Annotated in this window: 56 protein-coding genes and 1 riboswitch (2 of these 57 cut by a window edge); of the genes, 34 read left to right on the forward strand and 22 right to left on the reverse strand. The window is 66.3% G+C overall.

The features are described 5' to 3' along the window. The 3 genes in view from AXYL_RS02120 to AXYL_RS02130 are tightly spaced (at most 13 nt apart) and all read left to right on the forward strand, a layout consistent with a single transcriptional unit that may run on beyond the window. Positions 1–847, forward strand: partial view of an ABC transporter permease gene (locus AXYL_RS02120; RefSeq protein WP_013391180.1) — the 3' portion only. The gene continues 185 nt to the left of window position 1, outside the view; only the last 847 of its 1,032 coding nucleotides appear in the window; its start codon lies off the left edge, out of view; the stop codon is at positions 845–847. Further along, positions 844–1,824, forward strand: coding sequence for an aldo/keto reductase (locus tag AXYL_RS02125; RefSeq protein WP_013391181.1), 981 nt, complete (start codon positions 844–846; stop codon positions 1,822–1,824). The genes AXYL_RS02120 and AXYL_RS02125 overlap by 4 nt, the downstream gene beginning before the upstream one ends. 13 nt (positions 1,825–1,837) lie before the next feature. Further along, the gene (locus tag AXYL_RS02130; RefSeq protein WP_013391182.1) at positions 1,838–2,686 is read left to right on the forward strand and encodes a class I fructose-bisphosphate aldolase; all 849 of its coding nucleotides are present in this window, start codon (positions 1,838–1,840) and stop codon (positions 2,684–2,686) included. Between the two features lie 45 nt (positions 2,687–2,731). Here AXYL_RS02130 and fdx read toward each other — a convergent pair whose 3' ends face one another. Continuing rightward, positions 2,732–3,070 (reverse strand): ISC system 2Fe-2S type ferredoxin, encoded by a 339-nt coding sequence (gene fdx, locus AXYL_RS02135; protein ID WP_013391183.1) that lies wholly within the window; start codon positions 3,068–3,070, stop codon positions 2,732–2,734. A 208-nt stretch (positions 3,071–3,278) separates the two neighbouring features. Here fdx and AXYL_RS02140 point away from each other — a divergent pair, with 208 nt between their 5' ends. Both AXYL_RS02140 and AXYL_RS02145 read left to right on the forward strand, forming a co-directional pair. Continuing rightward, positions 3,279–5,108 (forward strand): hybrid sensor histidine kinase/response regulator, encoded by a 1,830-nt coding sequence (locus tag AXYL_RS02140; protein WP_013391184.1) that lies wholly within the window; start codon positions 3,279–3,281, stop codon positions 5,106–5,108. After that, complete coding sequence (locus tag AXYL_RS02145) at positions 5,105–5,743, forward strand: response regulator transcription factor (RefSeq protein ID WP_013391185.1); 639 nt, start codon at positions 5,105–5,107, stop codon at positions 5,741–5,743. Before AXYL_RS02140 ends, AXYL_RS02145 begins: the two co-directional genes overlap by 4 nt. Here AXYL_RS02145 and AXYL_RS02150 read toward each other — a convergent pair. The 3 genes from AXYL_RS02150 to AXYL_RS35060 form a co-directional block, all read right to left on the reverse strand. Then, entirely contained in the window at positions 5,682–7,859 is a 2,178-nt protein-coding gene (locus AXYL_RS02150) for a peptidase domain-containing ABC transporter (RefSeq protein WP_162470882.1), read from the reverse strand. The two genes, AXYL_RS02145 and AXYL_RS02150, sit on opposite strands and share 62 nt — an antisense overlap. Further along, positions 7,856–9,139 (reverse strand): HlyD family secretion protein, encoded by a 1,284-nt coding sequence (locus AXYL_RS02155; RefSeq protein ID WP_013391187.1) that lies wholly within the window; start codon positions 9,137–9,139, stop codon positions 7,856–7,858. The genes AXYL_RS02150 and AXYL_RS02155 overlap by 4 nt, the downstream gene beginning before the upstream one ends. 106 nt (positions 9,140–9,245) lie before the next feature. After that, positions 9,246–9,422 carry a hypothetical protein gene (locus tag AXYL_RS35060; RefSeq protein ID WP_013391188.1) on the reverse strand — a complete coding sequence of 59 codons (177 nt, stop codon included), beginning with the start codon at positions 9,420–9,422 and terminating at the stop codon, positions 9,246–9,248. Between the two features lie 423 nt (positions 9,423–9,845). On the opposite strand from AXYL_RS35060, the gene AXYL_RS02160 reads away from it, so the two are divergent. Further along, positions 9,846–10,025, forward strand: coding sequence for a hypothetical protein (locus AXYL_RS02160; RefSeq protein WP_013391189.1), 180 nt, complete (start codon positions 9,846–9,848; stop codon positions 10,023–10,025). A gap of 56 nt (positions 10,026–10,081) precedes the next feature. Here the strand turns inward: AXYL_RS02160 and AXYL_RS02165 are convergent, their stop codons facing one another. Both AXYL_RS02165 and AXYL_RS02170 read right to left on the reverse strand, forming a co-directional pair. Beyond that, positions 10,082–10,840, reverse strand: a complete 759-nt coding sequence (locus tag AXYL_RS02165; RefSeq protein ID WP_041652119.1) for an alpha/beta hydrolase family protein — start codon at positions 10,838–10,840, stop codon at positions 10,082–10,084. After that, a complete protein-coding gene (locus AXYL_RS02170; protein WP_013391191.1) occupies positions 10,827–11,960 on the reverse strand; it encodes a DUF3182 family protein in 1,134 nt (377 codons plus the stop codon). The genes AXYL_RS02165 and AXYL_RS02170 overlap by 14 nt, the downstream gene beginning before the upstream one ends. A gap of 193 nt (positions 11,961–12,153) precedes the next feature. Here AXYL_RS02170 and AXYL_RS02175 point away from each other — a divergent pair, with 193 nt between their 5' ends. From AXYL_RS02175 to AXYL_RS02195, 5 genes are all read left to right on the forward strand, one after another. Then, positions 12,154–13,077, forward strand: coding sequence for a Ku protein (locus AXYL_RS02175; RefSeq protein ID WP_013391192.1), 924 nt, complete (start codon positions 12,154–12,156; stop codon positions 13,075–13,077). A gap of 2 nt (positions 13,078–13,079) precedes the next feature. Further along, positions 13,080–15,608 (forward strand): DNA ligase D, encoded by a 2,529-nt coding sequence (gene ligD / locus AXYL_RS02180; protein WP_013391193.1) that lies wholly within the window; start codon positions 13,080–13,082, stop codon positions 15,606–15,608. A 176-nt stretch (positions 15,609–15,784) separates the two neighbouring features. Then, the gene (locus AXYL_RS02185; RefSeq protein ID WP_013391194.1) at positions 15,785–16,264 is read left to right on the forward strand and encodes a carboxymuconolactone decarboxylase family protein; all 480 of its coding nucleotides are present in this window, start codon (positions 15,785–15,787) and stop codon (positions 16,262–16,264) included. 9 nt (positions 16,265–16,273) lie between these two features. Continuing rightward, positions 16,274–17,029, forward strand: a complete 756-nt coding sequence (locus tag AXYL_RS02190; RefSeq protein WP_013391195.1) for an SDR family oxidoreductase — start codon at positions 16,274–16,276, stop codon at positions 17,027–17,029. Between the two features lie 20 nt (positions 17,030–17,049). Beyond that, complete coding sequence (locus AXYL_RS02195; protein WP_013391196.1) at positions 17,050–17,544, forward strand: Ohr family peroxiredoxin; 495 nt, start codon at positions 17,050–17,052, stop codon at positions 17,542–17,544. 3 nt (positions 17,545–17,547) lie between these two features. On the opposite strand, the gene AXYL_RS02200 is transcribed toward AXYL_RS02195, so the two are convergent. From AXYL_RS02200 to AXYL_RS02215, 4 genes are all read right to left on the reverse strand, one after another. Further along, the gene (locus AXYL_RS02200) at positions 17,548–18,552 is read right to left on the reverse strand and encodes a LysR family transcriptional regulator (RefSeq protein ID WP_013391197.1); all 1,005 of its coding nucleotides are present in this window, start codon (positions 18,550–18,552) and stop codon (positions 17,548–17,550) included. A gap of 141 nt (positions 18,553–18,693) precedes the next feature. Next, complete coding sequence (locus AXYL_RS02205) at positions 18,694–19,128, reverse strand: cupin domain-containing protein (RefSeq protein ID WP_013391198.1); 435 nt, start codon at positions 19,126–19,128, stop codon at positions 18,694–18,696. A gap of 118 nt (positions 19,129–19,246) precedes the next feature. Next, complete coding sequence (locus AXYL_RS02210; protein ID WP_013391199.1) at positions 19,247–20,125, reverse strand: RNA polymerase sigma-70 factor; 879 nt, start codon at positions 20,123–20,125, stop codon at positions 19,247–19,249. 145 nt (positions 20,126–20,270) lie between these two features. After that, the gene (locus AXYL_RS02215) at positions 20,271–21,272 is read right to left on the reverse strand and encodes a bestrophin family protein (protein ID WP_013391200.1); all 1,002 of its coding nucleotides are present in this window, start codon (positions 21,270–21,272) and stop codon (positions 20,271–20,273) included. Between the two features lie 383 nt (positions 21,273–21,655). On the opposite strand from AXYL_RS02215, the gene AXYL_RS02220 reads away from it, so the two are divergent. The 4 genes from AXYL_RS02220 (at position 21,656) to AXYL_RS02235 (ending at position 25,838) form a co-directional block, all read left to right on the forward strand. After that, entirely contained in the window at positions 21,656–22,489 is an 834-nt protein-coding gene (locus AXYL_RS02220; protein WP_013391201.1) for an alpha/beta fold hydrolase, read from the forward strand. A 27-nt stretch (positions 22,490–22,516) separates the two neighbouring features. Then, positions 22,517–23,416, forward strand: coding sequence for an MBL fold metallo-hydrolase (locus tag AXYL_RS02225; protein ID WP_013391202.1), 900 nt, complete (start codon positions 22,517–22,519; stop codon positions 23,414–23,416). 75 nt (positions 23,417–23,491) lie between these two features. Further along, a complete protein-coding gene (locus AXYL_RS02230) occupies positions 23,492–24,241 on the forward strand; it encodes an SDR family NAD(P)-dependent oxidoreductase (RefSeq protein WP_013391203.1) in 750 nt (249 codons plus the stop codon). Positions 24,242–24,917: 676 nt separating this feature from the next. Beyond that, the gene (locus AXYL_RS02235; RefSeq protein WP_041652123.1) at positions 24,918–25,838 is read left to right on the forward strand and encodes a LysR family transcriptional regulator; all 921 of its coding nucleotides are present in this window, start codon (positions 24,918–24,920) and stop codon (positions 25,836–25,838) included. A gap of 33 nt (positions 25,839–25,871) precedes the next feature. On the opposite strand, the gene AXYL_RS02240 is transcribed toward AXYL_RS02235, so the two are convergent. Both AXYL_RS02240 and AXYL_RS02245 read right to left on the reverse strand, forming a co-directional pair. Further along, complete coding sequence (locus tag AXYL_RS02240; RefSeq protein WP_013391205.1) at positions 25,872–26,831, reverse strand: Bug family tripartite tricarboxylate transporter substrate binding protein; 960 nt, start codon at positions 26,829–26,831, stop codon at positions 25,872–25,874. 216 nt (positions 26,832–27,047) lie between these two features. Beyond that, a complete protein-coding gene (locus tag AXYL_RS02245) occupies positions 27,048–27,293 on the reverse strand; it encodes a hypothetical protein (protein ID WP_013391206.1) in 246 nt (81 codons plus the stop codon). A gap of 197 nt (positions 27,294–27,490) precedes the next feature. Here AXYL_RS02245 and AXYL_RS02250 point away from each other — a divergent pair, with 197 nt between their 5' ends. The 12 genes from AXYL_RS02250 to AXYL_RS02305 all read left to right on the forward strand — a co-directional run bounded on the left by AXYL_RS02250 (position 27,491) and on the right by AXYL_RS02305 (position 39,046). After that, complete coding sequence (locus AXYL_RS02250) at positions 27,491–28,615, forward strand: cupin domain-containing protein (RefSeq protein ID WP_013391207.1); 1,125 nt, start codon at positions 27,491–27,493, stop codon at positions 28,613–28,615. Positions 28,616–28,703: 88 nt separating this feature from the next. Continuing rightward, complete coding sequence (locus AXYL_RS02255) at positions 28,704–29,615, forward strand: fumarylacetoacetate hydrolase family protein (RefSeq protein ID WP_013391208.1); 912 nt, start codon at positions 28,704–28,706, stop codon at positions 29,613–29,615. A 49-nt stretch (positions 29,616–29,664) separates the two neighbouring features. Beyond that, positions 29,665–30,849, forward strand: coding sequence for an ABC transporter substrate-binding protein (locus AXYL_RS02260; RefSeq protein WP_013391209.1), 1,185 nt, complete (start codon positions 29,665–29,667; stop codon positions 30,847–30,849). Beyond that, positions 30,846–31,760 (forward strand): branched-chain amino acid ABC transporter permease, encoded by a 915-nt coding sequence (locus tag AXYL_RS02265; protein WP_013391210.1) that lies wholly within the window; start codon positions 30,846–30,848, stop codon positions 31,758–31,760. The genes AXYL_RS02260 and AXYL_RS02265 overlap by 4 nt, the downstream gene beginning before the upstream one ends. Further along, positions 31,757–32,743, forward strand: a complete 987-nt coding sequence (locus tag AXYL_RS02270; RefSeq protein ID WP_041652124.1) for a branched-chain amino acid ABC transporter permease — start codon at positions 31,757–31,759, stop codon at positions 32,741–32,743. The genes AXYL_RS02265 and AXYL_RS02270 overlap by 4 nt, the downstream gene beginning before the upstream one ends. Continuing rightward, positions 32,733–33,503, forward strand: coding sequence for an ABC transporter ATP-binding protein (locus AXYL_RS02275; RefSeq protein ID WP_013391212.1), 771 nt, complete (start codon positions 32,733–32,735; stop codon positions 33,501–33,503). The genes AXYL_RS02270 and AXYL_RS02275 overlap by 11 nt, the downstream gene beginning before the upstream one ends. Continuing rightward, on the forward strand, positions 33,490–34,182 hold the full coding sequence (locus AXYL_RS02280; protein ID WP_013391213.1) for an ABC transporter ATP-binding protein: 693 nt from the start codon (positions 33,490–33,492) through the stop codon (positions 34,180–34,182). The genes AXYL_RS02275 and AXYL_RS02280 overlap by 14 nt, the downstream gene beginning before the upstream one ends. Positions 34,183–34,315: 133 nt before the next feature. Continuing rightward, the gene (locus tag AXYL_RS02285; RefSeq protein ID WP_041652125.1) at positions 34,316–35,089 is read left to right on the forward strand and encodes a GntR family transcriptional regulator; all 774 of its coding nucleotides are present in this window, start codon (positions 34,316–34,318) and stop codon (positions 35,087–35,089) included. Further along, positions 35,082–35,966, forward strand: a complete 885-nt coding sequence (locus AXYL_RS02290; protein ID WP_013391215.1) for an alpha/beta hydrolase — start codon at positions 35,082–35,084, stop codon at positions 35,964–35,966. The genes AXYL_RS02285 and AXYL_RS02290 overlap by 8 nt, the downstream gene beginning before the upstream one ends. Positions 35,967–35,997: 31 nt before the next feature. Continuing rightward, complete coding sequence (locus AXYL_RS02295) at positions 35,998–36,912, forward strand: LysR family transcriptional regulator (protein ID WP_013391216.1); 915 nt, start codon at positions 35,998–36,000, stop codon at positions 36,910–36,912. A gap of 150 nt (positions 36,913–37,062) precedes the next feature. Further along, complete coding sequence (locus AXYL_RS02300; RefSeq protein WP_013391217.1) at positions 37,063–38,052, forward strand: Bug family tripartite tricarboxylate transporter substrate binding protein; 990 nt, start codon at positions 37,063–37,065, stop codon at positions 38,050–38,052. 49 nt (positions 38,053–38,101) lie between these two features. Further along, positions 38,102–39,046: a succinylglutamate desuccinylase/aspartoacylase family protein gene (locus AXYL_RS02305; RefSeq protein ID WP_013391218.1), complete on the forward strand. Its 945-nt coding sequence runs from the start codon at positions 38,102–38,104 to the stop codon at positions 39,044–39,046. Between the two features lie 15 nt (positions 39,047–39,061). Here the strand turns inward: AXYL_RS02305 and AXYL_RS02310 are convergent, their stop codons facing one another. The 3 genes from AXYL_RS02310 to AXYL_RS02320 all read right to left on the reverse strand — a co-directional run bounded on the left by AXYL_RS02310 (position 39,062) and on the right by AXYL_RS02320 (position 42,161). Then, positions 39,062–39,583 carry a lipocalin family protein gene (locus AXYL_RS02310; protein WP_013391219.1) on the reverse strand — a complete coding sequence of 174 codons (522 nt, stop codon included), beginning with the start codon at positions 39,581–39,583 and terminating at the stop codon, positions 39,062–39,064. 80 nt (positions 39,584–39,663) lie between these two features. Further along, a complete protein-coding gene (gene gshA, locus AXYL_RS02315) occupies positions 39,664–41,235 on the reverse strand; it encodes a glutamate--cysteine ligase (protein ID WP_013391220.1) in 1,572 nt (523 codons plus the stop codon). A gap of 32 nt (positions 41,236–41,267) precedes the next feature. After that, entirely contained in the window at positions 41,268–42,161 is an 894-nt protein-coding gene (locus tag AXYL_RS02320; protein WP_013391221.1) for an alpha/beta hydrolase, read from the reverse strand. A 60-nt stretch (positions 42,162–42,221) separates the two neighbouring features. Here AXYL_RS02320 and AXYL_RS02325 point away from each other — a divergent pair, with 60 nt between their 5' ends. After that, positions 42,222–42,761, forward strand: a complete 540-nt coding sequence (locus AXYL_RS02325) for a hypothetical protein (protein ID WP_013391222.1) — start codon at positions 42,222–42,224, stop codon at positions 42,759–42,761. Here the strand turns inward: AXYL_RS02325 and AXYL_RS02330 are convergent. After that, complete coding sequence (locus AXYL_RS02330; RefSeq protein WP_013391223.1) at positions 42,751–43,002, reverse strand: helix-turn-helix domain-containing protein; 252 nt, start codon at positions 43,000–43,002, stop codon at positions 42,751–42,753. The two genes, AXYL_RS02325 and AXYL_RS02330, sit on opposite strands and share 11 nt — an antisense overlap. 181 nt (positions 43,003–43,183) lie before the next feature. Here AXYL_RS02330 and AXYL_RS02335 point away from each other — a divergent pair, with 181 nt between their 5' ends. Beyond that, positions 43,184–44,080: an AEC family transporter gene (locus tag AXYL_RS02335; protein WP_013391224.1), complete on the forward strand. Its 897-nt coding sequence runs from the start codon at positions 43,184–43,186 to the stop codon at positions 44,078–44,080. A gap of 91 nt (positions 44,081–44,171) precedes the next feature. Here the strand turns inward: AXYL_RS02335 and AXYL_RS02340 are convergent, their stop codons facing one another. The 5 genes from AXYL_RS02340 to AXYL_RS02360 all read right to left on the reverse strand — a co-directional run bounded on the left by AXYL_RS02340 (position 44,172) and on the right by AXYL_RS02360 (position 48,848). Next, positions 44,172–45,179, reverse strand: a complete 1,008-nt coding sequence (locus AXYL_RS02340) for an Ldh family oxidoreductase (RefSeq protein WP_041652129.1) — start codon at positions 45,177–45,179, stop codon at positions 44,172–44,174. Positions 45,180–45,217: 38 nt separating this feature from the next. Continuing rightward, positions 45,218–46,153 carry a hydroxyacid dehydrogenase gene (locus AXYL_RS02345; RefSeq protein WP_013391226.1) on the reverse strand — a complete coding sequence of 312 codons (936 nt, stop codon included), beginning with the start codon at positions 46,151–46,153 and terminating at the stop codon, positions 45,218–45,220. A 20-nt stretch (positions 46,154–46,173) separates the two neighbouring features. Then, on the reverse strand, positions 46,174–47,184 hold the full coding sequence (locus tag AXYL_RS02350; protein ID WP_013391227.1) for a Bug family tripartite tricarboxylate transporter substrate binding protein: 1,011 nt from the start codon (positions 47,182–47,184) through the stop codon (positions 46,174–46,176). A gap of 179 nt (positions 47,185–47,363) precedes the next feature. Next, positions 47,364–48,539, reverse strand: coding sequence for a UxaA family hydrolase (locus AXYL_RS02355; protein WP_013391228.1), 1,176 nt, complete (start codon positions 48,537–48,539; stop codon positions 47,364–47,366). A gap of 27 nt (positions 48,540–48,566) precedes the next feature. Beyond that, positions 48,567–48,848, reverse strand: coding sequence for a UxaA family hydrolase (locus AXYL_RS02360; RefSeq protein ID WP_013391229.1), 282 nt, complete (start codon positions 48,846–48,848; stop codon positions 48,567–48,569). 168 nt (positions 48,849–49,016) lie between these two features. Between AXYL_RS02360 and AXYL_RS02365 the strand changes: the two genes are divergently transcribed. The 4 genes from AXYL_RS02365 to AXYL_RS02380 all read left to right on the forward strand — a co-directional run bounded on the left by AXYL_RS02365 (position 49,017) and on the right by AXYL_RS02380 (position 53,153). After that, positions 49,017–49,772 (forward strand): GntR family transcriptional regulator, encoded by a 756-nt coding sequence (locus tag AXYL_RS02365; protein WP_013391230.1) that lies wholly within the window; start codon positions 49,017–49,019, stop codon positions 49,770–49,772. Positions 49,773–49,859: 87 nt separating this feature from the next. Next, a riboswitch (SAM riboswitch) is annotated at positions 49,860–49,941 on the forward strand. After that, on the forward strand, positions 49,931–51,190 hold the full coding sequence (gene metX, locus AXYL_RS02370; RefSeq protein ID WP_013391231.1) for a homoserine O-succinyltransferase MetX: 1,260 nt from the start codon (positions 49,931–49,933) through the stop codon (positions 51,188–51,190). (Overlaps the previous riboswitch by 11 nt.) Then, complete coding sequence (metW, locus tag AXYL_RS02375; RefSeq protein WP_013391232.1) at positions 51,187–51,801, forward strand: methionine biosynthesis protein MetW; 615 nt, start codon at positions 51,187–51,189, stop codon at positions 51,799–51,801. The genes metX and metW overlap by 4 nt, the downstream gene beginning before the upstream one ends. A gap of 95 nt (positions 51,802–51,896) precedes the next feature. Next, a complete protein-coding gene (locus tag AXYL_RS02380; protein ID WP_041652131.1) occupies positions 51,897–53,153 on the forward strand; it encodes a muropeptide transporter in 1,257 nt (418 codons plus the stop codon). A gap of 71 nt (positions 53,154–53,224) precedes the next feature. On the opposite strand, the gene AXYL_RS02385 is transcribed toward AXYL_RS02380, so the two are convergent. Beyond that, positions 53,225–54,094 (reverse strand): universal stress protein, encoded by an 870-nt coding sequence (locus tag AXYL_RS02385; protein ID WP_013391234.1) that lies wholly within the window; start codon positions 54,092–54,094, stop codon positions 53,225–53,227. Between the two features lie 222 nt (positions 54,095–54,316). Here AXYL_RS02385 and AXYL_RS02390 point away from each other — a divergent pair, with 222 nt between their 5' ends. After that, positions 54,317–54,581, forward strand: partial view of a trimeric intracellular cation channel family protein gene (locus AXYL_RS02390; RefSeq protein WP_041652134.1) — the start only. Its footprint extends 374 nt past the window's final position; the window shows 265 of its 639 coding nt (coding positions 1–265); its start codon is at positions 54,317–54,319; its stop codon lies off the right edge, out of view.

The following is a 54,581-nucleotide window of genomic DNA, read 5'->3' on the forward strand; positions in this document are numbered from 1 at the left end:
AAACGTGCGCGCCATGCTGCTGTCGTTTTCCATCGAAGGCATCGTGGTGGTCGGCATGACCATCCTGGTCATTGTCGGCGGCATCGATCTGTCGGTGGGTTCAGTGGTCTGCCTGGCCATGGTCATTACCGGCAAGCTCTTCCTGATGGGACTGGACCCATGGACCGCCAGCCTGGCTGCGATCGCCGTGTGCACGATGGTGGGCGCGCTCATCGGCGGCTGCGTCACCCGCATCGGCCTCAGCCATTTCATCGCGTCGCTGGCGTTCATGGTGATCGTGCGCGGTCTGTGCCTGGCAATCACCCAAGGCACACCGCAATCGTTGTTCTCGCTGCCGCCGCAATTCAAGTTCATCGGCCAGGGATCCATCGGCGGCATTCCCGCCGTCATCCTGATCTTCGCCGTCATCGTCATCGTCAGCGACTTCGCATTGCGCCGCGCGGCCCTGTTGCGCAAGGTGTTCTACACCGGCAGCAATGAAAAGGCCGCGCTCTATGCCGGCATCCGCACCGGACGCGTGAAGTTCTGGGTCACGGTGCTGTGCTCGACCCTGGCCGGGGTCGCCGGCGTGGTCTACACGGCTCGCTTCGGCGCCGCCACGCCCAACTTCGGCGTGGGTATGGAGCTCAATGTGATCGCGGCGGTGGTAATCGGCGGCGCCAGCCTCAAAGGCGGCTCGGGCACCGTGCTGGGTGCGGTGCTGGGCCTGGCCTTGTTGTCGGTCGTCACCAGCTCGCTCATCCTGCTGGACGTGTCGCCCTACTGGCAAGACGTCGTCAAGGGGCTGATCCTGCTGGCCGCCGTCACCGTTGACCATCTCATGAACGTCAGAAAGGGTTCCCGATGAAGACTACAACACTGGGCGCGTCCGGCATCGCCTGCGAATCCGTCGGCCTGGGCACTTGGGCCATGGGCGGCTGGATGTGGGGCGGCGCGGACGACGCGGCCGCCATTGCCGCCATCCAGGCATCCGTCGACGCGGGCGTGCGGCTTATCGACACCGCACCCGCTTATGGCCTGGGGCACGCCGAAAGCCTGGTCGGCCAGGCGCTCAAGGGGCGCCGCCAGCAAGCGGTCATCGCCACCAAATGCGGACTGGTCTGGCACACGCGCCAAGGCGAACATTTCTTCGACGAGGACGGCCAGGCCGTGCATCGCCACCTGGGCCGCGCCTCCATCTTCCATGAGGTGGAACAAAGCCTGGCGCGCCTGCAGACGGATTACATCGACCTCTACATCACCCACTGGCAAGACGCCGGCACGCCCGTCGCCGAGACCATGGACGCCTTGCTGGATCTGAAGCGGCAAGGAAAGATCCGCGCCATCGGCGTCAGCAACGTGGATTCCGACACTCTGGCCGAGTACCTGCGCCACGGCCCGATCGACGCCATCCAGGAACGCTACAGCCTGATCGACCGCGAAATCGAATCGACGCTGATGCCGCTGTGCCGCAACCACAACGTCGGCATCCTCGGGTATTCCTCGCTGGCGCTCGGTCTGTTGGCCGGCCCCATCGACCCCGGCCGCCGCTTTACCGGCGACGATCAGCGCGCTGGCAACCCCCGCTTCAGCGTCGCCAACCGTGGCCGGCTGCAAGGCTTCTTCGCGGAACTGGAGCCCCTGCGCCAGCGGCTGGACTGCTCGGCTTCGCAGCTGATGATCGCCTGGACCACCCGGCCAGGCGGCGTGACCGTGGCGCTCTGTGGCGCACGCACGCCACAGCAGGCCACGCAGAACGCCGCCGCCGCCGCGCTGGCGCTCTCGCCTGAAGACCTTGCCGTCATCGACCAGGCGGCCGAGCGCCACCTGCAAACACTGGATTGAACAAGGAGTTCCCATGCTGTACAGAAAAGAAGCGCGCCTGAACCGGCTGCTGAGCAACGGCCGCTGCCTGGATATCGCCGTCGATCACGGCGTTTGCAATGAGCCCGGCTTTCTGTCGGGGTTGGAGGACATGCCGGCCGTGATGGAACAGCTGGCGGCGGCGCGCCCCGACGCCATCCAGCTGAACTACGGCCAGGCCGACCTGCTCCAGCAACGCCCCGGCCGAGACAAGCCCGCGCTGGTCATGCGCCTGGACATGGGCAATCCCTACAACGCCACCACCCATCGCGTGATGTGGGCCGTGCTGCAGAACGAACAAGACCCGGTGCTGCCCGCCGTCCAGATGGACGCGGCCTGCGTGGTGGTCAACTTGTTCATGCTGCCGGACGAACCCGACCTGTTCCGCCAGTGCGTCGCCAACATCGCCCGCGTGCGCGCGGACTGCGACCGCTACGGTATGCCGTTAATGATCGAGCCCCTGGTCATGGCGCCACACTCCGCGCGCGGCGGCTATATGGTCGATGGCGACGCCGAGAAGATCGTCACCCTGGTGAGGCTGGCGCGCGAAATGGGCGCCGATATCGTCAAGGCCGACCCCACGACTGCCACGCGCGATTTCCATCGCGTGGTGCAGGCGGCGCGCTGCCCCGTGCTGGTGCGCGGCGGCGGCCGGGAGGACTTGCGGCAGGTCTTTGAGCGGTCGCGCGAGTTGCTCGACGAGGGCGCAGTGGGGCTGGTGTACGGCCGAAACGTCTATCAGCACGCCGATCCGTCGTCAGTGGTGCGGGCACTGATGGCCATGATCCATGACAACGCCAGCGCCGGGCAGGCGTGGGACATGTATGAGGCAGGAGGCCGATAGGACGCGAGGCTCATTGGCCGAAATCCCTGACAGCCCAGCCAGATCCTAATGCTCTTCCTTGGCATGGTTGATCGTGTACTTGGGAATGGCGACGGTAAGGTCCATTTCGGCCACGATGGCCTGACAGCTCAGGCGGGACTGCGCTTCCAGCCCCCAGGCCCGGTCGAGCAGATCGTCCTCGGACTCATTCGCTTCGTTCAAGGAGTCGAAACCCTTGCGCACGATGCAGTGGCAGGTGGTACAGGCGGCACTCATGTCGCATGCATGTTCTATTTCAATGCCGTTGGCCAGCAAGGCTTCGCAGATCGTGGTGCCGGCCCGCACCTCGAGCTCGGCGCCTTCGGGCGCCAGCTCGGCATGCGGGAGTACGGTGATTTTGGGCATGTCTGATTCCTGTTCGTGGACGTCTCCCTGTTCAAGGGAAAACGTAGTGGCGTGAGAGAAGCCTGGGGCTTACCAACGTTGGAATGTCAAGGCCGCCAGAAAAGCGCGAGAACCCTGCGGAAATCCACACGATGGGTCTAAAATCCGCACACGTTCCGATCCGCGCCTGCGCAAGCAGCAGGTCCCTCGCACGTAGCATCCCACCCAATTGCAGCCCGCCATCGGCCCGACTTCCGCCTCTACGCCGCCAAGTTCGTCCTATGCCGCCCGCATCCGTCAGGTGCAGGTCGACGCATTGCGCCGAAGCTTTCCGTTCGCCCTGGCCGGGTCGTTGATCAGCGCCTGTTTTTCTGCGTTTGCCTTGGTCGGCGTGCTGCCCCTGCACGAGATCATGCTGTGGCTGGGCGCCACGCTGATGGTGGGCGTGCTGCGCTGGGCCGCGGTGGTGGCGTACGACCGCCGTCGCGCGGATCCGGCGGCGGCGCAGCGCTGGGTGCGGCGCATGCTGGCCGGCAATCTGTGTTCCGGCATTCTGTGGGGATTGCCGCTGGCCTACTGGACGTTTTTCGTCCCGCTGGAATACCAGCTGTTCTTCATCGTCATCCTGTTCGGGCTGGGCACGGGCGCCATCTATTCGAACTACATGCTGCTGCCGGTGATGTACGCGTTCGAGGTGCCGGCTTTCGCGCCGATGTTCATCGCGCTGGCGGCGCAGCCTTCCGCCATTCATCTGGCGCTGGTGACGGGCGGCCTGGCGTACCTGATCGCTACCCTGGCCTTCATCCATCGCATGAACCGCACCCACCTCGATGCGCTGCGGCTGGGGTATGAGAACCTCGCGCTGCTGGAACAGGTGCGCCAGGAGAAGATAGCCGCCGAACGCAGCGATCTGGAGAAGTCCCGTTTTTTGGCGGCGGCCAGCCACGACCTGCGCCAGCCCGTGCACGCGGTGAACCTGTTCCTGGGCCTGCTGGCCAATGAACCCTTGTCCCGGCACGGCCGCTATCTGGTCGACAACATCACCAGTGCGCTGTCCGCGATGGGCCATCTGTTCGACGCCTTGCTGAATCTTTCGCGGCTGGACGCCGGCGTCATCGAGCCTCGCTTCGAGACGTTCAGGATGCAGCCGCTGCTGGACCAGCTGAAGGCCGAGTATGCGCCGCAGGCCGGTGAGAAAGGCATGCGGTTGCGGGTACGTCCGTGCGCGGCCAGCGTGCGTTCGGATCCCGTGCTGCTGGAACGCATGCTGCGCAACCTGATCAGCAATGCCATCGTGCACTCAGACGGCGGGTGCGTTCTGGTGGGGTGCCGCCGGGTCGGGAATCGCTTGCGCGTCGAGGTCTGGGACAACGGCTCCGGGATCCCGAAGGCCGAGCAGGAGCGGGTCTTCTGGGAGTTCCATCAGCTGGCCAATCCCGAGCGCGACCGCAGCAAGGGCCTGGGTCTCGGCCTGGCCATCGTGCGCCGCACCGCCAGGCTGCTGGGCCACGAACTGGCGCTGCGCTCGGAAGCAGGCCGCAGCACGGTTTTCACGGTCACGGTGCCGGCTTCGGATCCCGCCGCGGCTGGTCTGTCCATCGGCGATGCCGGTGTGAGACTGCCTCGGGGGCCCGCAACCGAAGACAGCCTGCACGGCAAGCTGGCGCTGCTGGTGGACGACGATGCGCAGAACCTGGCGGGCCTGTCCATGTTGTTCGAAAGTTGGGGCTGCCGCGTCATCGCCGCGACCAGTGGCAATGCGCTGTTCGAGCGCGTGCTGCCGCTGGCCGAAACGCCTGCCCTGATCGTCACCGATTACCGGCTGCGCGAACACGAAACCGGCATCCATGTGATCGAACGGTTGCGCGAGGAATACAACGATCCCGATCTGCCTGCCTTGCTGGTCAGCGGGGACACGGACCCGGCGCGGCTGACCGAAGCCGCCGCTCGCGGCGTGCCGCTGCTGCACAAGCCCGTGCAAGTCCAGGCGCTGCGTGAGCACGTGACGAGCCTGCTGTACGCCAGGAAAGCAGTGCCCCTTACCGGAGACGCCGAATGACGGCAGTGTTATTGGTTGACGACCACGCCATGTTCCGCGAAGCGCTGGTCATGGCGCTGGGCCAGGCCATGCCCGGCATGACGATCCATCCCGCGGCCAGCGGCCAGGAAGCATTGGACGCGCTGGACCGGCAGACGGCGATCCAGCACGTCATCATGGATTTCTACCTGCCCGACATGGCCGGGGCCGAGCTGCTCAAGCGCTTGCGCCAGCGCCGCGCGCAACTGCGCATCCTGGTGCTGTCGGCTTCGCAGGATCCGGAGGACATGCGCCGGGCGTTGGAGGCCGGCGCGCAGGGCTTTCTGAACAAGTCCGCCAGTTGCCAGGAACTGGCAGCCGCGCTGGAAGCCGTCAGCGAGGCCCAGCCGGCGCATCGCAGCGTCTCCTCGTCTGCGCTGCTCGCGGGCGGTCAGGATGAGGCGGCCTTGCTGCGTGCGCTGACGCCGCGCCAGAACGAGGTGTTGTGCCTGATGTGCGACGGCCTGCGCAACAAGGAAATATCGGAACGCCTGAACATGACCGAGAAGACCGTCAAGACGCATGTGTCGGCCATCCTGGGCACCTTGGGCGTGCTCAATCGTACGCAGGCGACGCTAGTGGCGCGGCGCGGCGGCGTGTTCGGGAAGCCGGTTTAGGCCGCTGCCCGCTGTCGCTGGCCACCTTGCCGGCCGCCAGCGAGATCTCGCGTCCGGCCGCCGCAATCGTGTCGGGGCGGTGCGCCACGATCACCCGCGTCATGTTGAGCCTGGCGATCGCCGTGTTGACGATCCGTTCGCGTTCGATATCCAGATGGCTGGTGGCCTCGTCCAGGAACAGGATGGCGGGCTGCTTGTACAAGGCCCGCGCCAGCAGCACGCGCTGCTTCTGGCCGCCGGACAGCACCGTGCCCATGTCTCCCACCAGCGTGTTGTAGCCCATGGGCATGGCGCTGATGTCGTCGTGGATCGCGGCGATCCGGGCGCAGCGGCTGGCGCGCTCGGAGTCGTACTGAGGATCGAAGAAGCTGATGTTCTCGCCGATGGACCCGGCGAACAGGACGTCGTCCTGCAATACCGTGCCGGCGATGCGCCGCAGGGATGCCGCGCCGGCACCCCGCGCCGGCACGCCATCGATCAACACCTCGCCGTCGGTCGGCGCCAGAATTCCCAGCAGGATGTTGATCAGAGTCGTCTTGCCGCCGCCGGAAGGCCCCGTGATCGCGACCGATTCGCCGGGTTCGATCCTGAAACTGACGCCATCCAGCACATACGGCTCTTGCGGCCCATAGCGGAAGCGCAGGTTGCGAACTTCGATCGCGGGCGAGCGCTCCTGCGCGTCCTGGGTGCGCGGCATTTCGTCGACGGGCTCGGGCGTCTCGCGCACGATATCAGCCAGGCGCTCGCCTTGCAGCCGCAACATCTTTACTTCGACCAGCTTGTCCAGCAGGGCGGCCACGCGCTGGTCGAACAAGGTCTTGTAGACGATGAAAGCCAGCAGCGCGCCCACGGTGAACTGGCCGTCCAGCACCAGCCTTGCGCCCAGCCAGAGTATCGCGATGGAGGACAGGCCGAACAGCAAGCCATTGAAGGTGCGGAAGAACAGCGTCCACTTCTGCACGCGCAGGTCGGCGTTGATTTCGTTCACCAGCAGCGACAGCCAGCGGGAGCGCCGGTCGTCTTGGTGTTGGAACAGCTTGATCGCCTTGACGCCACGTACGGTTTCCAGGAAGTGCGATTGCTCCTTGGCCGCGTGCACGATGTGCTCTTCGGTTGCGTAGTGCAGCGGCGCATAGCCGGACCAGCGGGCCAGTCCATACAGCGCCATCGCACCCACCGCGATCCATGCGAGCGGCGGGCTGTACAGGAACATCAGCACCAGCGTGATCAGCATGACCAGGCCGTCCAGCACCGCCTCCAGGAAGGACGTCGTCACGGTGCGCTGTATGGCGTCGATGGCGCCGAAGCGCGACACCACGTCGCCCAGGTGACGCTTCTCGAAGTAGCCGACGGGCAGGCGCAGCAGATGGGTGAATACGTTGGTGCGCCATTGCAGGTTCAGTGTGGTGCCCAGGACCATCAGCATCCAGCTGCGCGCCACCGAGGTCAGCTGTTTCATGATCATCAGCAAGCCGAAGGCCAGCGCCAGCGTGGTCAGCAGATCGCGATCGCCGGTATTCAGGACATGGTCCACCACCCATTGCAGGAAAAAAGGCTGGACCACGGTGAGGATTTCCAGCGCCAGCGCCAGCAGCAGCACCTGCGAGAATGCGCCGCCCAAGCCCGATACCCGTCCGGTCAGTTCGCGCAGCCGCACGCGCTTGTAGTCGCGCGCTTCGGTGAAGTCTGGCGTGGGCCATAGTTCCAGCGCAACGCCGGTGAACGACGCGGACAGTTCGCCGATGGAGCACCTGCGCGTGCCGGACGCAGGGTCGATCAGCGTGGCTGAACGACCGTTGATGGCGGTCAGCACCACGAAGTGATTGAACTCCCAATGCAGGATGCAAGGCAGCTTCAGCTTGCTCAAGGCTCCCAGACTGACCTTGACCGGCCGCGACGCCAGCCCCAGTTGGCTGGCCACATGGATCAGCGTGGCCAGCGTCGCGCCCTTGAGCGATACGGGAAAGCGGCCGCGCAGGGTCGCAAGGCTTTGCTGATGGCCGTGGTAGCCCGCGATCATGCCCACGCAGGCCAGGCCGCATTCGGCGGCCTCGGTCTGCAGGAGCCTGGGTACCCGCCGTTTGACTCCCAGCGTCAGGCGTTCGAGCATGTTCACAGTTTCCCCGACAGCCGCTGGGCGGGATCGAACGCCCATTGGTACAGGCGGCGCGTCTGCTGCAGGATGTCCGCCTCCAGCCGCATGCCGGGCCGCAGCGCAAGCGTCTGCCCTTGCGGTCCGCGCGCCGGAGCGTCCAGCGACACCGTGATGCGGAACATATCCTCCTGGACGCCATTGTTTGCGGCGGCTTCATTCAATTGCCATTCCGGCGATGCGCTGCGCGTTACGGTCTGGACGATGCCGGCCTGCTGCCCGAACGTTTGATATGGGTAGGCCGCGAATCGCATCAGCACCCGATCGCCCGGCGCGACGAATCCCACTGCGCGGCTGGGCGCCAGCAGTTCGGCCTGCAGCCTGGCGCCGTCGGGAACGATGGTGGCCAGAGGCCGTTTGTTGTCCACGGCCTGTCCCGCGGCGGCGGCCACGGCGGTGACGAAGCCGGCCTGAGGCGCGCTGACCAGGATGCGGCGCCTGGCTTCGCTGCGCGTCAAGTCCACGGCGATGTCGGCCATGTCCCGGTCCAGCTGCGCCAGCTGGTTCTGCTGCCGCAGCGCCAGATCCGCCAGCGCGGCCTGCCGGTTGGACAGGTCGGTTGCCAGCCCGATGCGGTCGCGCAGCAGCGCTTGCAGCTGATTGCGCTGTTCCAGCAGCTCGGCGCGCTTCTGGTCGGCTTCCTCGGCGGAGAGATAGCCTTTTTCCATCAGGCCGCGATAGCGGTTCGCGCTGTCTTCGGCCAACTTGATGCGGGCGCGCTGCCCCGCGATCTGGTTGTCCATCGCCGCCAGTTGCGCCTTCAGGCTGGCGATGGCGGCGGTCTGGCTATCGTGCTCGCTCTGTTGCAGCAGCACTGTCTTCTGGCGCGCCAGCCTCAGACTTTCTTCGCGCTGCCGGATCTGGCCGCTGATGGCTTCCTGGGTCTCGCCCAGGGCGCTTTGTTGATCGCCGGACACCACGTAGAGCACGTCGCCAGCAGCAACATGCTGGCCTTCCTGGACCCGGCTTTCGAGCACGATGCCGGCCTGCGGCACGTAGAGCTTGATCAGCCCGGTGTCGGGCGCCAGCTGGCCGCTCACGGTCGCGCGCTTGGTGTACGAGCCGAACGCAAGAAACAGGCAGATGGTCAGCACGAAGCCCGCCAGCACGGCGGTGACCAGTGCGAACGACACTGGCCGGATCAGGACGATGTCGCCCAGCCCGACGGAGTGTTGCGCGGCAAGCGCCTTTTTGCGATAGAGCGTCACGGCGTTGGAAGCAGCCCAGGAAAACGTGGTGAGCAAAAGCCGGCCGGCATGGCGGAAAAAAAGCCGCGGCGAACGCGCCGCCGCGCTATGAAATCGGATGCCAGTTGGGGCATCCGTCCGATGTGGCCCGGATCCTTACTGACTACTTCGGCATGTAAAGCGTCTTGCCGGCGGGCCAGCCGCTTTTCTGGGGGGCAAAGGTGATATTGGTACGGTTCGGTCCCCAGCCGCCGCTGACCGCCCGGGTTTCCTCGGCGCTCAAGGGTCTGACCTGTTGTTCCGCGTCGCGCCGCTGATCGGGCTGTTCAGTTTTTTCCATCTTTATCTCCTGCTGCATGCTGACGAATGAAGCCGCGCCAGCGTCGGCCGAGCATCACCCGGAACCAGGTTCTCGCCGCGATGCGCTGCAGACGGGAAGCCCGGCTCCCAAACTGGCAATGCTCGGGGCGGACAGTAGCAGCGCACCGGTGCAGGCGCATCGGTCTTTAGTCGTAGGGATGGAAATTCCGCGTGGCTTCCGGATTGCCGTCGTGCCGGCTGCAAGGGGAGCGAATGCGCGTGCGGACCTACGACCAAAGACCGATTCGCCGCCGCCCGCCTCCTGCTACTTTCCGCATCGAGTCTTTCAATGGGTGGGGCGCCGACGCTCCTGTCCGCAGGGACGTGGACCAGTGTCGTCCCCCCTTGATACTCGGCCGACGCTGGCGCGGCTTACTTCGTCAGCACGAAGCGGGAGACGGACATGAAGAAAACGGAGCAAGCAGGGCAACAGGGTACGGTCGATCAACGGATCCGGCCCTTGAACGCCAAGGAAACCCACCAGGTCAGCGGGGGAGCCCTCGGGAAAAAGCCGGGCATTATTGGCCGGCCAGCGGCGCTCGGCAGTTCCAAGTCTGTGACCAAGGCGAATCGCTATCAGTGAGCGCAGTGAGCGGACGGCATGGCTGCCCGCCGTGCCGTCCTGTTTGGCGCCCGTCATCAGATGCTTGTGCGCCCCTCTCCCATGCGGGCGCCGGTCACCATCTCCGTCACCCAGTTGACCAGGATGGAGGTGTACGCACGTTGCGCGGGTTTTTCCGTCAACGCATGGTCGGCGCCGTCGATGATCCGGTGGGTCAAGGAGTGAGATCGGCGGAAGGCGGAGCGGTAGCTCATGATGGTGGAGTGGGGGATGTAGATATCGTTCTCCGCCTCCACCAGCAGCACGTCGCCGGAAAACTCGGTGCAGGCCTTCAAGGCGCGGTTTTCCTCCGGCGGCACGTAGGCGCTGCGGTAGGCGCGCAGCGTGTCGCGATTGAGCTGGTTCTTGGGCACCAACCATTCGTCATCGCGGTACAACGCGGGCACATGCAGCGCCAGCCAACGCACGCGGCGCAGGGTGCAGAGCAGGGCGGCCAGGTAGCCGCCATAGCTGCTGCCCACCACCGCGATCGAGCCGGAATCCAGCGACGGATGGAGCGACAGCCTGTCATAGGCTGCCACCACGTCGCGCAGATTGTTTTCGCGGGTCACCTGGAGTTGCTGGGCACGCGTACCGCCATGGCCGCGCAGATCGAAGGTGAGGCAGACGCAGCCCAGTGCGGCGATGCCTTTGGCGCGCGACAGGTCGAATTCCTGGCTGCCACCCCAGCCGTGGATGAACAGCACGCCGGGCACCTTGTCTTCTGGAGTGAGAAAGGTCGCCTCCAGCTTAACGTCATCAACCTCCAGAGCCGTCGGGGTGCTATGCGCCGCCATCTTCCGTCTCCACGATGCCTCCCGATTTGCTGATCTGGCCGATGGCGCTGTCTACGCCATGGAACACCAGCCGTTGCGCGATGGGCAGGGGTTCACCCGCGCCATAACGTTCGCGCGTTTCGGCGCGCACCTCCATCAACGCGGGCGAGAGCGCGAATGCCTGCATGGCCGCAAGCTCGGCCAGGCTGGCGCCGCCGGCGCGCCAGGATTGTTCCAGCACGCCGGCGCGCGCGGCGCCATCCGCAGTGCGTCCGATCGCCACGTCGTAATTGCGCCGCGACGCGATCAATTCCGGATAGGCCGCCCAGATCGCCGCGTCATATCGGCAGGCCAGGTCGATGGCGCGGCGCTCGTCGTCGCCGAGGTCCAGCGCGCGCAGAGCGTCGAAGCTGCCGCGCGCCACGCGCAATTCGGATCCGCCGTAGACCGGGCGGCCTTGGTTGTCGTCGGTCAGCGATTGCGTGCCGACGTAGGCGATTTCGATCTCGCCGACTTTGGCCCAGCCCACGCTGTAGGTGTCGACCTCTTCGAGATCTTCCTCAAGCACCAGGCCCAACCGTTCCATCACCCGCGGGGATTGTTCCGCCAGGGCTGCCCGCAGTGCGTCCAGGTCCCTGGCCACCACCTGTCCGCGCCCGGCCGTGGCGTCCACGGGCTTCACGCGTATCGGGCCGCGCTCGAGCAGGCGCTGGCCTGCCGCCAGGGCGTCTTCGGGGCAAAAGGCGGTATAGCCTTCCAGCACCACGCCGCGCAGCGCGTCTGCCAGCGTGGCAGCCCAGCCGGCCGGGCGCCGGGCCTGTGGTCCGACCAGCCCGTGGCTGATGGATTTCGTCGCCACGAACGCATGCGGCGCTACGCCGCCATACAGGTCCGCTTCGCCGGTGATGCCCAGGATGGCGGCGCGCGCCATTCCAACCAGACTGCGATCGGGCACATAATAGGGCGTGGGTCCACCCCGTTGGCGGCTGGGCCGGTAGTCAGGCACATACCGCCTGCCCAGCAGCGCGGCCACGCGGGAAGCCTGGGCGTCCAGCGAAGCCACTTCGTGTTCGGAGGCATGGGCGCGCCGGGGGAAGGCAGCCACGATGCCCGCCGTGCGGGGATGGGTTGCGGATGTCATGGCAGGCAGTCCAGCAAGCGGCGTGCCTGCGCGGGAAGGGCGTTCCGGGGAAACGGCGGTGCCGTGCATGGGCGCGGACGTGGCCCCGGGCATGGAAATTGCTGCTTCGAGTGTCTCGCCGGAGTCCTGGTTGCCAAGCCAGCATCTGGACCAAACGGCGAGGCCGCGCGCACATCACCAGGGAGTAATGCTCATGGCCACGCGTACCATCTGGAAAGGCGCGATCTCCTTCGGCCTGGTCCACATCCCCGTGGGCCTGCATACCGCCACGACGGAATCGGGCGTGGATTTCGACTGGCTCGACCGCAGGTCCATGGACCCCGTCGGCTACAAGCGCATCAACAAGCGCACGGGCAAGGAAATCGAATCCAAGGACATCGTAAAAGGGGTCGAGTACGAGGACGGCCAGTACGTCATCATCTCGCCCGACGAGATAGCGGACGCCTATCCGCGCACCACCCAGACCATTGAAATCCAGCAATTCGTCGAGGCGGCCGAAGTCTCGTTCGTCTACCTGGAACGTCCCTACTATGTCGCCCCGATCAACAAGGGCCAAAAGGTCTACGCGCTGCTGCGCGACACGCTGGTCCAGAGCGGCAAGATCGGCATCGCCAAGGTCGTGATCCAGACCAAGCAGCATCTGGCGGCGCTGATCCCGATGGGGGACGCGCTGGTCCTGAATCTGATGCGTTGGGGGGATGACGTGAAGTCCGTGGAGGGCCTGGACCTGCCCAAGGCCGGCGCCAAGAGCATGTCGCCCAGCGCGTCCGAACTGAAGATGGCCAAGATGCTGGTGGAAGAGATGTCGGCCGAGTGGGACCCGGCGGACTACCAGGACGAATTCAAGGCGGCCATCATGGGGTTGGTGGAGCAGAAGGTAAAGGCGGGCAAGACGGAAACCGTGATCGAGCCGCAGGAGGAAACGCCGGCGTATGCGGATAACGTGATCGACCTGACCGAGCTGCTGCAACGCAGCCTGCGCGGCGGGACGTCCAAGGGGCGTGCCAAGGCCGAGGCCAAGCCCGCGAAGAAATCTGCGCCGCGCAGCGCCGCTGTGAAGAAGGCGCCCGCGAAGAAGGCCGCTAAGAGCGCCAGGCAGGCGAAAAAGGCGGCCTAGCAATGGCGGACAGTCTCAAGAAATACCGCGAGAAGCGCAATTTCGCCGTCACGCCCGAACCGCCCGAGGGCGGCGAGTCCGGCGACGCAGGCCTGGTGTTCGTGATTCAGAAGCACTGGGCCAGCCATCTGCACTATGACTTCCGCCTGGAGCTGGACGGTGCGATGAAGAGTTGGGCGGTGCCGAAAGGGCCGTCATTCGATCCCTCCGTCAAGCGCATGGCCGTGCAGGTCGAAGACCATCCCATCGCCTACAACCAGTTCGAAGGCACCATCCCCAAGGGGCAGTATGGGGCCGGCAAGGTGATCATCTGGGACGAGGGGCGCTGGACTCCAATAGGCGATCCCCGGAAGGGCTACAAGGCGGGCCATCTGAAATTCACGCTCGAGGGCGTGAAACTGCGCGGGCGCTGGGCGCTGATCCGCATGAAGGGCAAAGAAAGTGATCGACAGCCGCCCTGGTTGTTGATCAAGGAGAGCGACGAATACGCGCGGGAGGACCAGGACTTCAGCGTCGTGGATGAGATGCCGGACAGCGTGGTGCCGCTGAGGGCGAAGAAGAAGGCGGAGGCTGCGCGCAGCAAGCCGCAAGCTCGCGCTGCCAAGGCGGTTGAAGCTGTCGCGGCCTTGCCCGGCAAGGCCGCTGTGCTGCCCGCGTCGCTCAAACCTCAACTGGCCACCCTGGTTGACGGTGTGCCGCGGGGCGCGGACGACTGGTCCTATGAAATGAAGTTCGACGGCTACCGGATCCTGGCCAGGCTGGAGGACGGAAGCGTGAAGCTGTACACGCGCAACGGCCACGACTGGACGGCCAGGATGCCGCGCCTGGCCCAGGAACTGGCGGCATTGGAGATTGCCAATGCCTGGATCGACGGAGAGATCGTGGTGCTGACGCGCGAAGGCGTGCCCAGCTTTCAGGCCTTGCAGAACGCCTTCGATGCCGCGGGTACCGCGGATATCGTGTTCTACGCCTTTGACCTGCCCTATGTGGCGGGGCGCGATCTGCGCGACGAGCCGCTCAGCTTGCGCCGGGATCTGCTGCGGCAGGTGATTGCCAGGTGCAAGGGCAAGCATGTGAAGTTCAGCGAGGCCTTTGACAAGCCGCCAGCGGACCTGGTCGCCTCGGCCTGCAAGCTGGGCCTGGAAGGAATCATCGGCAAGCGCCTGTCCGCGCCCTATGTGTCGCGCCGCACGGACGACTGGATCAAGCTCAAGTGCACCCAGCGGCAGGAGTTCGTCATCGTGGGCTATACCGAACCCAAGGGCAGCCGCAAGGGCTTTGGCGCGCTGCTGCTGGCGGTGCATGAGCCTGATGGAGCCCTGCGCTACGCCGGCAACGTAGGCACTGGTTTCGACGACAGGACTTTGCTCGACCTGCACCGCAAACTGGCCAGCATCGAGCAGAAAACCAGCGCCCTGACCCAAGGCAAGCCGCGCGCCCTCAAGCAGGTCCATTGGGTCCAGCCCACCTTGATCGGAGAGGTCTCTTTCGGGGAGTGGACCGGCGACGGCCATGTACGCCATTCGACTTTCCGGGGGTTGCGTACCGACAAACCACCGAAGAAGATCACTCGCGAGGTCGCCATGCCAGCCGAAAAGCTCTCCCCGCGCAACAGCACTGCCAAGGCCAAGGCAGGGGGCGCAGCAAAACCCTCGAAAGGAATGAAGCTATCGAATCCCGACCGCGTGATAGATCCATCCTCCGGGGCGACCAAGCTAGACCTGGCCCGCTACTACGGGCTTGTGGCGCCCCTGATGATGGAGCACCTGCGCGGCCGGCCGGTCTCCTTTGTCCGGGCGCCCGCGGGGATCCAGGGCGAGCATTTCTTCCAGCGGCATTCGGAATCCCCTATCCCGGGGGTGACCGCGCTGCCCGAACGTCTCTATCCGGGGCACCCCTCCCTGATGGAAATTTCGAACGTAGCGGCGATACTCGCGGCTGCCCAGCTGAACGTGGTGGAGTTCCACACCTGGAACGCGCTCAAGACCTCGATCGGCAAGCCGGATCGGATGCTGTTCGACCTGGACCCCGGGGAAGGGGTGGATTGGCCCACGGTCCAGCAGGGCGCGGAGTTGGTGCGCGTGCTGCTGCAGGAACTTGGCCTGCGCGGCTGGCTGAAGACCAGCGGCGGCAAGGGCCTGCATGTGGTCGTTCCCATCCGCAAGCAATACGGCTGGGATGCCGTGAAGGACTTTTCCGAAGCCATGGTGCGCCATCTGGCGCAAACCCTGCCAAAGCTGTTCGTCGCCAAAAGCGGCCCCAAGAATCGCGTGGGCAAGATATTCGCCGATTATCTGCGCAACGGCTTCGGCGCTACGACGGTGGCGGCCTGGTCGGCGCGCGCCCGGCCCGGCCTGGGCGTGTCCGTTCCCGTACGCTGGGATGAACTGGACGGGCTGAAAGGGTCGGCGCAATGGACCATCGCCAATATCCACACCCGCCTGGACGCGGGCAACGAGCCTTGGGACGACTACGCGCCGCAGGCGATCGGCCGGGCCATGAAGCAGCTCGGGGTCGAGCTGCGATCTTGAACTGAAGGACGGCAGTCCGCTGCTACAGACCATTGTTGCCATCGAGGCAACATCATGGTCCCCTTGGCAGGTCTTCTGCCGCTCTCCGCGCGGCCCTACGATTTGGGCGTAGTTCAGGCACGTACCGCACCCGGTCCAACCCAGCCTGCACCTGTCAACCAATCTAGGGAGTCACCATGAGTCAACGTCTGAACGCCTATGCGCAATCGCCCGAACTGTTCAAGAAATTCGTCGAGTTCGGCATGCTCTTGAAGTCCGGCGCGATCGAGCAGCCGATCCTGCGCCTGGTCGAAATTCGCGCCTCGCAGATCAATGGCTGCGGCTTCTGCCTGGACATGCACGTGAAGGACGCCAAGATCCACGGCGAGCAAGAACTGCGCCTGCACCATGTCGCGATCTGGCGAGAATCCGGCGAGTTTTCGCCGCGCGAGCGCGCCTGCCTGGCCTGGACCGAGGCGCTGACCACGCTGGGCGCGCAGGGCGTGCCCGACGACATCTATGAACGCGTGCGCTCGCAATTGTCCGAAAAGGAAATCTCGGACCTCAGCTTCGCGGTCATGGCCATCAATGGCTGGAACCGTCTCAACGTGGGCTTCCGCACCGTGCCCGGTTCGGCCGACAAGGCATACGGCCTGGATCGCGCCAAGTTCAACTAAGGAACCATCATGAAAATCCTGGTTATCGGCGGCACGGGCCTGATCGGCTCCAAACTCGTCAAACTGCTTAATGAGCGCGGCCATGAGGCGATAGCCGCATCGCCCGCCACCGGCGTCAACACCATGACTGGCGAAGGCCTGGATGCGGCGTTAGCCGGCGTCGACACGGTGGTCGACGTCGCCAACTCGCCGTCGTTCGAGGACCGCGCCGTGCTGGAGTTCTTCCAGACCTCGGGGCGCAATCTGCTGGCGGCGGAGGCCCGCGCCGGCGTGCGCCACCACGTCGCGCTGTCGGTGGTCGGGACGCAGCGTCTGGCCGAAAGCGGCTACTTCCGCGGCAAGATCGCGCAGGAAGCACTGATCGTGGCGGGCGGCATCCCCTATACCATCGTGCATAGCACGCAGTTCTTCGAATTCCTGGGCGGCATCGTGCAGTCGGGGACGGAAGGCACGGAAGTGCGGCTGTCGCCGGCCTTCGTCCAGCCGATCGCTTCCGACGACGTGGCGCTGGCCATGGCCGATGCCACGCTGGCGCCGCCGGTGAACGGCATCGTGGAAATCGCCGGCCCCGAGCGGGTGCGCCTGGCCGACCTGGTGCAACGCTACATGGCCAAGATCGGCGACACGCGCAGCGTGCGGGCAGACGCCGGCGCGCGCTATTTCGGCGCCCTGCTCGAAGATGAAACTCTGGTGCCGGGAGCTGGCCCGCGCCTGGGCAAGATCGACTTCGAAACCTGGTTCAGCCGTTCGGGCGCAAGAAAGTAGCGGCGAACACAAGGACGTTCATGAGCAAACTGCGGCCTCCTCCCCAGAGCCTCCTGGAAAAGTACCGAGGCGGGGACTTCCATCCCCTGTACACCACCAGCGTGACGGTGCGGGGTGGGGAGGCCGCCCATGGGCGAGCCTCCGGCATGGCCATCTCGGATGACGGCGAACTGATCGTGGAGCTGCGCTTGCCGGTCGAACTGGGCGGCACGGGCGGCGGCACCAATCCCGAGCAGCTGTTCGCCGCCGGCTATGCGGCATGCTTCCACGGCGCGCTCGCGATGCTGGCGGAACGCGCCGGGCTGGCCATCCCGGAAGCTTCGGTCACGGCCACCATCTCGTTCGGCCGCGACCCCGTCGACGGCCTGTTTGCGTTGACCGCGGACGTCAACATCCACCTGCCGGGCGTGCCCACGCCTATCGCCGAAGAGCTGGTGCGCAATACGGAACGCCTGTGCCCATACTCCAAGATGGCCCAGGGCGGGATCCACAGCGTGGTCGCCCTGACCCAATAGCGTTCAAGCCTGCTTCAACAGCAGGCTGTCGATGATCTGCAGGTCCTGCGCGCGGATGCGTTCGGTCATGAAATCGATGAAGACGCGCATGCGCGCCGGCAGGTGCTGGCGGCTGAGAAAGCACAGATAGTGGCCGCGGTCGTCGGGCGCGTATTGCGGCAGGCAAGCGACCAGCGTGCCGGCGCGCAGGTGTTCGCAGACCTGATAGCCCGCCATCTGCGCGATGCCATGGCCGTCCAGCACCGCCTGCAGGACGAGATCGGCATCGTTGAAGGTCAGCATGGCGGGCGGCGCGAACTTGCGCAGATGGCCGCCGACCTTGAATTCCCATTCGTATACGCGTCCCGATGCCAGCAGGAAATTCACGCAGCCGTGGCGCGAGAGTTCGTCGACGCTGAGAGGCAGTCCGTGCCTGGCGGCGTAGTCGGGCGACGCGCATAGCATCATCTGCATGGGAATCACCTTCTTGGCGATTACCTGGCTGTCTTCCATGCGGCCGTTGCGGAAGGATACGTCGACACGGTCCGTGGTGAAGTCGGTCGGGCCGTCATCCAGCAGCAGTTCCACCGAGATGTTCGGGTTGGCCTTGCGGAAGTCATTCAGCAGGGGCGCCACGACCTTGCGGCCGAAGCCCACGGTGGAACAGACGCGCACCAGGCCGGAAGGCGGGCCCTCGCGCAGCTCGCGCATGTCGTCCAGGGCCTGGATGATCCGCTCCACGCCAGGATGGCATTGCTCGTAGAAGCGCTGGCCCTCGGGGGTCAGCGAGGTGCTGCGCGTGGTGCGCACGAAGAGCCGGGTGCCCAGCTGGTCCTCGAGCTTCTGCACGCTGCGGCTGACTGCCGAACGGCCTATGCCCAGCCGGTCGCCGGCCTTGGCGAAGTTGCCTTCGACGGCGACGGCCATGAAGGCCATGACGCCGGCGTAGCTGGTGGCGAAGCTGTCGGCCAGCGAGTCCGGTCCGTTGGCGGGAGGGGTAACCGAGGGGGCTGGGAGGGATGTGGGCATGGTGGCAGCGCCGCGGAGTTGGTTGATCCTACCCTCTAAGACGTTGCGCGGGACGTTTTTGTGACGCGGCCCGGAAAAAATCTGGCCAGCCCCGGGCATGCTGTGTCCGGGACTGGCCAGGATGGAGCTTATGTCCGTCCCTTATTGAATGGGAATCAGGGCGGGGGCTCCCTTTTTCTTGATCAGCACGACCACGAACTTGGCCGGCTTGGTCTGGCTGGCGTTGCGGCCCACGGTGTGGATGTCGTCCGGCCCTTCGTAAAAGGTCTGGCCCGGGGTCAGCGTCACTTCCTTGCCGCCCTTGACCTGCATGACGATGCTGCCCTCGAGCACGTAGACGAAGGCCGAGGCGTCGTGGCGATGCAGGGGATCGGCCGCCCCGGGCGGATAGTCGACGACGAGCATCACCGCATCCCTGCCCGGGATGTCCGGCAGATCCTTGTTCATCACTTCGGTGACGATGGGATCGGCCGGCTTGCCGGCAGGCGCCCCGTGGTGCGATGCGGCATGGGCGGGTTGGCCCAGCAGCGCGCCGGCGGCGATGAAAGACAACGTGAGTTTGGTGAGGTTCGACATGGCCTGTCCTGGTCGGAGTGGTGACAGGCCCATCGTAGAAGCGCGGGCGGCGAGGCGGTAGGCCCGCGCCAGGGATCACCATGTTGCCCGCCATGCACCAAAGCCGGCGCAACCGGTGTCAGCGTTGCGCCAGGGCGGCCGCGATGCGCGCGAGCTTGTCTGGGTTGCGCTGCACCAGTACCCGGGTCAGGCGCTTGCCGTCCGTTTCGTAGGACTGCACGGATTCCAGATTGCCGTCGATGAAACGCAGCAGCGTCCATTGCCCGTTCACCTGGACCACCTCGGTGCGCAGCGCGTCGCGGTAGCGGCGCTTGCCGGCGTAGAACAGCTGCGCCAGCCGCTTGCCGCCCACCAGGCTGGCGAAGGCGCTGACCTTGGCGCCGCCGTCGCCGATGAGCTCGGCGTCGTCGCTCAGCAGCGCGTGCAGGCCGTGGAAGTCGCTGCGTTGCATCGCGTCGGCGAAGGCTTGCAGCAGCCGCTGCAGCGTTGCGCGCGGCACGGCCTCGCGCGGGCTACCCTGGCGCAATTGCTGTTTGGCGCGCCGCACCAGTTGCCGGACCGCGGCCTGGGTCTTGTCCAGGGTCTGCGCGATGTCCTCGTAGTCGGCGTCGAACACCTCACGCATCAGGAAGGCCGCGCGGGCGTCCGGCGACAGGCGCTCCAGCATGAACAGAAACGCTACTGAAACATCGTCGGCAAGTTCGTGGATCTGTTCGGGCGTGGATGGCGCGGCCATCAGCATGGGTTCCGGCAGCCAGACGCCCACGTAGTTCTCCCGTTCGGCCTTGGCGGCGCGCAGACTGTCGATGGACAGACGGGTAGTGACGGTGACGAGCCAGGCCTCGGGGTTCTCAAGCGAGGAGCGGTCGGCGCCATGCCAGCGCAGCCACGCGTCCTGCACCACGTCTTCCGCTTCCGCGACCGAACCCAGCATGCGGTAGGCGATCGCGTACAGGCGAGGACGATGGCGGTCGAACAGGGTCACGGAGCCGGTCATGGGGTAGGCCAACGCCTGGGGAGGAAGGGGGGCGGGAGGCAGGCTATTTTGCCGCAGCAGTCCAGGCAGGACAAGCGTGAAAATCGCCGGGCGGGCAGCTCCGGGCGGGCAGCTCCGCGCAGTCGGCGGCAGCGGGCTGCGCCGCCTACAGCGCGATCATCGCGACGGGCAGCGCCGGCAGATCGGCGTCGCCTGCCATCTGCGCCAGGTCGCGCTCTATCATCGCGCTCAGGCGGCTGATGGGCACATCGTTGGCGCTGCCTTCGAAGGGATTCTCCGTGCTTTCTCCGACCTGCTCAAGCGAGGTGTAGATCCACGAGATGATCACGCTGAACGGCACCGCCAGCCATGCCATCTGGCCTTGCATGATGCCGCCGGCATCCTGGCCGAGCAGGGCGAACTGGCCCGTCAGGCCAAACGGCAGCGCGACGCAGAAGGCGCGCACGAACAGGGTGTTGATGATGGCGTACTGGCGCGGATACGGAAAATTCTTGATGCGCTCTGCCTGCCCCTGGAGATCAAGGAGCTCGCGGATGCGGCTGTTGAGATCGGCGTATTCGGCTGCGGTGATGGCGCCTGCATCCAGCAAGCCGCGGGCGGCCCGGCCCTGCATGGCAAGCAGCTGCGCGGCCCTGTCATCGGCGTGCATCAAGACCGGGACGTCCTGCGCCGGCAGGTAGCGCGACAGTGCGGACTCCAAAGGCTCGGCGCGCTCCGGAATCACATACTGCTTGCGGTACTCGGCATTGGGGCGACTGGCCACGGTCTCCCATACGCGCGGCTCGCGCAGTTGGTAGCGTAGCGCCGTCAACCAGGCCAGATGCCGTTGCACCAATGCCGCGCCGCGCTCGGCGTCGCCGGCATAGTTGCGGCTGATCACGCCCCAATAGCGGCTGGCGCTGACGATGCTCATCCAGATCTTCTGCGCTTCGACCGTACGCGCATAGGTCTGCACGTTCTTGAAGCCGACGACAAAGGTGGTGGCGGTGCCCAGCAGCGATACCACCGACAAGGGCAGCGTCAGCCATTTCAGGCCGGCCACCTGGTAGAGCAGCGCAGGCGCGAGGCTCAGCGCGAGCAACACGTAGATTTTTCTGCGGGTCCAGATCACGAACTCGCCCAGGCGATAGGATTTTCCCAGATGCATGATGTCGGTCCCGCGCCCGTGGGCGTCCAGTCGGTGCGCGGCTGCTCGTCTGAGGCGCAGCCGCACGTCCAGAGATATGTGGGTGTAGCGATGCTAAGCGCGCCGTTCAAGAGGCGGTAGGGCCATGCAAGGACGCATGGTGTTGTCCGCGCGACACCAATCCGTTTGCAGGCTCCCCGGAGCGCCACGCCGACGCGCTGCCGATGGCGTGGCCGTGCCTGCGCGACGCGCACCGCCGCGCAGCGAGGCTCATTGGTGCGCGTCACACAACAGCGTGCTTCCGCTCGCGTGCCTACCGCGCACCTGGCCGCAGACCTAGCATGCCCTTACTTCGTCATCCACGCCGAAGCCGCCGCAACGCTCAATCCAACCGGAGCACCACCATGACCAGCAATACCTACATCACCAATGACGGTACGCAGATCTATTACAAGGACTGGGGCGACGGTCCCGTCGTCACGTTCTCTCACGGCTGGCCGCTGAACGCGGACGCCTGGGACGGGCAGATGCACTACTTGGCGAACAATGGCTTTCGCGTCATCGCGCACGACCGCCGCGGCCACGGACGTTCGTCGCAGCCGTCGTCCGGCAATGACATGAATGGCTACGCCGATGACCTGGCGCAACTGATCGAGGCGCTGGACCTGAAGCACATCACCATGGTGGGCCATTCCACCGGCGGCGGCGAAGTGGCGCGCTACATCGGCCGCCACGGCAGCAAGCGCGTGGCCCGCGCGGTGCTCATCGGCGCGGTGCCGCCAGTGATGCTGCAGTCCGCCGCCAATCCCGAAGGCTTGCCGCTCGAGGTCTTCGACGGCATTCGCGCCGGCGTGGCGAGCGACCGTTCGCAGTTCTACAAGGAGCTGGCCATCCCCTTCTATGGCGCCAACCGTCCCGACGCCAAGGTCTCGCAAGGCATGCTGGACCAGTTCTGGCTGTGGAGCATGCAAAGCGGCCAGAAGAACGCCTACGAATGCGTCAAGGCGTTTTCCGAGACCGACTTCACCGAGGACCTGAAGAATATCGACGTGCCGACCCTGTTCATGCACGGCGAAGACGACCAGATCGTGCCAGTGCACGATGCGGCGAAGAAAGCCGCGCGCCTGGTGAAAAACGCCAAGGAAATCTATTACCCCGGCGCGCCGCACGGCCTCACCGCCACCATGCAGGACCGCATCAACGCCGACCTGCTCGCCTTCATTCGCGCTACCGCTTGAGCGACGCACCTTTCTGGAGATACCGCCATGTTTGCCATAGAAAATGCCGAATCCATCGATCTGGTCCCGTCGCGCTACGCGGTGCAGATCGGCGACATCGACGCCCTGGTCGTGAGCGACGGCGTGCTGCCGCTGCCAACGTCAACGATGGCCACCAATGCCGACCCCGCCGATCTCGCGGCGTGGCTGGAGCACATGTTCATGCCTCCCGACGCGTTCGACTGGCCGCTGAACGTGATGGTGGCCCGCAGCGGCGATCAGACCATCCTCATCGATGCCGGGCTGGGCGGGCAGTTCGCAGGCTTTCCGCGCGCCGGCATGTTCCCCCAGCGGTTGGAGTCCGCGGGCATCGCGCTCGAATCCGTGACCGACGTGATCATCACCCACATGCACATGGATCACGTGGGCGGGCTGCTCGTGCCGGGCGTCAAGGAACGCTTGCGTCCCGACGTGCGCATCCATGTGTGCGCGACCGAAGTGGCGTTCTGGACCTCGCCGGATTTCTCGCACACCGTCATGCCCAAGCCGGTGCCCGCGGTGCTGAAGTCGACCGCCACCAGTTTTTACAACGAGTACCGCGACCAGCTGCGTCTCTTCGAGGACCGGCATGAGGTGGCGCCGGGCGTCATTGTGCGTATGACCGGCGGCCATACGCCGGGTCATAGCGTGGTCGATCTGGTCTCGGGCGGCGAGCGGTTGACCTTTGCCGGCGACGCGATGTTCCCGGTTGCATTCGACCATCCCGAATGGCAAAACGGCTTCGAACACGACCCCGAGGAATCGGCCCGCGTCCGTATCGGCCTGTTCCAGGAGCTGGCACGGAACCGCGGGCTGCTGGTTGCAGCGCACTTGCCGTTTCCCTCGGTGGGCCGCGTGGCGGTCGACGGCGACGCGTTTCGCTGGGTACCGGTCATCTGGGATTTCTGAGCGCGTCGATACGCGCGTATGCCAGACGACGCGTCATGCCGTGTCGTCTGGCGTCCATCTCCGCGAAGGAAAATCATGGGCAAACTACAGGGAAAGACCGCCGTCGTCACCGGCGGCAATAGCGGCATCGGCTACGCCGCGGCCGAAGCGTTCATCGCCGAAGGGGCGCGCGTTGCGATCCTTGGGCGCAGGCGGCAGGCCGTCGACGCGGCGGTGGCGCGACTTGGCGCGGCCGCCTTCGGCGTGGTGGGGGACGTTGCCGACCTGGCCACGCACGCCGCGCTGGCGGCGGAGGTCCGGGAACGGTTCGGCGCGGTCGACATCTACATGGCCAACGCCGGGATGAACAACATCGAACCCTCTGCGGCCGTGAGCGTAGGCAGCTATGACGCGCAGTTCGGCACCAACACGCGTGCTGTCTTCTTCGGCGTCACCGGCGTCCTGCCGCTGATGCGCGACGGCGGCTCCATCATCGTCACAAGTTCCATCGCCAGCGCCAAGGTGCTGGAAAACCATGCGGTCTACGCCGGCTCCAAGGCGGCCGTCGAAGCCTTTGCGCGTGCTTGGGCGCTGGAATTCAAGTCCAGGAGGATTCGCGTCAATGTACTGAGCCCAGGCCCTACCGATACGCCGATTCTGGAAAAGCTCGGCGTGGCCGAAGCGCATCGCCCCGCGTTCGAGCAGGGCATGGCCTCGTTGATTCCGCTCGGACGGCTGGCCCAGTCGTCCGAGCTCGCCCGCGCCGCGTTGTTTCTGGCGTCGGATGACAGCAGTTTCATTACTGGGGTAAATCTGCGCGTCGACGGCGGCATCGCGCTGACTTAGCAGGTCCATCAGCGCCACGCGGAGCAGGGTTTGGGCAACGGCAGACGCCGGTTCTGGATACGTTTGCTTGCCTGTGCGCGTGATGAATTTGGAATATAGGCCGCGTTTTTTTATTGCCGATTATTAAATATCGGGACAACGATTCCCGCTTGGCTGGCCTGGGAAACCATGCGGGCACGCGCAGGTAAATACATGATCCCACGCAGCATAAGCACGGTGGAGCAATAGCAATAACGTGGAATTTTGTTGCACCGAAGCATGCGGAGTATTGCACCTATCAAATTTTATAGTCTCAGTTCGATTGGCGCAGTGTCACAAGATCAAAGCACGCCGGAAAAACACGAAGTTTTGATAGGGGCTTTTACTGCGTAAAACTAAGAAAATTCGTTAAAATCAATCGCTTGGGATTATGAGCGGGAGCCTCGTCTCCCGCTTTGCATTCAGGCCTGCAGGCCAGTACCAGCGTCTGCGAGCCGTGAAGAAAAAAGGGGTTAAAGGCCCTTCCATTTCTTCCTGATTCAGCCCTCGCTCGGCAATCCGGTAGCGTGACGTGCTGCATCGCAGCAATGGAAGCCCAGTCCCCTTTTAGATTCTGACCATCCGTCCCGGGTCGGACCGGGATCGTCCTGGCGCAAGCTGCGGACTGGGTTGTGTCTCAGGCTTAGGATATCCACGCATGAATCTCCGGTTTCTCGAAACTTTTGTCCGCGCCGCGAGGCTCAAGAAAATGACATTGGCCGCGGAAGAACTCCACGCTTCGCAGGCGGCCGTCTCGGCTCGCATAGCGGCCTTCGAGGAAGAGCTGGGGGTCAGAGTATTTGTGCGGGAAAAAGGCAAGCAACTGAGTTTGACGCCCGTCGGCTTGGAAATGCTCGAGCCTGCGGAAGAACTGCTGGCTCATGCAAGAGCATTCACCGGCAGGTTCGCGACCACCGACGCCAGACTTTCCCAGATCAGCATCGGCCTTAGCGGGACAGTCGCGCAAGCGATCCTCGAACCCATGGTCGCGACGCTGGCCAGGCAATGGCCCAACGTCACGGTGCATTTGCAGTCGCTGACCAGCACCGACATTCGCCAGCAACTGCTTGAGGGGCAGCTCGACATAGGGCTGCTGTTGGGCAGCATCGAAGAGCCGACCGTGGTCAACCGGAAATTGCTCGAGCTCGAGTACAGCTGGGTCTACAGTCCCAGCCTGATGGCCCGCGATATCGAACCGTCGCTGGACCGGTTGAAGCAGTTGCCTCTGTTGTGCTATCCGGTGGATTCGCTGGCGTATTCCGCTATTGCCACGTACTTTGCAGCGCCCCAGATGCAAGGCTTCAAGCTGATCGTGGTGAGGTCGTTTTCGGTCATGTTGCGCCTGGTTCGCGCGGGCGCCGGATACGCGGTCTTGCCGATTGAACTCATTCGCGATGAACTCGATTCGGGCAAGCTGTTGCCGATCCCGTTCTCCAGGCCGTTTCCGAACCAGACCTACTTTGCTTCGTACATCGATCAGCCCTCGATTCCGCTGCGCGCCGCCATGGCCGAGTGCATCTGCGAGGTTGCGTGGCAGGTTTCGAACGGCTTGTTGAAAGATCCATCGCTTGCGGAATGACGAACCGGTCATGGATTCAGTGGCTGCGCGGCGTCAATCTTGTTCTGCGCGAGACGCCGCGATGATCTGCCGCCACACCAGGGCATCGTGCGCGATTGTCCGCGCAAACGCTTCGGGGCCTGCGCCTACCGATTCCACAATCTGCCTGGCGAGAGTTTCCAATAGCCCCGGTTCGGCCAAGGCCTGTTGCACGCTGCGGGCGACCTTGGCGGTGATCTCGGGCGGCGTATCGCGCGGCGCGCAAATGCCGACCCAGCCCATGAAGTTCAAGTCGTCCAGGCCCTGTTCGGCCAAAGTCGGTACGGACGGAAGCTGGGGCATGCGCTGAGCCATGCTGACGGCCAGTCCCTTGACGCGGCCAGACTCGACAAAGGGCAGCGCCGAAACAATGCTGTCCATCATCAGGTTCACTCGCCCCGTGGCGAGATCCCCATAAGCGGGCGTGGAGCCGCGGTAAGGCACATGCAGCATGTCCAGGCCATGGCGGGTTTTGACCGCCAAGCCGGCGAGGTGGGGCATGGTGTTCCTGCCGCCCGAGGCGAAGCTGTATTTGCCGGGAGCCTGCTTCGCCGCCGCGATGAATTCCTTGAGACTGGAAGCGGGCGCGCCGGGATCGGCGACCCATATCATGGGCGTATTGGCAATGTGGACGACGGGGACCAGATCGTCGACGCGATACGGCAGGTCGGGGTAGAGCGCCGTAGCCACGACCAGGCTGCTGGTGGAGCAGAGCAGCAGCGTATGGCCATCGGGGCGGGCCCGGGCGACGGCCGCGGAGCCTATGGTGCCTCCGGCTCCCGGCCGATTGTCGATGACCAGCGGTTGTCCCAGCGCCTGGCCGGTGGGACCCGCGATCTGGCGCGCAACGGCGTCATTGCCTCCGCCAGGAGGAAAAGGCACGACCAGCGTCACGGGCCTGGTGGGCCAGTCGGAGGGCTCGGCCGCCCGCGCCGCAGGCAGCAGGGCGCAAGCAACGGACAAGAGCCCGGCCATGGCGGAGCACCGCAAGGGAAGTCGGCGAATCATGCTGCTTCTTGGTGGGAAGAATGGGAAGGAAGACCGCTCGAAGGCATGAATCCTGCCGCATTGCTGTTCACCGGTGAAGCTAATAAAAGTTCATACCGACCAAGGAAAATCTATAGCCCGGCTTCCGCGATGAGGACGAGTGACGGTGAGCCGGGCGGCGTGCGGCCCGGCGGCGCATTGTGTTCAATCGTCCAGCGCCGGCACGGTTCCGATCTGCATGAGGATGCGCGGCGATTCCATGTCGCCGGTTTCCTTGTCGATCAGCACTTCGTAGGCGGCGACGCCCGCGAACTTGGAGGCCATGGAGTTTGCGATGCGTATGGCGCCGAACTCGCTGCTGGCGGGACGGATCTCGCCAGGGGCGACGCCATTGGCGGCGGCGCGGTAGGGAACGACGATGTACTGGACGAGATGGGCAGCTTCGGACACAGGGTTCTCCTGGACGACAGTTTTTAGGCGAGCGAAATGTATCACGTTGTACTGTGTTTTTGTACAGTATTGTTTGACGTCGCGCCAATAATTTTCAATCGCCCTGGGAAAACACCTAGCGCGCGCTCGTTGCCCGATTTGCGACTCACCTCTATTATTTTCGAAAATATTTATATTTTTATAAAAAGAGGCAAGGGATGGAAGCGAACCGCTATGACGCGTACCGCGAGGAGACCATAGGCCGCGCCAATGTGGCCGACTCGCCCGAGCTGATCGCCTATTACCAGGAGCTGGCGCGCCTGGAAACCGGCGCCCTCTGGACGGTGGCGAACAAGATCGAGCCCTGGGCGCCGCGTTCGGCCTCGGTGCCGGTGGTGTGGCGCTACCAGGACCTGCGCGGCCATGTGCTGCGCTCCTCCGAGCTGGTTTCGCCCGAAGAGGCCGGCCGCCGCGTGATCTATCTGAACAACCCGGGCCGGCGCGACGTGGCCGCCGCCGTGGGCTGGCTGTATTCGGGCTTGCAGGTGATGAAGCCGGGTGAGCTGGCTTCCGCCCACAAGCATTCGCATTCGGCGCTGCGCTTCATCATGGAAGGGCGGGGCGCGTTCACCGTGGTCGACGGCCACAAGATGACGCTGGGCGCGAACGATTTCGTGCTGACCCCCAACGGCACCTGGCACGAGCATGGCGTGGCCGAGGACGGCACCACCTGCATCTGGCAGGACGGCCTGGACATTCCGCTGGTCAATGCCATGGAAGCCGGCTTCTACGCCGTGCATCCCGACCTGAACCAGACCGTGACCTATCCGGTGGACGACACCACCGCCGCCTGGGCCAACGCGGCGCTGCGGCCCCAGGTGTCCGGTTGGACCAAGCCGTATTCGCCGCTCTTCAAGTACGAATGGGAGCCGACCTACGAGGCGCTGCGCCGCTATGCGCGCACCACCGCCGGCAGTCCCTACGACGGCATCCTGCTCGAATACGTCAATCCTGCCACGGGCGGTCCGGTCATGCCTACCATCGGCGCCAGCATGCAGCTGCTGCGGCCCGGCGAGCACACCAAGGCCCATCGCCACACCGGCAGCTTCATCTACCAGGTGGCCAAGGGCAGCGGCTACTCCATCATCGACGGCAAGCGCTATGACTGGACCGAGCGCGACATCTTCTGCGTGCCTTCCTGGGCCATCCACGAACACGTCAATCTCTCGTCCAACGACGACGCCTGTCTGTTCAGCTTCAACGACCTGCCCGTAATGCGCGCGCTGGCGCTCTACCGCGAAGAAGCGGTCAAGGAAAACGACGGCCACCAAGTGCTGATCTAGCGCTGCCCGTTCCCTATCGAATTTTTATCCGCCGCGCGGGCGCTGTCCGCGCGCCTGACTCAACTCGTTCTGAATCTATGGAGTTCCTATGCGCTTGGTGACTTTTCGCGCCCATCCCACCGCCGCTGCCCGCCTGGGCGCGCTGGCCGAAGGCTATGTGATCGACCTGGCCCTGCTGGGCCGCGCCGGCGGCGTGGACCTGCCCGACGACATGCTGGCCTTCATCGACCTGGGGCCCGTGGCCGTGGCGCAGGCCAGCAAGCTGATGGAAGCCTATCGCGGCAATTGGCCCGTGGGCAGCGCGCTGCCGCAAGAGAACGTCAAGCTGCTGGCGCCGATCCCGCGCCCGCGCAAGAACATCTTCGGCATCGGCCTGAACTACGTGGAGCATGTGGCGGAATCCAGCCGCACGCTGGATACCTCGGCCGACCTGCCCAAGCAGCCGGTGATCTTTTCCAAGCCGCCTACCACCGTCATCGGCCCGGGCGACGCCATCGAGCACAACGCCAAGATCACGCAGCAGCTGGATTGGGAAGTGGAGCTGGCCGTCATCATGGGCCGCCGCGCTTCGCGCGTGGCCGAGGCCGATGCGCTGTCCTATGTGTTCGGCTACAGCGTCATGCTGGACATGAGCGCGCGCGATTGCCGCCGAGCCGGCCAGTGGATCTATTCCAAGGGCCAGGACACCTACGCGCCCTTCGGCCCCTGCATCGTGACCGCCGACGAGATCCCGGATCCGCAGGTGCTGGACCTGTGGCTGACGGTCAACGGCGAGAAGAAGCAGGGTTCCAACACGCGCCACATGCTGTTCAAGGTGCCGTTCCTGATATCGGACATCAGCGCGGGCATCACGCTGGAGCCGGGCGACATCATCGCCACCGGCACGCCGGAGGGCGTGGGCGCGGGCCGCAAGCCGCAGGAATGGCTGTGGCCGGGCGACGTGGTGGTGGCTTGCGTGGAAGGCATCGGCACGCTGCGCCATCCGGTGGTGGCCGTTTAAAACACCCAGCCGCCGGGGCGGCGGGCAACGCAGTCTCCAAGGGGAAAACATGATCAAGAAACAGATACTGGGCGGCGCGTTGTCCGTCGCGCTGGGCGCCGCGGCGTCCATGGGGGCGGCCCAGGCCGCGGAACCGGTCAAGATCGGCTTCATCGCCACCTTGTCTACGCCGGCGGGCTACATCGGCGAAGACGAGCGCGATGCCTTCAACCTGGCCATCAAGCAGGGCGGCGGCAAGCTGGGCGGCGTGCCGGTGCAGCTGGTGATCGAGGACGACGGCCTGAAGCCCGCCAACGCCAAGCAGGCGGCCGACCGCCTGCTGCAATCGGGCGTCAAGCTCTATACCGGCGTGAACTTCTCCAACGTGTTGGCGGCGGTGGTGCCCAGCGTGGTGAAGTCGGGCGCGTTCTACGTCAGCCTGAATCCTGGCCCGTCGAATTTCGCGGGCGAAAAGTGCGATCCCAATTACTTCGTCGCGTCCTACCAGAACGACGCCTTCCACACGGCTGGCGGCGTAGCGGCCAACGAACTGGGCTATAAGAAGGTCGTGCTGCTGGCGCCCAACTACCAGGCGGGCCGCGATGCCATCGAAGGCTTCAAGCGCACCTACAAGGGCGAGGTGGTGGCCGAGATCTACACCAAGCTCGACCAATCGGACTTCTCGGTGGAATTGGCGCGCCTGCGCTCGCTGGCTCCCGACGCCATCTACCAGTTCCATCCGGGCGGCACGGGCATCAACTTCGTCAAGCAATATGCGGCGGCCGGGCTGAACAAGAGCATCCCGATGCTGATGCCCAGCTTCTCGATGGACGCGCGCATGATCAAGGCCACGGGCGACGCCTCGGCCGGCGCCTACATCACCGGCATCTGGTCGCAGGACTTCGACAACGCACAATCGAAAGCCTTCGTGCAGGCGTTCAAGGAAGCCTACGGCCGCGTGCCGACGGACTACGCCATGCAGGCCTACGACACCGCGCAGTTGATCGGCGCGGGCCTCAAGGCCACCGGCGGCGACCTGTCCAAGGCGGCGGAATTCCGCGCCGCGCTGCGCCAGCCCGAGTTCACGTCGCTGCGCGGCAAATTCAGCATGAACACCAACCAGCATCCGATCCAGGATCTTTATCTGATGCGCATCGAGAAGGGCACCGACGGCAGCCTGTCGCCGCACCTGGTCCGCAAGCTGGTGTCCGATGACAAGGACGCTTACGCGCAATTCTGCAAGATGCCGTCATGACGCTCCTGTTTGAACAGCTGCTCAACGGGCTGCAGTTCGGCGCCATGCTGTTCATGCTGGCGGCCGGACTGACGCTGATCTTCGGCATCATGGGGGTGGTCAACCTGACGCACGGCTCGTTCTACATGGTGGGGGCGTACTGCGCCGCGTACGCCATCGGCACCACCGGCTCGTTCCTCGCGGGCGTGCTGGCGGCGCTGCTGGGGGCGGGCCTGTACGGCATTTCGGTCGAAGTGCTGGTGATACGCAAGCTGTACAAGCGGGACCACCTGTATCAAGTCCTGGCCACCTTCGGCCTGCTGCTGTTCTCCAACGAAGCGGTCAGCCTGATCTTCGGCCGGCGCCCGCCGCTGGTGGGCATTCCCAGCTTCCTGGAAGGCGCGGTGACGCTGGCGCCGGGATTCCAGTATCCGCTGATCCGCCTGTCGTTCATCGCCATTGGCGCGTTGGTGGCGGTGGGCCTGTGGTGGCTGGTCAACCGCACGCGCATCGGCATGCTGATCCGGGCCGGCGCCGACGACCGCGAGATGGTCGACGCGCTGGGCATAGACATCCGCAAGCTCTACACGCTGGTGTTCGGCCTGGGCGCTCTGCTGTGCGGGTTGGCCGGCGTGATGGCCGCGCCGCTGCTGGCGGTGGAAATCGGCATGGGCGAACGCATCCTGATCACCACCTTCGTGGTCATCGTGATCGGCGGGGTCGGTTCGGTGCGCGGGGCCTTGGCCGGCGCCTTGCTGGTGGGCATGGTGGACAGCCTGGGGCGCGCGTTCCTGCCGCAACTGCTGTCGACCATGTTTTCGCCGGCCACGGCGGACCCGCTGGCCGCGGGCATGGCGTCGGCCAGCATCTATGTGTTGATGGCGATCGTGCTGATCGCCAAGCCGGGCGGGCTGTTCCCGGCGCGAGGATGAAGATGGCATACACACTTACGAACCGCGCCCGCTGGGGCCTGGGCGGCCTGGTGGTGCTGATCCTGCTGCCGGCCGCGGCGCTGGCATCGGGCTCGCCCTTTCTGATCGGCGTGGTGACGCGCTTTTTGATCTACGGCCTGGCCGCGGTCAGCCTGGACCTGGTGATCGGCTACGGCGCCATGGTCAGTTTCGGCCACGCCATGTTCTTCGGGCTGGGCGGCTACGCGGTGGGCATCATCGCCTTCCACACGGCCGAGGCCGGCCCGATCTTCGGCTGGGCCGGCAGCAACGCGGCGCTGGTGGTGTGGCCGATAGCGCTCATCGTGTGCGCGCTGGCCGGCTGGCTGTTCGGCTATCTGGCGCTGCGCACGCGCGGCGTGCAGTTCATCATGATCACGCTGGCGTTCGGCCAGATGGTGTACTTCGTGCTGGTGTCGTTGCAGTTCTACGGCGGCGACGACGGCCTGATGATTCCGCAGCGCAATGAGCTGCCGGGCATCAATCTGGAAAGCCCCATGGTTTTCTACTATGTGTGCCTGGCGCTGCTGACGCTCTGGACGCTGCTGTGCATCCGCGTGACCAACTCGCGTTTCGGCATGGTGCTGCAGGCGCTGCGCCAGAGCGAGCGGCGTTCCATCAACCTGGGCGTGGCGCCCACGCCATACCGGCTCAGCGCCTTCGTGCTGTCGGCGATGGGCACGGGCCTGGCCGGGGTGTTGTGGGCCAACTATGCCGGGCTGGTGACGCCGGACATGGCGGCCTGGACCAAGTCCGGCGAACTCATGGCCATCGTGATCCTGGGCGGGGTGGGCACCTTGCTGGGGCCGATCGCGGGCGCGGCGGTGTTCCTGGGGCTGGAGCAGATGCTGTCGTCCTTGACCGAGCATTGGCTGCTGTACATGGGACCCATCCTGGTGCTGGTGGTGCTGTGGGGCGAGAAGGGCCTGTTCGGCAAGTTGCTGGAGACACGCCATGCCGACTGATGCAAGCGCCAGCCTGTTGCGCCTGACGCAGCTGCGCAAGGCCTTCGACGCGGTGGTCGCGACCAATGGCGTGGACCTGGACGTGCGCGCCGGCGAGATTCACGCCATCATCGGCCCCAACGGCGCGGGCAAGTCCACCCTGATCGCGCAGATCTGCGGCGAGATCCGGCCGGACTCCGGCACCATCCATCTGGACGGACAGGACGTGACCGCGCTGCGCGCCTTTGAGCGCGCCCGCCTGGGGCTGGGACGTTCGTTCCAGATCACCGAGCTGTGCCAGGAGTACACCGCGCTGGAGAACGTGATCCTGTCGCGCATGCTCAAGAGCGGACGCGCCTTCCAGGCCTGGTCCAACCCGCGCCATGACGCCGCGTTGAAGACCGAGGCCATGCAGTGGCTGACGCACGTGGGGCTGGAGGACCGCCGCCACGTGCGTTCGGCCGACCTGGCGCACGGCGAGAAGCGGCAGCTGGAACTGGCGGTGGCGCTGGCGCGCGCGCCGCGCCTGCTGCTGCTGGACGAGCCCATGGCCGGCATGGGACCCGAGGAATCGGCGCGCATGACGCGGCTCTTGCAAGGCATGAAGGGCGACTACGGCATCCTGCTGGTGGAACACGACATGGACGCGGTCTTCGCGCTGGCCGACCGCATCAGCGTGCTGGTCTACGGCCGGGTGGTGTTCAGCGGCTCGCCCGAGGAGGTGCGCCGCCATCCGGAGGTGCGCGCCGCCTATCTGGGAGAAGAACATGTTGAAGGTTGAAGGGCTGACCGGCGGCTACGGTTCCAGCAAGGTCCTGTTCGGCATGTCGTTCGAGGCCAGCGAGGGCGAGGTGATCTCGCTGATCGGGCGCAACGGCATGGGCAAGACCACCACGATCAAGACCCTGATGGGCATGCTGCCCGCCACCGGCGGCGCGGTGCAGTTCCGCGGGCGCACGCTGGGCCGCGCCGCGCCCAGCAGCGTGGCGCGGCTGGGCGTGGGGCTGGTGCCGGAAGGCCGGAGGGTGTTCGGATCCTTGACGGTGCAGGAGAACCTGGTCGCGACTTCGCGTGCCGCGCCGGGCGGATGGGACCTGGAACGCGTCTACACGCTGTTCCCGCGCCTGAAGGAACGGCGCGGACAGTCGTCGCGGACCCTGTCCGGCGGCGAGCAGCAGATGCTGGTGGTGGGCCGCGCGCTCATGACCAATCCCAAGCTCCTGATCCTGGACGAAGCGACCGAGGGGCTGGCGCCGCTGATCCGGCAGGAGATCTGGCGCTGCCTGCGGGCGCTCAAGGGCGAAGGCCAGACCATCCTGGTCATCGACAAGAACCTGCCTGAAATGGCGACGCTGGTGGACCGCCACTACATCGTCGACAAGGGGCGGGTGGCCTGGTCGGGGCAGCCCGCGGAACTGTCCGCCCAGCCCGAGCTGGCGCAGCGTTACCTGGGCATATGAGCAGACCATGGAGCGTGGATCACGGCTCGGCAGCCGGGGACGGATACACGCCGCTGCCGGCCCGTTGGGCGCAGGTAGAATGGGCCGCCTGCGCGCGGATCCGCGCCCCGGCCGCTGAAATCTGGAGACCATCTTGAAGCCTAGAATCAAAGCTTCCCGCCAGGACGATCCCGGATCGGACGGGAGCGCGGGCGTGGAGGAAATCACGCTGTCGGAGCAGGTCTACCGCCTGTTGCGGCGCGACATCATGCGCGGCGCCTTCGCGCCGGGCCAGTCCTTGCGGCTGGAATTGCTGAAGCAGCGCTACGGCAGCAGCTTTTCCCCCATCCGCGAAGCCCTCAACCGCCTGCGCAGCGAACGCATGGTCATCAGCACCACCTCGCGCGGCTTCAGCATCGCGCCCCTGTCGGTCGAGGAAATGTGGGACGCCTGTGAAACCCGCATCCTGATCGATTGCGATGCGCTGCGCCGCTCGCTGGCCAATGCCGACGACGCCTGGGAAACGCGGCTGGTCGGCGCGTACCATGCGCTGACCCTGGCCGCGCAGCGCGCCGAGGCCGCCGCCCAGCCTTCGGAAGAGCTGGACGAGCTGCTGGAGGCGCGGCACCTGGAGTTCCACCACGCGCTGATTGGCGCCTGCCGTTCCCACTGGCTGCTGGACCTGTCCACCCAGCTCTATGCGCAGACTGAACGCTATCGGCGTCCGGCGCGCGCTGGCGCAACCGCCTACGGGCCGGAGCGCAGCGTCGACGACGAGCATCGCCAGCTGCTGGACGCCGCCATCTCGCGCGACGTGGAAGGCTCGGTCGCCATGCTGGCCGCGCACTACCGCAAGACCGCGCAGTTCATCGAACGCATCATTTCCCAGCCCCAATCGCAGCCCCAATCGCAGGCCAGGCATGCATAACTCCCACATCGACCTCTTCTTCCCCACCATCGCCGAGCGCGAGGTCCAGTACAACGCGCGCGAATCGGTGCCGGATTTCGACGCCTGCGTGCGCCGCTATGCCGAGTCCTCGGCCCGGGTGCGCACGCGTCGCCCCGGCGTGCTGGACCTGCATTACGGCATGGGCCAGGACGAAAGGCTGGATCTCTTCTTGCCTGCCGCCTCGCAGGCGCCGGCGCCGCTGTTCGTGTTCATCCACGGCGGCTACTGGCGCGCGCAGCGCAAGGAAGACGCACCCGTGATGGCCGAAGCCTTCAATGCCGCAGGCGCCGCCGTGGCGACGCTGGAATACACGCTGGTGCCCGAGGCTACCCTCGGCGAAGTGGTGCGCGAGGTGCGTTCCGCCGTGGCCTGGCTGTACCGCAACGTGGCGGCCTATGGCGTGGACCCTGAACGGATCTACGTCAGCGGCAGCTCGGCGGGTGGCCATCTGGCCGGCATGCTGGTCGCGCCCGGCTGGCCGGCGCGGTATGGCGTGCCGGACGACGTGATCAAGGGCACGCTGGCGCTCAGCGGGCTGTTCGATTTGCGGCCCCTATGCGACGTCCTGCCGAACACCTGGCTGCAGTTGACGCCCGAGCAGGCGGCGCATCAAAGCCCGATCTTCCATCTGCCGGAACGCGCGGGTCCGATGCTGCTGGCGGTGGGCGGGCTGGAGACCCAGGGCTTCAAGAACCAGACGGCGGCATACGAAGCCGCCTGGAATGCCGCGGGCCTGGCGTCCACCCGTATCCCGACGCCGCACTGCAATCACTTCGACCTGGTCAATGAACTGGAAGATCCGGACAGCGACCTGACCCGCGCCACCCTGGCGATGATGGGGCTGGGCGCCCGGTGACGCGCCGGCCGATGGCGTAAGCTTGACGCCCATGGCCGACCTGAAACTTCTTGAAGACCTGATTGCCCTGGCGCAGACCGGCAGCTTTGTGCGCGCGGCCGAGCTGCGCCACGTCACGCATCCGGCTTTCGGCCGGCGCATCCGCGCGCTGGAGGCCTGGGCCGGCGCGCCGCTGATTGAGCGCCAGCGCCTGCCCGTGGTCCTGACCGCCGAGGGCGAGGCTTTGCTGAAGACGGCGACCCAGGTGGTGGAGCAGATGGGACAGGTGCGCCACCGCATCCGCAGCTTCGGCGCGGGCGGCGAGGCCGTGCTGCGCATCGCCACCGGCCGCAGCCTGGCCCGCACGCTGGTGGCGGACTGGATCGCGCGACTGCGCCACCGCACGCCCAAAGTGCTGACCGAGGGCACGCAGGTCGAGCTGTCCACCGGCATGATGCAGGACATGGCGGCCCGGCTGGAGCAGGGCCGCGTGGACCTGCTGTGCTGCTACGAGCATCCGGCTCTGTCGGTGCAGCTGAGTCCGGGGCGCTACCGCTACATGACCTTGGGCACCGACAAGCTGGTGCCCGTCAGCCAGGCCGATTCCCGTGGCCGGCCGCGCTACGTGCTGCAGGAAGGCGGGCCGTCCGTGCCATTGATTACCTACGCCGGCGGCCTGGCGATGGAGCGCATCGTGGGCGACCGCCTGGAGGCCACGCCCTATGCCCTGGCGCCGTTCCTGCGCAGCGATTCGCTGGACGCGGCGCATGGCGCGGTCGCCAAGGGGCTGGGGGTGGCCTGGCTGCCCTGGTCCATGGTGGCGGCGGATTGCCGTCGCGGCGCGCTGGCCGCCCTGGGCGGCCGCAGCGAGGAAATCTCCTTCGAGGTGCGGCTGTACCGCTCGCGGGCGCGGCTGGCGGATCTGGCCGAAGCGGCCTGGGAAGCCACGGCCAGCCGCAAGGCCTGAAATCCGCCGGGCGCAGGGTGCACGCGTGCTGAATCCGCACCGGCATGTGCCGACTTGGCACGGGATGTCCCTGGTGTACGTCCGAGAATAGCTCCCGAAACATCAAATGAGACGGCGCCGCCGTCCGCCATAGCACCCCAGGGAGAAAACATGAAATCCGTCCTGCATCCGTTGCGCGCCACGCTAGCCGCGCTCTGTGCCGTCTCCGCGCTCGCCGCGGCGTCTTCCGCGCACGCCGATTATCCCGAGCGCGCCATCTCGCTGGTGGTCGGCTATCCGGCGGGCGGCAGCGTGGACCTGACCGCGCGCCTGTTCGGCGAAGAGCTGGCCAAGCGCCTGGGCCAGAGCGTGGTGGTCGAGAACGTGGGCGGCGCTGGCGGCACCATCGGCGCGCAGCGCGTGGCGCGGGCCACGCCCGACGGCTACACGCTGCTGCTGGGCTCCACCAATGAAATGGTCATCGCCAGCATGATCAACAACGCGGTCAAGTACGACAGCGTGAAAGACTTTGCGCCGCTGGGCGTGATCGCCTCGCAGCCCATGCTGCTGGCCGCCAGCAAGAATTCGGGCGTGAAGACCGCCGCCGAGTATCTGCAGAAGCTGCGCGCCTCCGCGCCGGGCAGCTTCAACTACGGTTCTTCCGGCGTGGGCACGACCCTGCACCTGGCCGGCGAGATGATCAACCAGTCGACCGGCACGCGCGCCGAGCACGTGCCGTACCGCGGCGTGGCGCCGCTGGTGACGGACCTGATGAGCGGCCAGCTGGACTACGGGATGCTGGTGCTGTCCTCGGGCTTGCCGCAAGTGCGCGGCGACAAGATCGTGGCGCTGGGCGTGACGGAGAAGAAGCGTTCGCCGGTGGCGCCGGATCTGCCGGCCCTGGCCGAGACGCCGGGATTCGAAGGCGTGGATATCAGCGTTTGGTTCGCGCTCTACGGTCCGGCCGGCCTGCCGGAGCCCGTGGCCGCCAAGCTGCGCGGCGCGCTGGCCGATACGCTGAAGTCGGAGCAGTTCCGCGCCAAGATGCAGGAAGCCGGCGGCGTGCTGTCGCAGCCGGGCCTGGATCCGGCGGCCTATCAGGCCGAGGAAACCAAGAAGTACGGCGCGCTGGTCAAGGCCGCCAAGATCGAAGCCCAGTAAGTCGAAGCCGAGTCATCGCAACACCCAAGCACCGCAGCGGACAATATCCATGGAATTCAAGCTTCCCGTACCCGACCTGAGCGCCGAGCGCGCCGGCAATACCGGCACCCCTGGCGTGTGGCATTTCGATTCAGGCCTTCCGGGGCGCGCGTTGATGCTGTCCGCGCTGGTGCATGGCAATGAGCTGTGCGGCGCCTGGGCCTTGAAGGACCTGCTGGCCGCGGGCCTGCGCCCGCGCCGCGGCAGCCTGACGCTGGCGTTCTGCAATCTGGAGGCGTTCGACCGTTTCGACCACGCCAACCACGATGCGTCGCGCTTCGCGGCCGAGGACATGAACCGCGTCTGGAGCGCCGAGCGCCTGGACCATCCCACGACGCCGGACCGCAAGCGCGGCGCCGAGCTGCGTCCCTGGGTGGAGCGCGCGGACTGGCTGCTGGACCTGCATTCCATGCATGAACCGGGCGCGCCCCTGCTGCTGACGGGCGTCCTGCCGCGCAACATCGCGCTGGCGCGCCGCCTGAAGGCGCCGCAGCACGTGATCGTAGACGCAGGCCACAAGGACGGCGTGCGCATGCGCGATTTCGGCCAGTTCGGCGATCCCGCCCGTGCCGACGCCTGCGCCTTGCTGATCGAATGCGGCTTCCATGGCGAATTGGCCGCGCGCGACGTGGCGCGTGACATGGTGGCGCGCATGCTGGTGGAGTCGGGCGTGGCCGATGCGGCGGATGTGCTGGCCGGCTGGCTGATGCCGGACGCAGCGAACCAGCGCGTGCTGGAAGTGACGGACGCGGTGGTCGCGCCGTCCATGGACCTGCGCTTCTCCGAGCCCTGGACGGGGCTGGAGACGTTCGAGCAGGCCGGTTCCATTCTGGGTTGGGCCGATGGCCAGCCCATCGTGACGCCTTACGATCGGTGTACGCTGGTCATGCCGTCGTTGCGGCAGCTGAAGCCAGGGGTGACGGTGGTGCGTCTGGCGCGGGATTACGCAGGGTAAGCGCCGCGGCGCATCCTATTTCTGCGGCGTGTACCGCAGTTCGTCCAGCTGGTAGCCCTGTGCCTTGGCGGCGTCCAAGGCCTTGTCCAGCTCTTCCTTGGGCAACTGCGGCGAGCGCGACAGGATCCACAGGTATTTCCGGTCCGGGGTGCCGACCACCGACCAGCGGTATTCCGGATCCAGGCCTATCACCCAGTAATCGCCCTTGAATGGCTTGAAGAACGAGACTTCGAGCTTGGCGTTGTTGCTGCCTTCCACCACCGTGGCGGTGCCGGATGCGGTGTCGATGTCGCCGTCCTTGGTGCGGCAGCGGTTGTTCACGCCGACCGTGCCGTCGGCATGCGCGGTGTATTCGGCGGTGGTGTCTCCCACGCAGTCGCGCTGGAAGAACATGGGGAAATTCGCGATCTCGTACCACATGCCGGCGTAGCGCTTCAGGTCCACCGATTCCACGGTCTGCATGGGCGGCGGCGCGGCATGGACTATCCCCGCCACGCTGGCGGCCAAGGCCAGCAGGAATGTTGCGGTGCGGCGCATGGGGAAAACCTCCTGAGGTGTCAGAGCGGTCCGCGCCGCCAGCAAGCGGCCGGCGCGGATCAAAACCTTAACGATACGCCTTATTTGCGCGGGGCCTTCAGCGCCGCGTGGTAGCGGGCCACATAGGTATCGAAATCCTCGGTGTCCGACTGCTCCAGGCGCTGTTGCTCCGCCGTGGACTGCGCGGCGGCCTGTTCATAGGCGGCTGCGAGGTCGGCGGGCAGGGCCTGCGCGCGCAGCGCGTCGGCGTGCTTGCGGCTGAGGTCCAGCGAATAGTCATGGAACGACAGGCGGCTCTCGGTCAGCGAGGCCAGCAGGCGCGCCGAAGGCGTGGAGTCGGGCTGGTCGAGCTTGGCGCGCTGGGCCGCCAGCGCTTCGGCGTAGGCGCTGCCGCCCAGGGCGGAGTCGAACAGCGCGGCGTAGGGCGCGATCTGGTCCAGCAGTTCGTGGCCCCACTGGGCCAGGCCGATGGACTGGCCTTCGCGGTCCAGCATCAGGCCGGGCTTGCGGCCTTCCTTGACGACGGCCGAGAAGTTGTCGGCGCTGCGCTGGCAATAGCCGTTGGCAGGGAAGAAGGGGCTGTCGGACGCGGTGCAGAACAGCAGGAAGGCGTCGACGAAGCGGCTGGTGGCGGCGTCGATGCCGACCGGCGAGTCCGGGTCGATGTCCAGGCAGCGGACTTCAACGTACTGCACGCCGCGCTCGGCCAGCGCCGTGATCGGGCGTTCGCAGCGGCCAGTGGCGCGCTTGGGGCGGATGCTGGAGTAGTACTCGTTTTCGATCTGCAGCACGTTGGTGTTGAGCTGGATCCATTCGCCGTCGCGGTGGGTGCCGATCTTCTGGTAATCGGGCCAGGGCTGGGTCACCGCCTCGTACAAGCGGCCCAGGAACGTGTCCAGGTCGTTGTAGCAGAGCTTGAGCTGCGACTGCGCCTTGTTCTGGTAGCCCAGGTCGCTCATGCGCAGGCTGGTGGCATAGGGCAGGTACAGCGTGCTGTCGCCCAGTTTTTGCAGCGGATGCTCGCGCCCGCGCAGGAAGTCGCTGGACAGCGCCGGCGCGGCGCCGAACAGGTACATCAGCAGCCAGGAATAACGCGTGAAGTTGCGGATCAGGCCAATGTAGCCGCGCGAACGGCGGTCCTGGATGCTGCCGGGCTGCGTGTCCAGCACGGACCACAGGTCTTCGGCCAGCGAGAAGTTGTAGTGCACGCCGGCGATGCACTGCATGGTCTTGCCGTAGCGCACGGCCAGGCCGCGGCGGTACACGTGCTTGAGCATGCCGGTGTTGGACTTGCCGTACCAGGCGATGGGAATGTCGGCTTCAGACGGCAGCGTGGCGGGCATGGACTGATTCCAGATCAGTTCATGGTCCAGCACGCTGTAGACGTGGCGATGGGTGTTGGTCAGTTCGGCCAGCAGCGAGTCCACGTCCTTGTGCGTGCCCGTGATGAGTTCGAGCAGGGATTCGGAATAGTCGGTGGTGACGTGTTCGTTGGTCAGCGCCGAGCCCAGGCCGGCGGGATGCGGCTTGCGGGACAGGACGCCTTGCTCGTCCACGCGCAGGCCTTCCTTTTCGATGCCCCGCAGGGTCTGGGTCAGCAGCGATCGGTTGGCCTCCAGGCGGGAGAGGCGGTTGGCGGCAGTATCAGTCACGGGTTCTTCTCGTTTGGGTCTGTCGCCGGATTTTACGGGGTGCCGGCCTCCTGTGCCGAGGGAGTCAATACTGGGGACAGGGACAATGCCTGGGCGGTGCGCGCCAGCCACTCGTCCAGGTCGGCGTAGACCGGGTCGGCGATGGGGGCGGTTTCGTTGAAAATCTCGTGCCAGGCGGTGTCGTACCAGCGCAGCGTCAGCAGTTCGGCGGGCGCGCGCTGGGCGAATTGGCGGCTGCCTTCGGCGGCGACGATGGAGTCGTCGCCCGCCACCATCAGCAGGGTACGACAGGCCAGGAGCGGGGCTTCGCGCAGGGATTCGCGGCCGCCTTCGTCCACGAAGCGGGCCAGCCGCCCGGTCATTTGGCGCCGTACCAGGGGATCGCTGCGGTAGGCCTTCACCACGGCGGGGTCATGGGAGATGCGGGCGGGCGCCAAGCCGTGAGGCACGCGCAAGTCGGGCGCATGCAGCGACATCCAGGTCAGCGTGCGCCGCACCCAGGGCGGCACATGCACCACGAAGGGGGGCGAACTGAGCACCAGGCCGTCGATCTCGACCATGCGGCGCAGGGCGATTCGCACCGCGACCAGGGCGCCCAGGCTGTGGCCCAGCAGGATGGGCGGGCGTCCGTGGGCGGCGGTCCAGGCCCGCAGCCGGTCGACCGCATCGACGACCAGGTCGTCCTCGTGGCTCAGGGTCGCGGGTCGGCCGCCGGAACGGCCATGGCCGCGGTGGTCGTGCGCGCCCACGGTCCAGCCGCGGGCGCTCAGCCAGCGCGCCAGACGGTCGTAGCGCCCGGCATGCTCGCTTAGTCCGTGCAGCAGGTAGATACTGGGAGTGCCTGGGCCGGCGATCGGCGGGGGCACATTTGGCGCGGCTGGCCAGACATAATTGGCCAAGGGCGTGCCGTCGGGCGCGGGGGTCATCGAAATCGGCGACAATTTCTGGCTTCCTCGAAATGAATAGACAGTCCAGGTCCTCGGGTAATGACGATTTCATCGCTGTTTCGTTTCATGTTCAAGAAAGCCGGCGCGATTGCCGCGCTGGCCCTGCTGATCACGGCCTGCTCGCCCAGTTACAACTGGCGCGAAGTCGACGTGGCCGATGGCCACGCGCGCGCGGCGTTTCCGGACCGGGTCACCACCGACACCCGCGACCTGAAGCTGGACGCCCATACCTTGCGTTTTACCCTGGCCAGCGCCACCGTGGGCGAGGCGGTCTTTGCCGTGGGTTCGGCGCCGCTGCCGCCCGACATCGCCAAGGACCCAGCGGCCAAGCAGGCGCTGGGCATGGCGCTGATGCATTCGCTCTACGCCAACATGCAGTCGCCGCCGCCCAATGAATGGCCTGCCTACGGGCAGGACATCGAGGTCCAGGGCAAGGCCATGGGCAAGCCGGGCTGGCTGCGGGCCCGGGTCTGGGTGACCGATACCATGCTGATCGAAGCCGTGGCGGCCGGCACCGTGGAAAGCCTGCCGGCCGAGCGGGCGCAAGAGTTCCTGCGTTCCGTCGTCATCAAGCCGTGACGGGTTCGATCAGGCCCAGCCTCAGCGCCGCGACCACCGCCGCGCGCCGGCCGCGCACGCCGAGCTTCTCGCAGGCGTTGCACAGGTGGAAATTCACCGTGCTTTCGCTGACGCCCAGGATGCGGGCGGTTTCCCAGCTGGTTTTGCCCAGGGCGGCCCAGTGCAGGCAACTGGCCTGGCGCTCCGACAGGGGCTTGATCGCCTGGGCCGGACTGGATGACGGATTCAAGGCTGAACCCATGGCTGGGGGAGTGGCCGGGTTCATGGCCGGGGGCGTGGCGGGGAGGGCGGTGGCTGACATGGCGAATGGGGGCGTAGGCCCGGCGATTGACGAGTTGCCTCATGCTGCCGTCCGGACGGGCCGCCCGGCAAGCGATGATGCCTTCACGCATCAATCCTCTTATCTCTAACGGAATAAGCGCATGTCCGCCGTCGTGCAGTTCTATTTTTCATCGATCGTGCTGATGCTGCCTTTGCTCTTCTGCGCGGGCATAGGGGTGTACTGGGGCAAGCGGGACCTGCCGTTCGGCGGCTCTTTCATCACCATGCTGGTGACCTCGGTGACCACGCCGGCCCTGGTGTTTCACACCTTCGTCACCACGCATCTGGACGACCGCGCGCTGGCCGACGTGGCGGTGGCGACCCTGCTGGCGCTGCTGCTGTGCGCGCTGGTCTGCGCGCTGCTGCTGAAGGCATGCAAGCTGCCCGTGCGCACGCTGCTGCCCACGGCCTTCCTCCCCAATGCCGGCAACCTGGGGCTGCCGATTTCGCAGATGGCTTTTGGCGACGCAGGCCTGTCGGTGGCGGTCGCGTTCTTCGCGGTCAGCTCCTTCGTCATGCACACGGTCGCCGTGCGCCTGTTGCCGGGGGTGAACACCAAAGGCAGCTGGAAGAGTCCGATTCTGCTGGCGTCCCTGGTCGCCGTGGCCCTGCGCCTCATGCATGTGCCGGTGCCTGCGTGGCTGATCGAGACCTCGCGCATGCTGGGCGCGGTGACGGTGCCGCTGATGCTGCTGAGCCTGGGCCACGCCCTGGCCTTGATTCCGTCCAACGGCCTGCGCGATGGCGCCAAGGTCGCCGCCATCCGCCTGGCCGTGGGCCTGGGCGCGGGGCTGGCAGTGGTATGGGCGCTGGACCTGGAACCGGTGCTGGCCGGCGCGCTCAGCCTGCAGATGGCCATGCCCTGCGCGGTGGTCAGCTACATGTACGTCAAGCGCTACACGACGCAGGGGGATACGGCGGCGGGCGCGGTATTGGTGTCGACCGTGGCGTTCCTGCTGCTGGCGCCGGTGATACTGTGGTTCAGCCGCGGAGTTTGAGATCGGGCTCAATTGTCGCGACGCTGTCGCGACAATTGAGCCGGCCGCATAGGGTCGTGCTCGAGTGCCCCCGCGTGCCGTGGAAAACGATCTACGCTGTGCCCGACATTGCCCGCAACTGCGCCATCAACGCGTCGGGAATGTCCACGCCATGCTTGAGCGCTTCGTCGCGCAGCTTGCGGCGGCGGTCGCCCGGCAGACGCACGCCGTCGTCTTCCAGCATGGCGTCGACCAGGACTTCGACACGGTCCAGATAGGTGTTGTTGCCGGCCAGCGCGCCGGGGTCGATCGCCATGAAGGCCTGGCCCAGCCGCGCCGGGCCGCCTGCGTCGACGAAGAAGGACTCGGTCTCGAAGCCGAAGTGCGAGCCGGTCAACGCGCAAGCCAGCAGTTCGACGATCAGCGCCAACATCGCGCCCTTGACGCCGCCCGCGGGCAGCATGCTGCCCGCCAGGCCGGCCTTGGGATCGGTGGTGGGCTGGCCGTCGGCGTCCAGCGCCCAGCCCAGCGGGATGGGCTGGTTGTCGCGGGCCGCGATCATGAGCTTGCCGCGCGCGACCTGCGACAGCGACAGATCGATCACCAGCCGCGCGCCGCCGCGCCGCGGAAACACGGCGGCGATGGGGTTGGTGCCGAACAGCGGCCGCTTGCCGCCCCAGGCGGGCATGGCGGCGGGCGAGTTGCTCAGCGCCAGCCCCACCATGCCCAGGTCGGCCAGGGCTTCCAGGTGGTAGCCGGCTTCGCCGAAGTGGTGGCTGTTGCCGACGCCGATGAAGGCCACGCCATGTTCGCGGGCGCGCAGGCCGGCCTGTTCGATCGCCATTGCGCAGGCGGGAAAGGCCAGTCCGGAACCGGCGTCGATCAGCGCCGCGCCGCCGCGTTCATGCACGATGCGCGGCACCGCCGAACCGATGGCGCGGCCAGCACGCAGGTGTCCGGCGTAGAAAGGCACGCGCGACAGGCCATGGGAGCTGAGCCCCTGGCTTTCGGCGAAGACCAGCGCGCGCGCCGTGCTGTCCGCCATGGCGGCATTGGCGCCGGCGGCGGCCAGGCCCGCCGCGGCCAGGAGTTGCAATTCGTCCAGATAGATGTGAGCCATATCCTTCTCTTCAAGGGCGGGCGCCGGGCCGTGTGGCTTCATCGGTCGCCGCCCGTAAGCGCCATTGTCACACCGGCGGCCACCATGTCGGAAACCCGGGTGTTGGCTTCCTGCGTCAGTCCGGCGATGTGCGGCGTCAGGATCAGGTTGGGCGCGTCCGCCAGCGGGCTGCCCGCAGGCAGCGGTTCCTGTTCGAACACGTCCAGCGCGGCGCCGCGCAAATGGCCCGTCCGCAGTGCGTCGGCCAGCGCGGCTTCGTCCACGATGCCGCCGCGCGAGGTGTTGATCAGCGCCGCGCCCGGACGCATGCGCGCGATGCGGCCGGCGTCCAGCAGCCGCCGCGTGCCGGGCGTGAGGGGCAGATGCAGGGTGACGGCATCGGCCTGGGCCAGCAGTTCGTCCAGCGGCATGGCGGTGACGCCGGTTTCCCGCCAGGCGGGATGGTCCGGCGGCAGCGCGGCGTCGCAGCCGGCCACGCGCATGTCCAGCCCTTGCGCCAGGCGGGCCGTCAGCCGGCCGATGCCGCCGAAGCCGACGATGCCCAGTGTGCGTCCGTGCGCTTCCAGGCCCTGCGAGAGCGCGTTGCGGGGCCATGCGCCCGCCGCGACCTCGGCTGTCGACGCATAGGCGCCGCGCAACAGCATCAGCACCGTGCCGACGACGTACTCGGCCACGGCGCGCGCATTGGCGCCGGTGGCGGGTATGACCGCAATGCCGCGCGCGGCGCAGGCCTCCAGGTCGATGTTGTCCAAGCCCACGCCCAGGCGGCCCACGGTCCGCAGCCGCGGAGCCGCCTGCAGCAGGGCGGCGTCCACCTTGCTGCGGTTGCGCACGATGAGGCCGTCGGCCTCGGCCACGGCCGCCAGCAGGGCGTCGCGCTGTTCCACCAGTTCAGGCGCGTACCGCACGTTGAACCGCTGGCGTAGCGCGTCGACCGCGGGCGCGTCCATGAACTCGGAGATGAGGATATGCATGGGCAGGGATTCCACTTTGGTCAGGCGATCTGGATGTTGGCGTCGCGGATGATCTTGGCCCAGCGGTCCACCTCGGATTTCAGGTAGGCGCCGAACTCCGCGGGGCCGCGCGGCTGCGGCACGAAGCCCAGCTGCAGCAGCGCCTGCTTAATGGCGGGTTGCGAGACCTGCCGCACGATGGCGTCGCCGATGCGTTGCACCAGTTCGGGCGGCGTGCCCGCCGGCGCCAACACGCCGGTGAAGTTCTCGACGATCAGGTCGGGCAGGCCGGCCTCCTTCACGGTGGGCACGTCGGGCAGATCGGCGCCGCGTTCGCGGGTAGTGATGGCAAGCGCCCGCAAGGAACCGTTCTTCACGTGCGCCAGCGATTCCGGATAGTTGGAGAACACCACGTCCAGGTGGCCGCCTATCAGGTCGGTGAGGGACGGTGCGCCACCCTTGTAGGGGATGTGCATCATCGGCACGCCGGTGAGCTTCTGGTAGAGCGCCAGCGTCAGGTGCGGCGGCGTGCCGTTGCCGCTGGACCCCGCCGACAGCGACTTCGAGCGGGCCGCCTTCGCCAGGTCGGCCATGCTCTTGATGTCGCTCTTGGCGTTGACCACCACCATGATGGGCGAGGACGCCAGTCCCGCCAGCGGCGTCAGGTCGCGGGTCAGGTCGTAGCCCGCCTTGCCGGCAAAGAGCGTGGCGTTGGCCGCGTGCGATAGCGTGATCGCCAGCCAGGTGTAGCCGTCGGGAGCCGCGTGCGAGACGTGGGCCGCGCCGATGTTGGCGCTGCCGCCAGGCTTGTTTTCCACCACCACGTTCCAGCGCTCGGCGTCGCTCAGGGCCTTGCCGACCTGGCGCGCGGCCACGTCGGTCAGGCCGCCGGGCGGGAAAGGCACCACATAGTTGATCGGCCGTTCCGGCCAGGCCTTCTGCGCCAGGGCGCGCTGCCACGGCGCCAGGGCACAGAGGCCGGCGGCGCCCAGGGCGGCGAGCAGGCGCCGGCGTTGCGCGGCGTCGGGATGGTAATCGTGTTCGCTGTTCATCTGTCTTCCTCCTTGGGTGGCGCCCGGGTAGGAATGCAACCGCCTGTGCTGCCGTGGCGGAATGCCGCCCGGGTTTGCTGGTGTTGTTTTGAGACGATGCTGCGGGGATGCTGGGCGGCAGGACGGCGCGTCCGCAATCCTGCTTGCGGACGCGCCGTTGCCAGGGACGACAGGCGCGATTAAGCGCTTTCGAAGATGCGGGTCAGGACGAATTCGCGGTGGCCCAGCGCTTCGGCCGCGGTCCAGCGGCCGTTGGCGGTGGCCAGCATGCATTCCAGCAACTTGTCGCCGGCCTGGTTCAGGTCGATTTCGCGTTGCAGCAGGCCGCTGGTGTCCACGTCTATGTGCTCGGACATGGTGCGCACCGTGCGCGGATTGGCGCAGATCTTGATGACCGGCAGGATGGGGTTGCCGATGACGTTGCCCTGGCCGGTGGGGAAGAAATGCACCGCGTAGCCCGAGGCCGCGCACAGGGTCACCATTTCGGCGGCGGCGGAGGACGAGTCCATGAACCACAGGCCGGGGCCGTCGGGGATCTCGGCCTTGTCGATCACGCCGTCCACGCGGCATTGCTTGCCGATCTTCTGGATATTGCCCAGGGCCTTTTCCTCGATGGTGGTCAGCCCGCCCGCGATATTGCCCTTGGTGGGCTGGGATTCCGACAGGTCGCTGGTCTTCCAGCGGTCGATCATGGCCTGGTAGCGGTTGAACATGAACATGAAGCGTTCGCGCACCGCGTCGTTGGCGCAGCGCTCAGCCACGATGTGTTCGCCGCCCGTCAGCTCCGAGGTTTCGCCGAAGACCAGTGTGGAGCCCAGCCCGTAGAGCTTGTCGAAGGCGTTGCCCACGGTGGGGTTGGCGCCACAGCCGGAGGTAGTGTCGGATTCGCCGCATTTGGTCGACACCCACAGGTCGGCGATGGGGCACTCGCTGCGCGTGAGCGCCGTGGCGTAGTGCACGAATTCCTTGGCGCAGCGCGAGGCGCGCATGATGGTGTCATGGTCGCCGTGCAGTTCGATGCTGAAGCCCATGACCGGCTTGCCGGTGGCGGCGATGCCGTCCACCACGCGCTTGGTCCAGCCTTCCTCGATGCCGATCACCACCACCGCCGCGACGTTGGGATTGCAGCCGGTGCCGATCAGGGTGCGGAAATGCAGTTCCAGGTCCTCGCCGAACTGCAGCCGGCCATAGGGATGAGGCAGGGCCAGCGTGCCCTTGATGTTGTTGGCCACGGCTTCGGCCGCGGCGTTGGAGATGTCGTCCACAGGCAGGACGATGACGTGGTTGCGGACGCCGACGCGGCCGTTGTCGCGGCGGTAGCCCTGGAAGGTGGTCGAAGCGTTGATGATGGACATGGTGGATTCCTGTGCGGGGTGGAGGGCTTACCAGCGCTTGGTCTTGATGTTGTGCACATGGGCGTGCTGGCCGGCCTGGATGGGCTCCACCACGCGGCCGATGTCGACGCCGTACTTGAAGACGGTGTCGCCCACGGCCATGTCCTTCATTGCCACCTTGTGGCCGATGGGGATGTCCTGCGAGGCGCGCACGTGGATGATCTTGTCTTCATCCATGATCCAGGCGTTGAGTTCCGTTCCGGCGGTGACTCCTTCCACCACGGCGACCGCCACCGTGTCCTTGGCATCGTGCAATACGGCGTGAATCATTTGTCTTCCTCTTTTGGGCTGGGAGCGCAGGGCGCGGATCACTACGGCCAGGAAATCTTAGGACCCGGCTTCGCTCATGTCAACTAAATCATATATATGAATTGTATGGCTTGAGCAGGTTCCGTCCCCGCCGCTACACTGTGGGCTCCTGATTGATGCGATGCACCCATGAATACCAGCCTGTCCTCGACTGTGCCTTTGGGCAGTCCCTTGTACGCGCAGGTCAAGCAGGCCGTGCTGGCCGCGCTGGCGCAGGGCGAATGGAAGCAGGGCGAGGCGATCCCGCCCGAGAAGCTGCTGGCGGAACGCTTCGGCGTATCCATCGGCACCTTGCGCAAGGCCATCGACGAATTGGCGGCCGAGAACATCCTGGTGCGCCATCAAGGCCGCGGCACCTACGTGGCCGTGCATACGCGCAATCACCATTTCTTCAAGTTCTTCCGCATCGTGCGCCAGGATGGCGACAAGTCCTATCCCGCGACCGAGCTGCTGCGCTTTCGCCGAGTGCGCGCGTCGGCCATCGCGCGCGAGAAGCTGAACCTGGCGGCCGGCGCCATGGTGTTCGAATTCCTCAATGTGCTGTCGCTCAATGGCGACGTGGTGATGATGGACGAGATCTGCCTGCCGGAGTCATGCTTTCCGGGCATGGCCGAGGAGCACCTGCGCGACCGCGCCAGCACGCTTTACGCGCTGTACCAGGACGTCTTCGGCGTGAATGTGATTGCGACCGACGAGCGGCTGCGCACCTGCGTGGCCGAACGCGCGCAGGCGCGGGCGCTGGGCGTGGCCGAAGGCAGCCCTCTGCTGGAGATCCGCCGCGTGGCGTTTTCCTACAAGCGGCAGGCGGTGGAATGGCGCATATCGCGGGTCAACACCGAGCGCTATGAGTACCTGGGCCAGGAGCCCTGGGAGGCTGGCGCCTGAAGGTCCGGCGCATGCGGCCGGCTGACCGGCGATGCCGCCCGCCATTGCGGCGCGCTTGAGCAGTGCTAGAATTCCTGCCGCAGTACCAAATTTTTCGGCGCCGATTTGCCTGATCCGCTTGCGGGCGCCTTCCAATAAATCCAGCTAAAGAGGTCCGTATGACCACTCCTGCCCAGAATTTGGCCGGTGATTCGGCCAGCGGGTTCATACCCGCACCCGTCACGACTTCCGATGCCGTTGATCCCGGTTCGGTCGGCCTCGTCGCTCCCACCTTCATCCGTTTCGATGAGCCGCTGCCTTTGCAGAGCGGCCAGTCGCTGGCCGCCTACGAACTGGCGGTCGAGACCTATGGCACGCTCAACGCCCAGCGCAGCAACGCGGTCCTGATCTGCCATGCGTTGAACGCCTCGCACCACGTAGCCGGCCAGGCGGCCGACAACCCCAGCGATGTGGGCTGGTGGGACAACATGGTGGGTCCCGGCAAGCCGGTGGACACCAACATCTACTTCGTGATCGGGGTCAATAACCTGGGCTCCTGCTTCGGCTCTACCGGCCCGGCCAGCATCAACCCGGAAAGCGGCAAGCCCTGGGGCGCCGCCTTCCCGGTGCTGACCGTGGAGGACTGGGTGCGGGCGCAGGCCAGGGTTGCCGACCATTTTGGCGTCGACCGTTTCGCGGCGGTGATGGGCGGATCGCTGGGCGGCATGCAGGCGCTCAGCTGGGCCATCACGCTGCCGGACCGCGTGGCCAATTGCGTGGTCATCGCCAGCACGCCGCGCCTGTCGGCGCAGAACATCGGCTTTAACGAGGTGGCGCGCCGCGCCATCATCACCGATCCGGATTTCCACGGCGGCGACTATTACGCGCAGGACACCGTGCCGCGCCGCGGCCTGTCGGTGGCGCGCATGCTCGGCCACATCACCTATCTGTCCGACGACGACATGGCCGAGAAATTCGGCCGCGCCCAGCGCGCCCCGGCCGAGAATGGCGCCTACCACTACGGCTACGACGTCGAGTTCGAGGTGGAGTCGTACCTGCGCTACCAGGGCGAGAAGTTCACCCGCTATTTCGACGCCAATACCTATCTGCTGATCACGCGCGCGCTGGACTACTTCGATCCCGCGCGCACCACCGGCGGCGACCTGGCCCGCGCACTGGCGCCGGCCAAGGCCGATTTCCTGCTGGTGTCGTTTTCGACCGACTGGCGCTTCCCGCCGGAACGCTCGCGCGAAATCGTGCGCGCGCTGCTGAAGAACGCCAGTCCGGTGACCTACGCCGAGATCGACGCGCCGCATGGCCATGATGCCTTCCTGCTGGAAGACGCCCGCTACCATGCCGTGGTTCGCGGCTATTACGAACGCATCGCGCGCGAGCTCGGCCTCGGCGATGCCGCCCAGACCGAAGGACGCGCCGCATGACGCCCGTGACTCCCCGCCCCGCGCTCAACGTCCTGCGGCCCGACCTGGCGCGCATCGCCAGCTGGATCGAGCCCGGCAGCCGTGTCCTGGACCTGGGCTGCGGCGACGGCGCGCTGCTGGCGCATCTGCGCGATCACCGCCAGGTGCGGGGCGCCGGCGTGGAACTGGACGACAACTGCGTCATCGCCTGCGTGCGGCGCGGCGTCGAAGTGATCCAGCAGAACCTGGAAGACGGGCTGGCGCTGTTCGACGACAAGCAGTTCGACACCGTGGTGTTGTCGCAGACCCTGCAGTCCATGCACCGCACCGAGCACATCCTGCGCGAAATGGCGCGGGTGGCGCGCTTCGGCGTGGTGTCGTTCCCCAACTTCGGCTACTGGCCGCACGGCTGGGCCATCCTGCGCGGCCGCATGCCGGTGACGGGCCAGATGCCCTACCAGTGGTACAACACGCCGAACATCCACCTGTGCACGCTGCGCGACTTCGAGCAATTGGCCGGCGAGGTGCGCCTGAGCATTCTTGAACGCGCCACCTTCAACGAAGGGCGCGAGGTGAAATTGCTGCCCAGCTGGCGCAGCACCTTGGCGGTGTACCGTTTCGCGTCGCCCTGACATTCCGACACGCATCCTGCCTGCAGCGCGGGCGCAGAGGCCCTAAAATGCCGCAAGCCCGCGGCCGCTAGCGGCGCGCGGGCGCGTTTCAGGAGATCGTCATTACCGCTGTATCCAACGTCTACACCAGCCCCCGCGTGGCCCCCTTGCTGGTCCTGGGCTTTGCCAGCGGATTGCCGTTGGCCCTGACCAGCGGCACCTTGCAGGCCTGGGCCACGGTGGAAAACGTGCCGCTGCAGCAAATCGGTTTCCTGACCCTGGTGGGCAGCGCCTATACCCTCAAGTTCCTGTGGGCCCCGCTGGTGGACCGCTATGCGCCGCCCCTGCTGGGCCGGCGCCGCGGCTGGATGCTGCTGACCCAGTTGCTGCTGGCCGTGGCCATCATGGCGATGGGCGCCTTGTCGCCGTCGTCGACGCTGCAGACCCTGGCCCTGCTGGCTGTGCTGGTGGCCTTTCTGTCGGCCACGCAGGACATCGCTTTCGACGCCTATTGCACCGACGTGCTGCGCAAGGATGAGCGCGGCGCTGGCGCAGCCATCAAAGTCATGGGCTACCGGCTGGCCATGATCGTGTCGGGCGGGCTGGCGCTGATCCTCGCGGACCAGTGGATAGGCTGGGGCAACACCTATGTGCTGATGGGCGGCCTGATGCTGCTGTGCGCGCTGGCGACGTTCTGGGCGCCCGAGCCCGAGCACGTCGCCCGCCCGCCGCGCACGCTGCGCGAGGCCGTGGGCGAGCCGCTGCGCGAGTTCTTCACGCGGCGCGGGGCGCTGGCGGTGCTGCTGCTGATCGTGCTGTACAAGCTGGGCGACGCCTTCGCCGGGGCGCTGTCCACCACCTTCCTGATCCGCGGCGCGGGCTTCACGCCGACGGAAGTGGGCACGGTGAACAAGGTGCTGGGCCTGGCCGCCACCATCATCGGCGCGCTGGCAGGCGGATCGCTGATGTCGCGCTGGGGGCTGTATCGCTCGCTGATGGCCTTCGGCCTTTTGCAGGCGGTATCGAACCTGGCGTACTGGCTGATTGCCGTCAGCCCCAAGAACCTCTGGCTGATGGCCGCGGGAGTGGGTATCGAGAACCTCTGCGGCGGACTCGGCACGGCGTCCTTCGTCGGCCTGCTGATGGCGCTGTGCCGCCAGCAGTTTTCGGCGACCCAGTTCGCGCTGCTGTCGGCGTTGTCCGCCGTGGGCCGCACCTATCTGGCGGGGCCGCTCACGCCGCCGCTGGTCGAGGCGATGGGCTGGCCAGGCTTCTTCCTGCTGACCGTGGTCATCGCGCTGCCCGGCCTGGTGCTGCTGCATCTGCTGCGTGGCACGATAGAAACCATGGAAAAGCAGGGCGAGGAAGCGTAGGGGCAAGCACAAGAGCCCCGCAAGCAAAAAAAACGGCGCCGAGGCGCCGTTTTTTTTATGCCCTGACCGGGTTACTCCTCGCCGAGCAGGCGGACGATCAGCACGTCGCTGGGCAGGGATTCCAGTAGCCGTTCGGCCACGCTGCCGATGGCGGTGCGCAGGATGCCGGTGCGGCCGTGGGTGCCGGTCACGACCAGGTCGGAACGGTGATTGAACGAATACTCCGACAGCACGGTTTCCGGCTGGCCGCATTCGAGCACCACCTTGGGGGCGGCAACCTGGGCCAGTTCGGGCGTTTCGGCGATGAACTCCTGGGCGCTCTGTTCGGCGGCGTGATAGAAGCTGCGCGTGATGGCATCTTCCGGCGCTTTCTTGCCCTGGAAGGGGATGTCATAGGAGTGGAACAGCGTCAGATCCGCATTCGGCACCAGTTGCAGCGCGGCGCGCAAGGCCTGGCGCGAACCGGCGGAGAAGTCGGTGGCGACCAGCACGTCGCGGTAGGGGCGGCGCGGACGGGTCTTGACCACCAGCACCGGTTGGCGCGCCTGGCGGGCCAGCTTTTCGACCGTGGTGCCCAACAGCAGGCGGCCCAGCGTTTCATCGCGGGCGGTGCCGGTGACGATCAGCGAGCAGCCGTAGCTGTCGGCGGTTTCCATGATGCGGACCAGCGGATCGCCGCTGACGACCACCACTTCGGTCGGCACGTCGGCCGCCGCCAGGTCTTCGGCCAGCTCGCGCTCGGCCAGCGCCTTGTGGTCCGTCGACAGGCGCCGCCATACCGGCGTGGTCAGGCGGGCCGGCGTGGCATGGGATTCCATGACATGCAGGACGATGAGCTTGGTGCCTAGTTCCTTGGCCAGTTGCAGGGCGCGGTCCAGGGCGCGGTCGCCGCGCGCGCTCAGGTCGGTCGCCAACAGGATGGGGCCAGTTTGCTGTGTCATACGTTCTCTCCCGGTTGTGGCCAGATCGCCGACTCCCGCATGCGCGCGTTCCAGCCGTTCCGCCCTAACGGGCTATATCCCCATTGTCCCGCGGCCTCGCGGATGGGGACTTGATAGATATCAACGCAAAGTCGAGGGTAAGGGATGGCGCGGATGCAGGCAATGGCCGCCGCGGCGTGCCGGCTTAATACAATGGGGGCCAGTCCAACTTTCCCGCGCCCCATGTTCCCGGATCTGTCGCCCACCCTGCTGCACACGCTGTACCTCGTCGCCATCGTGGCGGAAGCGATGACCGCAGCGCTTTCCGCCGGCCGCCGCGACATGGACTGGATGGGCGTCTGCATCATCGCCTGCGTGACGGCGCTGGGCGGGGGCTCGCTGCGCGATGTGCTGCTGGGGCACTACCCCCTGACCTGGGTGGTCCACCCGGAATACCTGTGGATGACGGCGGGCGCGGCGATCATCACCGCCTTGATCGCGCCGGTCA

The sequence above is a fragment of the Achromobacter xylosoxidans A8 genome (assembly GCF_000165835.1).
GTDB classification, from domain to species: Bacteria; Pseudomonadota; Gammaproteobacteria; order Burkholderiales; family Burkholderiaceae_B; genus Achromobacter; species Achromobacter xylosoxidans_B.

What these genes read in the sequence shown, in the direction of transcription:
- AXYL_RS02125 (WP_013391181.1), top strand. Translation starts at nt 844, where the DNA reads ATGAAGACTACAACACTGGGCGCGTCCGGCATCGCCTGCGAATCCGTC.
- AXYL_RS02130 (WP_013391182.1), top strand. Translation starts at nt 1,838, where the DNA reads ATGCTGTACAGAAAAGAAGCGCGCCTGAACCGGCTGCTGAGCAACGGC.
- fdx (WP_013391183.1), bottom strand. Translation starts at nt 3,070, where the DNA reads ATGCCCAAAATCACCGTACTCCCGCATGCCGAGCTGGCGCCCGAAGGC.
- AXYL_RS02145 (WP_013391185.1), top strand. Translation starts at nt 5,105, where the DNA reads ATGACGGCAGTGTTATTGGTTGACGACCACGCCATGTTCCGCGAAGCG.
- AXYL_RS35060 (WP_013391188.1), bottom strand. Translation starts at nt 9,422, where the DNA reads ATGGAAAAAACTGAACAGCCCGATCAGCGGCGCGACGCGGAACAACAG.
- AXYL_RS02160 (WP_013391189.1), top strand. Translation starts at nt 9,846, where the DNA reads ATGAAGAAAACGGAGCAAGCAGGGCAACAGGGTACGGTCGATCAACGG.
- AXYL_RS02165 (WP_041652119.1), bottom strand. Translation starts at nt 10,840, where the DNA reads ATGGCGGCGCATAGCACCCCGACGGCTCTGGAGGTTGATGACGTTAAG.
- AXYL_RS02170 (WP_013391191.1), bottom strand. Translation starts at nt 11,960, where the DNA reads ATGACATCCGCAACCCATCCCCGCACGGCGGGCATCGTGGCTGCCTTC.
- AXYL_RS02175 (WP_013391192.1), top strand. Translation starts at nt 12,154, where the DNA reads ATGGCCACGCGTACCATCTGGAAAGGCGCGATCTCCTTCGGCCTGGTC.
- ligD (WP_013391193.1), top strand. Translation starts at nt 13,080, where the DNA reads ATGGCGGACAGTCTCAAGAAATACCGCGAGAAGCGCAATTTCGCCGTC.
- AXYL_RS02185 (WP_013391194.1), top strand. Translation starts at nt 15,785, where the DNA reads ATGAGTCAACGTCTGAACGCCTATGCGCAATCGCCCGAACTGTTCAAG.
- AXYL_RS02190 (WP_013391195.1), top strand. Translation starts at nt 16,274, where the DNA reads ATGAAAATCCTGGTTATCGGCGGCACGGGCCTGATCGGCTCCAAACTC.
- AXYL_RS02195 (WP_013391196.1), top strand. Translation starts at nt 17,050, where the DNA reads ATGAGCAAACTGCGGCCTCCTCCCCAGAGCCTCCTGGAAAAGTACCGA.
- AXYL_RS02200 (WP_013391197.1), bottom strand. Translation starts at nt 18,552, where the DNA reads ATGCCCACATCCCTCCCAGCCCCCTCGGTTACCCCTCCCGCCAACGGA.
- AXYL_RS02205 (WP_013391198.1), bottom strand. Translation starts at nt 19,128, where the DNA reads ATGTCGAACCTCACCAAACTCACGTTGTCTTTCATCGCCGCCGGCGCG.
- AXYL_RS02210 (WP_013391199.1), bottom strand. Translation starts at nt 20,125, where the DNA reads ATGACCGGCTCCGTGACCCTGTTCGACCGCCATCGTCCTCGCCTGTAC.
- AXYL_RS02215 (WP_013391200.1), bottom strand. Translation starts at nt 21,272, where the DNA reads ATGCATCTGGGAAAATCCTATCGCCTGGGCGAGTTCGTGATCTGGACC.
- AXYL_RS02220 (WP_013391201.1), top strand. Translation starts at nt 21,656, where the DNA reads ATGACCAGCAATACCTACATCACCAATGACGGTACGCAGATCTATTAC.
- AXYL_RS02225 (WP_013391202.1), top strand. Translation starts at nt 22,517, where the DNA reads ATGTTTGCCATAGAAAATGCCGAATCCATCGATCTGGTCCCGTCGCGC.
- AXYL_RS02230 (WP_013391203.1), top strand. Translation starts at nt 23,492, where the DNA reads ATGGGCAAACTACAGGGAAAGACCGCCGTCGTCACCGGCGGCAATAGC.
- AXYL_RS02235 (WP_041652123.1), top strand. Translation starts at nt 24,918, where the DNA reads ATGAATCTCCGGTTTCTCGAAACTTTTGTCCGCGCCGCGAGGCTCAAG.
- AXYL_RS02240 (WP_013391205.1), bottom strand. Translation starts at nt 26,831, where the DNA reads ATGGCCGGGCTCTTGTCCGTTGCTTGCGCCCTGCTGCCTGCGGCGCGG.
- AXYL_RS02250 (WP_013391207.1), top strand. Translation starts at nt 27,491, where the DNA reads ATGGAAGCGAACCGCTATGACGCGTACCGCGAGGAGACCATAGGCCGC.
- AXYL_RS02255 (WP_013391208.1), top strand. Translation starts at nt 28,704, where the DNA reads ATGCGCTTGGTGACTTTTCGCGCCCATCCCACCGCCGCTGCCCGCCTG.
- AXYL_RS02260 (WP_013391209.1), top strand. Translation starts at nt 29,665, where the DNA reads ATGATCAAGAAACAGATACTGGGCGGCGCGTTGTCCGTCGCGCTGGGC.
- AXYL_RS02265 (WP_013391210.1), top strand. Translation starts at nt 30,846, where the DNA reads ATGACGCTCCTGTTTGAACAGCTGCTCAACGGGCTGCAGTTCGGCGCC.
- AXYL_RS02270 (WP_041652124.1), top strand. Translation starts at nt 31,757, where the DNA reads ATGAAGATGGCATACACACTTACGAACCGCGCCCGCTGGGGCCTGGGC.
- AXYL_RS02275 (WP_013391212.1), top strand. Translation starts at nt 32,733, where the DNA reads ATGCCGACTGATGCAAGCGCCAGCCTGTTGCGCCTGACGCAGCTGCGC.
- AXYL_RS02280 (WP_013391213.1), top strand. Translation starts at nt 33,490, where the DNA reads ATGTTGAAGGTTGAAGGGCTGACCGGCGGCTACGGTTCCAGCAAGGTC.
- AXYL_RS02290 (WP_013391215.1), top strand. Translation starts at nt 35,082, where the DNA reads ATGCATAACTCCCACATCGACCTCTTCTTCCCCACCATCGCCGAGCGC.
- AXYL_RS02295 (WP_013391216.1), top strand. Translation starts at nt 35,998, where the DNA reads ATGGCCGACCTGAAACTTCTTGAAGACCTGATTGCCCTGGCGCAGACC.
- AXYL_RS02300 (WP_013391217.1), top strand. Translation starts at nt 37,063, where the DNA reads ATGAAATCCGTCCTGCATCCGTTGCGCGCCACGCTAGCCGCGCTCTGT.
- AXYL_RS02305 (WP_013391218.1), top strand. Translation starts at nt 38,102, where the DNA reads ATGGAATTCAAGCTTCCCGTACCCGACCTGAGCGCCGAGCGCGCCGGC.
- AXYL_RS02310 (WP_013391219.1), bottom strand. Translation starts at nt 39,583, where the DNA reads ATGCGCCGCACCGCAACATTCCTGCTGGCCTTGGCCGCCAGCGTGGCG.
- AXYL_RS02320 (WP_013391221.1), bottom strand. Translation starts at nt 42,161, where the DNA reads ATGACCCCCGCGCCCGACGGCACGCCCTTGGCCAATTATGTCTGGCCA.
- AXYL_RS02325 (WP_013391222.1), top strand. Translation starts at nt 42,222, where the DNA reads ATGACGATTTCATCGCTGTTTCGTTTCATGTTCAAGAAAGCCGGCGCG.
- AXYL_RS02330 (WP_013391223.1), bottom strand. Translation starts at nt 43,002, where the DNA reads ATGGGTTCAGCCTTGAATCCGTCATCCAGTCCGGCCCAGGCGATCAAG.
- AXYL_RS02335 (WP_013391224.1), top strand. Translation starts at nt 43,184, where the DNA reads ATGTCCGCCGTCGTGCAGTTCTATTTTTCATCGATCGTGCTGATGCTG.
- AXYL_RS02340 (WP_041652129.1), bottom strand. Translation starts at nt 45,179, where the DNA reads ATGGCTCACATCTATCTGGACGAATTGCAACTCCTGGCCGCGGCGGGC.
- AXYL_RS02345 (WP_013391226.1), bottom strand. Translation starts at nt 46,153, where the DNA reads ATGCATATCCTCATCTCCGAGTTCATGGACGCGCCCGCGGTCGACGCG.
- AXYL_RS02350 (WP_013391227.1), bottom strand. Translation starts at nt 47,184, where the DNA reads ATGAACAGCGAACACGATTACCATCCCGACGCCGCGCAACGCCGGCGC.
- AXYL_RS02355 (WP_013391228.1), bottom strand. Translation starts at nt 48,539, where the DNA reads ATGTCCATCATCAACGCTTCGACCACCTTCCAGGGCTACCGCCGCGAC.
- AXYL_RS02360 (WP_013391229.1), bottom strand. Translation starts at nt 48,848, where the DNA reads ATGATTCACGCCGTATTGCACGATGCCAAGGACACGGTGGCGGTCGCC.
- AXYL_RS02365 (WP_013391230.1), top strand. Translation starts at nt 49,017, where the DNA reads ATGAATACCAGCCTGTCCTCGACTGTGCCTTTGGGCAGTCCCTTGTAC.
- metX (WP_013391231.1), top strand. Translation starts at nt 49,931, where the DNA reads ATGACCACTCCTGCCCAGAATTTGGCCGGTGATTCGGCCAGCGGGTTC.
- metW (WP_013391232.1), top strand. Translation starts at nt 51,187, where the DNA reads ATGACGCCCGTGACTCCCCGCCCCGCGCTCAACGTCCTGCGGCCCGAC.
- AXYL_RS02385 (WP_013391234.1), bottom strand. Translation starts at nt 54,094, where the DNA reads ATGACACAGCAAACTGGCCCCATCCTGTTGGCGACCGACCTGAGCGCG.